The 48,183-nt window shown below is 61.0% G+C and carries 37 protein-coding genes; 20 read left to right on the top strand and 17 right to left on the bottom strand.

All coding sequences use genetic code 11. From position 1 onward, the window contains the following. The first annotated feature begins 116 nt into the window (after positions 1-116). The gene (locus KGA98_RS24480; protein WP_223504180.1) at positions 117-1,955 is read left to right on the top strand and encodes a sigma-54-dependent Fis family transcriptional regulator; all 1,839 of its coding nucleotides are present in this window, start codon (positions 117-119) and stop codon (positions 1,953-1,955) included. Between the two features lie 232 nt (positions 1,956-2,187). Here the strand turns inward: KGA98_RS24480 and cysS are convergent, their stop codons facing one another. Beyond that, positions 2,188-3,570 carry a cysteine--tRNA ligase gene (cysS, locus tag KGA98_RS24475; protein ID WP_007970481.1) on the bottom strand — a complete coding sequence of 461 codons (1,383 nt, stop codon included), beginning with the start codon at positions 3,568-3,570 and terminating at the stop codon, positions 2,188-2,190. Positions 3,571-3,590: 20 nt separating this feature from the next. Continuing rightward, positions 3,591-5,288: a glutamine--tRNA ligase/YqeY domain fusion protein gene (locus KGA98_RS24470; RefSeq protein ID WP_150812606.1), complete on the bottom strand. Its 1,698-nt coding sequence runs from the start codon at positions 5,286-5,288 to the stop codon at positions 3,591-3,593. Between the two features lie 250 nt (positions 5,289-5,538). Between KGA98_RS24470 and KGA98_RS24465 the strand changes: the two genes are divergently transcribed. Together KGA98_RS24465 and lpxH are read left to right on the top strand one after the other, a co-directional pair. Next, positions 5,539-6,042, top strand: coding sequence for a peptidylprolyl isomerase (locus tag KGA98_RS24465; protein ID WP_008053603.1), 504 nt, complete (start codon positions 5,539-5,541; stop codon positions 6,040-6,042). Then, on the top strand, positions 6,039-6,791 hold the full coding sequence (gene lpxH / locus KGA98_RS24460; RefSeq protein ID WP_090456633.1) for a UDP-2,3-diacylglucosamine diphosphatase: 753 nt from the start codon (positions 6,039-6,041) through the stop codon (positions 6,789-6,791). The genes KGA98_RS24465 and lpxH overlap by 4 nt, the downstream gene beginning before the upstream one ends. Before the next feature lie 122 nt (positions 6,792-6,913). On the opposite strand, the gene KGA98_RS24455 is transcribed toward lpxH, so the two are convergent. The 7 genes from KGA98_RS24455 to KGA98_RS24425 form a co-directional block, all read right to left on the bottom strand. After that, positions 6,914-8,446, bottom strand: coding sequence for a DHA2 family efflux MFS transporter permease subunit (locus tag KGA98_RS24455; RefSeq protein ID WP_223504178.1), 1,533 nt, complete (start codon positions 8,444-8,446; stop codon positions 6,914-6,916). Positions 8,447-8,592: 146 nt separating this feature from the next. Next, the gene (locus KGA98_RS24450; protein ID WP_057714140.1) at positions 8,593-9,795 is read right to left on the bottom strand and encodes an efflux RND transporter periplasmic adaptor subunit; all 1,203 of its coding nucleotides are present in this window, start codon (positions 9,793-9,795) and stop codon (positions 8,593-8,595) included. Between the two features lie 15 nt (positions 9,796-9,810). After that, positions 9,811-11,280 (bottom strand): efflux transporter outer membrane subunit, encoded by a 1,470-nt coding sequence (locus KGA98_RS24445; RefSeq protein ID WP_223504176.1) that lies wholly within the window; start codon positions 11,278-11,280, stop codon positions 9,811-9,813. Then, positions 11,277-11,750, bottom strand: coding sequence for a MarR family winged helix-turn-helix transcriptional regulator (locus KGA98_RS24440; protein WP_223504174.1), 474 nt, complete (start codon positions 11,748-11,750; stop codon positions 11,277-11,279). The genes KGA98_RS24445 and KGA98_RS24440 overlap by 4 nt, the downstream gene beginning before the upstream one ends. A 237-nt stretch (positions 11,751-11,987) precedes the next feature. Then, positions 11,988-15,659, bottom strand: a complete 3,672-nt coding sequence (locus KGA98_RS24435) for a translocation/assembly module TamB domain-containing protein (RefSeq protein WP_223504172.1) — start codon at positions 15,657-15,659, stop codon at positions 11,988-11,990. Further along, positions 15,656-17,383: an autotransporter assembly complex protein TamA gene (locus KGA98_RS24430; protein ID WP_223504170.1), complete on the bottom strand. Its 1,728-nt coding sequence runs from the start codon at positions 17,381-17,383 to the stop codon at positions 15,656-15,658. The genes KGA98_RS24435 and KGA98_RS24430 overlap by 4 nt, the downstream gene beginning before the upstream one ends. 78 nt (positions 17,384-17,461) lie before the next feature. Next, positions 17,462-18,112, bottom strand: a complete 651-nt coding sequence (locus tag KGA98_RS24425; RefSeq protein ID WP_223504168.1) for a GNAT family N-acetyltransferase — start codon at positions 18,110-18,112, stop codon at positions 17,462-17,464. A 285-nt stretch (positions 18,113-18,397) separates the two neighbouring features. On the opposite strand from KGA98_RS24425, the gene xthA reads away from it, so the two are divergent. Together xthA and KGA98_RS24415 are read left to right on the top strand one after the other, a co-directional pair. Beyond that, positions 18,398-19,210, top strand: a complete 813-nt coding sequence (gene xthA, locus KGA98_RS24420) for an exodeoxyribonuclease III (RefSeq protein ID WP_057714133.1) — start codon at positions 18,398-18,400, stop codon at positions 19,208-19,210. Between the two features lie 190 nt (positions 19,211-19,400). Continuing rightward, entirely contained in the window at positions 19,401-20,741 is a 1,341-nt protein-coding gene (locus KGA98_RS24415; RefSeq protein ID WP_150812597.1) for a phosphate ABC transporter substrate-binding/OmpA family protein, read from the top strand. A 125-nt stretch (positions 20,742-20,866) separates the two neighbouring features. Here the strand turns inward: KGA98_RS24415 and KGA98_RS24410 are convergent, their stop codons facing one another. Then, the gene (locus tag KGA98_RS24410; protein WP_095059574.1) at positions 20,867-22,096 is read right to left on the bottom strand and encodes an acyl-CoA dehydrogenase; all 1,230 of its coding nucleotides are present in this window, start codon (positions 22,094-22,096) and stop codon (positions 20,867-20,869) included. A gap of 165 nt (positions 22,097-22,261) precedes the next feature. Here KGA98_RS24410 and KGA98_RS24405 point away from each other — a divergent pair, with 165 nt between their 5' ends. The 3 genes from KGA98_RS24405 to KGA98_RS24395 all read left to right on the top strand — a co-directional run bounded on the left by KGA98_RS24405 (position 22,262) and on the right by KGA98_RS24395 (position 24,845). After that, a complete protein-coding gene (locus KGA98_RS24405; RefSeq protein WP_090456650.1) occupies positions 22,262-23,191 on the top strand; it encodes a LysR family transcriptional regulator in 930 nt (309 codons plus the stop codon). A 206-nt stretch (positions 23,192-23,397) separates the two neighbouring features. Next, positions 23,398-23,799, top strand: a complete 402-nt coding sequence (locus KGA98_RS24400; RefSeq protein ID WP_057714129.1) for a MerR family transcriptional regulator — start codon at positions 23,398-23,400, stop codon at positions 23,797-23,799. A 146-nt stretch (positions 23,800-23,945) separates the two neighbouring features. Further along, positions 23,946-24,845, top strand: coding sequence for a hydroxymethylglutaryl-CoA lyase (locus KGA98_RS24395; RefSeq protein WP_150812596.1), 900 nt, complete (start codon positions 23,946-23,948; stop codon positions 24,843-24,845). 691 nt (positions 24,846-25,536) lie between these two features. Here KGA98_RS24395 and KGA98_RS24390 read toward each other — a convergent pair. After that, complete coding sequence (locus tag KGA98_RS24390; protein ID WP_223504166.1) at positions 25,537-27,234, bottom strand: AMP-binding protein; 1,698 nt, start codon at positions 27,232-27,234, stop codon at positions 25,537-25,539. A 248-nt stretch (positions 27,235-27,482) separates the two neighbouring features. Between KGA98_RS24390 and KGA98_RS24385 the strand changes: the two genes are divergently transcribed. The 4 genes from KGA98_RS24385 (at position 27,483) to KGA98_RS24370 (ending at position 33,171) form a co-directional block, all read left to right on the top strand. Next, on the top strand, positions 27,483-28,646 hold the full coding sequence (locus tag KGA98_RS24385) for an isovaleryl-CoA dehydrogenase (RefSeq protein WP_007946948.1): 1,164 nt from the start codon (positions 27,483-27,485) through the stop codon (positions 28,644-28,646). Positions 28,647-28,658: 12 nt separating this feature from the next. Continuing rightward, positions 28,659-30,266 carry a carboxyl transferase domain-containing protein gene (locus KGA98_RS24380; RefSeq protein WP_057714126.1) on the top strand — a complete coding sequence of 536 codons (1,608 nt, stop codon included), beginning with the start codon at positions 28,659-28,661 and terminating at the stop codon, positions 30,264-30,266. Between the two features lie 137 nt (positions 30,267-30,403). After that, complete coding sequence (locus KGA98_RS24375) at positions 30,404-31,216, top strand: gamma-carboxygeranoyl-CoA hydratase (protein WP_057714125.1); 813 nt, start codon at positions 30,404-30,406, stop codon at positions 31,214-31,216. Next, a complete protein-coding gene (locus KGA98_RS24370; RefSeq protein ID WP_223504163.1) occupies positions 31,216-33,171 on the top strand; it encodes an acetyl/propionyl/methylcrotonyl-CoA carboxylase subunit alpha in 1,956 nt (651 codons plus the stop codon). Before KGA98_RS24375 ends, KGA98_RS24370 begins: the two co-directional genes overlap by 1 nt. A 39-nt stretch (positions 33,172-33,210) precedes the next feature. On the opposite strand, the gene KGA98_RS24365 is transcribed toward KGA98_RS24370, so the two are convergent. Then, positions 33,211-33,858: a LexA family protein gene (locus KGA98_RS24365; protein WP_150812591.1), complete on the bottom strand. Its 648-nt coding sequence runs from the start codon at positions 33,856-33,858 to the stop codon at positions 33,211-33,213. A 129-nt stretch (positions 33,859-33,987) separates the two neighbouring features. On the opposite strand from KGA98_RS24365, the gene KGA98_RS24360 reads away from it, so the two are divergent. Then, complete coding sequence (locus KGA98_RS24360; protein ID WP_223504161.1) at positions 33,988-34,329, top strand: DUF6124 family protein; 342 nt, start codon at positions 33,988-33,990, stop codon at positions 34,327-34,329. 485 nt (positions 34,330-34,814) lie between these two features. After that, entirely contained in the window at positions 34,815-35,966 is a 1,152-nt protein-coding gene (locus KGA98_RS24355; RefSeq protein ID WP_057714121.1) for a M14-type cytosolic carboxypeptidase, read from the top strand. Between the two features lie 62 nt (positions 35,967-36,028). Here KGA98_RS24355 and KGA98_RS24350 read toward each other — a convergent pair whose 3' ends face one another. Both KGA98_RS24350 and KGA98_RS24345 read right to left on the bottom strand, forming a co-directional pair. Then, positions 36,029-36,574 carry a cytochrome b gene (locus KGA98_RS24350; protein WP_057714120.1) on the bottom strand — a complete coding sequence of 182 codons (546 nt, stop codon included), beginning with the start codon at positions 36,572-36,574 and terminating at the stop codon, positions 36,029-36,031. Next, entirely contained in the window at positions 36,571-37,656 is a 1,086-nt protein-coding gene (locus tag KGA98_RS24345) for a catalase family peroxidase (protein WP_223504159.1), read from the bottom strand. The genes KGA98_RS24350 and KGA98_RS24345 overlap by 4 nt, the downstream gene beginning before the upstream one ends. Before the next feature lie 158 nt (positions 37,657-37,814). On the opposite strand from KGA98_RS24345, the gene KGA98_RS24340 reads away from it, so the two are divergent. From KGA98_RS24340 to KGA98_RS24325, 4 genes are all read left to right on the top strand, one after another. Next, a complete protein-coding gene (locus tag KGA98_RS24340; RefSeq protein ID WP_090456673.1) occupies positions 37,815-38,321 on the top strand; it encodes a sigma-70 family RNA polymerase sigma factor in 507 nt (168 codons plus the stop codon). Further along, a complete protein-coding gene (locus KGA98_RS24335) occupies positions 38,318-39,070 on the top strand; it encodes an anti-sigma factor family protein (protein WP_223504157.1) in 753 nt (250 codons plus the stop codon). Before KGA98_RS24340 ends, KGA98_RS24335 begins: the two co-directional genes overlap by 4 nt. A 165-nt stretch (positions 39,071-39,235) precedes the next feature. Then, a complete protein-coding gene (gene zapE, locus KGA98_RS24330) occupies positions 39,236-40,360 on the top strand; it encodes a cell division protein ZapE (protein WP_223504155.1) in 1,125 nt (374 codons plus the stop codon). Positions 40,361-40,575: 215 nt separating this feature from the next. After that, the gene (locus tag KGA98_RS24325; protein ID WP_223504153.1) at positions 40,576-41,889 is read left to right on the top strand and encodes a leucine-rich repeat-containing protein kinase family protein; all 1,314 of its coding nucleotides are present in this window, start codon (positions 40,576-40,578) and stop codon (positions 41,887-41,889) included. A 132-nt stretch (positions 41,890-42,021) separates the two neighbouring features. Here KGA98_RS24325 and KGA98_RS24320 read toward each other — a convergent pair whose 3' ends face one another. Then, entirely contained in the window at positions 42,022-42,726 is a 705-nt protein-coding gene (locus KGA98_RS24320; RefSeq protein WP_056854673.1) for a YebC/PmpR family DNA-binding transcriptional regulator, read from the bottom strand. Positions 42,727-42,951: 225 nt separating this feature from the next. Between KGA98_RS24320 and KGA98_RS24315 the strand changes: the two genes are divergently transcribed. Beyond that, positions 42,952-44,373, top strand: a complete 1,422-nt coding sequence (locus tag KGA98_RS24315; RefSeq protein ID WP_223504150.1) for a type VI secretion system Vgr family protein — start codon at positions 42,952-42,954, stop codon at positions 44,371-44,373. Positions 44,374-44,376: 3 nt separating this feature from the next. Here KGA98_RS24315 and KGA98_RS24310 read toward each other — a convergent pair whose 3' ends face one another. Both KGA98_RS24310 and KGA98_RS24305 read right to left on the bottom strand, forming a co-directional pair. Beyond that, on the bottom strand, positions 44,377-45,768 hold the full coding sequence (locus KGA98_RS24310) for an FAD-dependent oxidoreductase (RefSeq protein ID WP_223504148.1): 1,392 nt from the start codon (positions 45,766-45,768) through the stop codon (positions 44,377-44,379). Positions 45,769-45,838: 70 nt separating this feature from the next. Then, positions 45,839-47,164, bottom strand: coding sequence for an MFS transporter (locus KGA98_RS24305; protein WP_057714112.1), 1,326 nt, complete (start codon positions 47,162-47,164; stop codon positions 45,839-45,841). Between the two features lie 268 nt (positions 47,165-47,432). On the opposite strand from KGA98_RS24305, the gene KGA98_RS24300 reads away from it, so the two are divergent. Next, a partial coding sequence (locus KGA98_RS24300) for a LysR substrate-binding domain-containing protein (RefSeq protein WP_223504146.1) occupies positions 47,433-48,183 on the top strand: 751 nt, incomplete at its 3' end.

The raw sequence follows: 48,183 nt of genomic DNA, 5'->3' as shown, positions 1-48,183 counted from the left end.
GCGAGGATGTGCCTGACACACCGCCTTCGCGAGCAAGCCCGCTCCCACATGTAGTTCGGTGTGTTGCCGAGCTGCCCATAACAACAATAAAAATGCTGATTCAGAGACTGACTGCCATGGCCGCACCCGCATCGCCGTTGTCCCACGACGCCATCATCCAGGACTCCTGGTCCCGTTGCCGCGCGTTCGGCCTCAGTCATCAGAGCACGCCGGCATTCGACCAATTGCCGGCCGCAGGCATCGCGCAACTGCTGGAGAGCCAGCATTCGCTGGTGCAAACCACCCATCAGGAAGTGCTGCCCTACTACGAGAACATCCTGAGCAACTCCAATTGCCTGATCATGCTCGCCGACCATCAGGGCCAGGTACTCACATCGTGGGGCACCCAGCGCTTTATCGAACCGAAACTGGCCCGGGGTTTCAGCGCCGGCGCCAGCTGGATGGAACGCTGCACCGGCACCAACGCCATTGGCACCGCCCTGGCCTGCGAGCAAGCGGTGCACATCGAGCACGACGAACATTTCCTCAAGGCCAACCGCTTCATGACCGGTTCCGCCGCGCCGATATTCGATACCGAGCGCAAGGTGATCGCGGTGCTGGACGTGTCCAGCGACAGCTACCTGCCGCCGTCCCACACCCTGGGCATGGTCAAGATGATGAGCCAGACCGTGGAAAACCGGTTGATCCTCAACCTGTTCCATGGCCAGCATTTCCAACTGACGTTCAACACCGGGCTGAATAACCTCGACAGTCAGTGGGCCGGATTGCTGATATTCGATGAAACCGGCCAGGTGCTGTCGGCCAACCGCCGGGCCGACAACCTGCTGGGCATCAGCCTGTCGCGGGTCAGTGTCGAAAGCCTGTTCAAGGTCTCGCTGCTGGAGTTGCTGAACCAACCCGAAGGCTTGCCCTTCTCGCTGCAGGCTTCCGGGCGCAACCGCTTCCAGTGTCTGCTGAAAAGACCCAAGCAGGTTCCGATTCAACCGCGAGTGTTCGCCGAACCTGCCGTGACTGCGCCAACACCGGCCGCGATCAGCCTCAACACCCTGCACTTCGGCGACAGCCGCGTGGAAAAAGCTGTGCGTCAGGCCGAGCGTTTGCTGGAAAAAGACATTCCGCTGTTAATCCACGGCGAGACTGGCGTCGGCAAGGAAGTTTTCGTCAAAGCCTTGCATCAGGCCAGCTCCCGCAGCAAACAGGCGTTTATTGCGGTGAACTGTGCAGCGATCCCCGCCGAACTGGTCGAGTCAGAGCTGTTCGGCTACGAGAAAGGCGCGTTCACCGGCGCCAACCAGAAAGGCAGCATCGGGCTGATCCGCAAGGCTGACAAAGGCACGCTGTTCCTCGATGAAATCGGCGATATGCCACTGCCAACCCAGGCACGACTGTTGCGGGTGTTGCAGGAGCGTTGCGTGCAGCCCGTGGGCAGCAGCGAGTTGTTTCCTGTGGACTTGCGCATCATTTCAGCGACCAATCGCTCGTTGCGCGAACAGGTACAACTGGGGCGGTTTCGTGAAGACCTGTATTACCGCATCGGCGGCCTGACCCTGGAACTGCCACCGTTAAGAGAGCGCAGTGATAAAGAGGCGTTGTTCAAACGCCTGTGGGAACAGCATCGCGAACCAAGCCAATGGGCCGGACTGAGCCGCGAGGTATTGGCGCTGTTCGAACGCCATCCGTGGCCGGGAAACCTGCGTCAGGTCAGCAGCGTGATGCAGGTGGCGTTGGCCATGGCCGAGGAACAACCGATAAGGCCGGAGCATTTGCCGGATGATTTTTTTGTCGATCTGGAGATGGAGCCGGTGGAGACGCAGGAGCCGTTGGCGGTTGATCTTGATGATGCCGAGGAGTTGAATCGGCAGCTGCAGGCGGTTGGGGGGAATATTTCCCATCTGGCGCGCAGGCTCGGAGTAAGCCGTAATACCCTTTACAAGCGGTTGCGCCAAGTGGAATGACGAGTGATCGGCACTGGCGATGTTCGGCTTGAGACCGTTCGCGAGCAAGCCCGCTCCCACATTGGATTTGCGTCGTACACCAAACTCAAACACACCGCAGATCAAATGTGGGAGCGGGCTTGCTCGCGAAGGCGTCAGCACTGCTGGAATAGCATTTTCCGCCATACCCACAAACAAAAACCCGCACAAGGCGGGTTTCTGCTTTTTGTAAAAGGCGTAGCCAACAAGGCAATCAGTCAGCCAGACGCCAGGTCGTGCCGCCCTTGCCGTCTTCCAGCACCACGCCCATGGCGGTGAGCTGGTCGCGGATGCGGTCGGATTCGGCCCAGTCCTTGCCGGCGCGTGCCGCCAGACGCGCGGCAATCAGCGCCTCGACTTCGGCTGCGTCCACGCGCCCTTCGGCACCGGCCTGCAGGAAGTCATCGGCTTCGAGTTGCAACACACCCAACACGCTGGCCAGTTCTTTCAAACGGGCGGCCAGACCGGCCGCAGCGTTCAGATCGCTCTCACGCAGACGGTTGATCTCGCGGACCATCTCGAACAGCACCGCGCAGGCTTCCGGCGTGCCGAAGTCGTCGTTCATCACCTGGGTGAAGCGCTCGACGAAGGCTTCGCCGCCCGCTGGCGCCACATTCGGAAGGCCTTTCAACGCGTGGTAGAAACGCTCCAGGGCGCCTTTGGCGTCCTTGAGGTTGTCTTCCGAGTAGTTGATGGCGCTACGGTAGTGGCTCGACACCAGCAGGTAACGCACGACTTCCGGGTGGTACTTGTCGAGCACGTCGCGAATGGTGAAGAAGTTGTTCAAGGACTTGGACATCTTCTCGCCATTGATACGGATCATGCCGCAATGCATCCAGGCGTTGGCGTAGGTCTTGCCGGTGGCCGCTTCGCTTTGGGCAATTTCGTTTTCGTGGTGCGGGAACTCAAGGTCGCTGCCGCCGCCATGAATGTCGAAGGTCTCGCCCAGGCAGCAGGTGGACATCACCGAGCACTCGATGTGCCAGCCCGGACGCCCGGCGCCCCACGGCGATTCCCAGCTCGGCTCGCCCGGTTTGGCGGCTTTCCACAAAACGAAGTCCAGCGGGTCCTGCTTGGACTCGTCGACTTCGATGCGTGCGCCGATGCGCAAGTCTTCGATCTTCTTGCGCGACAGCTTGCCGTAGCCCATGAACTTGCCGACGCGGTAGTACACGTCGCCATTGCCCGGGGCGTAGGCGTAGCCCTTGTCGATCAGGGTCTGGATCATCGCGTGCATGCCAGGGATGTGATCCGTGGCACGCGGCTCCATGTCCGGCTTCTTGATGTTCAGGCGCGCTTCATCTTCGTGCATCGCCGCGATCATGCGCTCGGTCAAGGCTTCGAACGACTCGCCGTTCTCGTTGGCCCGATTGATGATCTTGTCGTCGATGTCGGTGATGTTGCGCACGTAGGTCAGGTCATAGCCGCTGAAGCGCAACCAGCGCGTCACCAGGTCGAACGCGACCATGCTGCGGCCGTGGCCCAGGTGGCAATAGTCGTACACGGTCATGCCGCACACGTACATGCGCACCTTGTTGCCATCGAGCGGCTTGAAGACTTCTTTGCTCTTGGTGAGCGTGTTGTAGATCGTAAGCACGTTTATTCCTTGACGCTAAATCACTGGCCCCACGAATCACGCAGGGTCACGGTACGGTTGAATACCGGCTGACCTGGTTTCGAGTCCTTGAGATCGGCGACGAAGTAACCTTCGCGCTCGAACTGGAAACGGTCTTCCGGCTGTGCATTGCCCAGCGAAGGCTCGGCACGACAACCGGTGAGTACCTGCAGCGAATCAGGGTTGATGTTGTCCAGGAAACTGGCGCTGTCTTCGGCCTTCTCCGGGTTTGGAGAACGGAACAGACGATCGTACAGACGCACTTCGCACTCGACGCTGGCAGCGGCCGGCACCCAGTGGATCACGCCTTTGACCTTGCGACCTTCCGGGTTCTTGCCCAGGGTGTCCGGATCGTAGGAGCAGCGCAGTTCGACGATGTTGCCATCGGCGTCCTTGATCGCTTCGTCGGCGCGGATCACGTAGCTGCCACGCAGACGCACTTCACCGGCCGGTTCCAGGCGCTTGTAGCCCTTCGGCGGCTCTTCCATGAAGTCGTCACGGTCGATGTAGATTTCACGGGCGAACGGCAACGCGCGCACGCCCATGTCTTCTTTCGGGTGGCACGGCAGTTCGAGATTCTCGACCTGGCCTTCCGGGTAGTTGGTGATCACGACTTTCAGTGGACGCAACACGCACATGGCGCGCGGGGCGCTGTGGTCGAGGTCGTCGCGGATGCTGAATTCGAGCATGCCGAAGTCGACCACGCCGTCGGAACGGTTGGTGCCGATCATTTCGCAGAAGTTGCGGATCGATTTAGGCGTGTAGCCACGGCGGCGGAAACCCGACAGCGTGGACATGCGCGGGTCGTCCCAGCCATTGACGTGCTTTTCATCGACCAGCTGCTTGAGCTTGCGCTTGCTGGTGATGGTGTAGTTCAGGTTCAGGCGGCTGAACTCGTACTGGCGCGGGTTGGCCGGTACCGGCAAGTGCTCGAGGAACCACTCGTACAGCGGACGGTGGCTTTCGAACTCCAGGGTGCAGATCGAATGGGTGATGCCTTCGATGGCGTCCGACTGACCGTGGGTGAAGTCGTAGTTGGGGTAGATGCACCACTTGTCACCGGTCTGGTGGTGGTGAGCGTGACGGATGCGATACATGATCGGGTCACGCAGGTTCATGTTCGGCGAGGCCATGTCGATCTTGGCCCGCAGCACCCGTGCGCCGTCCTTGAACTCGCCGGCTTTCATGCGGGCGAACAGGTCCAGGTTCTCCTCGACGCTGCGGTCGCGGAACGGGCTGTTCTTGCCCGGCTCGGTCAGGCTGCCGCGGTATTCCTTGGCTTGTTCCGGGGTCAGGTCGTCGACGTAGGCATTGCCGGACTTGATCAACTCCACCGCCCAGTCATGCAACTGGTCGAAATACTGCGAGGCGTAGCGCACTTCGCCGGACCATTCGAAGCCCAGCCATTTGACGTCGCTTTCGATCGCGTCGATGTATTCCTGGTCTTCCTTGGCCGGGTTGGTGTCGTCGAAACGCAGGTGCGTGACGCCGCCGAACTCCTGGGCCAGGCCGAAGTTCACACAGATCGACTTGGCGTGGCCGATGTGCAGGTAGCCGTTGGGTTCAGGCGGAAAACGGGTAACGATCTGCGTGTGCTTGCCCGAGTCCAGGTCTGCCTGGATGATCGGCCGCAGGAAGTTGACCGGCACGGCAGGGCCGGTCTTGGCATTCGAGGTAGGGTCGACAGTGGGCTTGCTCATAGGATCCTTGAACGTACAAGTGCGTGGCCGTAATGAAGGCCGGACAAAACAAAGCCGCTATCATAGCCGATGCCGTCAAGTACCTGACAGAGCGCACTCTGTAAACCGTCGCATTTAATAGGCCGCAAATGAAAAAACAGCCTCGAAATTCGCGTCTGGCACGCTAAACTGCGCACCTTGGCCAAAAAGGCTGAACCGGTGGCGGGACGAGATGTTCCAACACCACGAATTCCTCTAGTGAGTAACGATCATGACCCAAGTCAAACTGACTACCAACTTCGGTGACATCGTCCTCGAACTGAACGCCGACAAAGCCCCGATCACCGTGGCCAACTTCGTTGAGTACGTTAAAGCCGGTCACTACGAAAACACCGTTTTCCACCGTGTCATCGGTAACTTCATGATCCAGGGCGGCGGTTTCGAGCCAGGCATGAAAGAAAAGAAAGACAAGCGCCCAAGCATCCAGAACGAAGCCGACAACGGTCTTTCCAACGACAAATACACCGTCGCCATGGCCCGCACCATGGAGCCGCATTCGGCTTCCGCACAGTTCTTCATCAACGTGGCGGACAACAGCTTCCTGAACCACAGCGGCAAAAACGTTCAGGGCTGGGGCTACGCGGTATTCGGTAAAGTGACCGCCGGCACCGACGTTGTCGACAAGATCAAAGGCGTGGCCACCACTTCCAAGTCCGGCCACCAGGACGTACCGGCAGACGACGTGATCATCGAGAAAGCCGAGATCATTGAGTGATATTGCTGATTTCAGATTTACATCTGGAAGAGGAGCGCCCGGACATTACCCGGGCGTTTCTGGATTTGCTCGCCGGACGCGCCCGCTCGGCGAGTGCGTTGTACATTCTGGGCGACTTCTTCGAGGTGTGGATTGGCGACGACGCCATGACACCCTTCCAGCGTTCCATCTGCCAGGCCCTGCGCGAATTGAGCGACAGCGGCACGGCCATTTTCCTGATGCACGGCAATCGCGACTTCATGTTGGGCAAGGCCTTCTGCAAAGCAGCCGGCTGCACCTTGTTGAAGGATCCGAGTGTCGTGCAGTTCAACGGCGAGCCGGTGCTGCTGATGCACGGCGACAGCCTCTGCACCCGCGACGAAGCCTATATGAAGCTGCGTCGCTACCTGCGCAACCCGATCACCCTGTTCATCCTGCGGCATCTGCCGCTGCGCACCCGGCACAAGCTGGCGCGCAAGCTGCGCAGTGAAAGCCGTGCGCAAACGCGGATGAAGGCCAATGACATCGTCGATGTCACGCCCGAAGAGATTCCGCGGATCATGCAGGAATTCGGCGTGAAGACCTTGATCCACGGGCACACCCACCGTCCCGCGATTCACAAGTTGCAGCTTGGCGAGCAAGCGGCCCGGCGCATTGTGCTGGGGGATTGGGATCGTCAAGGGTGGGCATTGCAGGTGGATGAGCAAGGGTTCGCGCTGGCGCCGTTTGATTTCACTCCGCCACCGCAACTGGCAGCACCCGCGAACTGAAGGCTGTAGGAGATCCCTGTGGGAGCGAGCTTGCTCGCGAAGAGGGCGTGTCAGTCGACATCTATATTGACTGATCCACCGCTTTCGCGAGCAAGCCCGCTCCCACATTGGTACTGCGGTGTTTAGTGTCCCGCCGAGGCCGCAGGACCGGCCTTCGCCGTAAACGGCGGCTTGGCCAGCCAGACAATCAGGATCAACCCCAGGAACATCCAGCCCAGCAAGGTGAAGTAGTCCACCGTGGACATGATGTACGCCTGGCTGATCACCATCTGGTCCAGCTGCGTATAGGCCTTGGCCCCTGCCCCGCCCAGGTGGGTCAGCGCTTCGCGGGTCGCCGGGTCGAAGGGGGTGATGCTTTCGGTCAGGTAGGCGTGGTGCTGGTCCGCCCGACGAATCCAGATCCAGGTGGTCAACGACGCCGCGAAACTGCCGCCCAAGGTCCGTAAGAACGTCGCCAGCCCCGAACCGTCGGCAATCTGGTTCGGGGGCAGGTCCGAGAGCAGGATCGTCAGGGTCGGCATGAAGAACAGCGCCACGCCGATCCCCATGAACATCTGCACCATGGCGATGTGCTGGAAGTCCACTTCATTGGTGAAGCCTGCGCGCATGAAACAGCTCAGGCCGATGGCCAGGAACGCCCCGCCCGCCAGCAGGCGCATGTCGAATTTCGGTGCGTACTTGCCGACAAACGGCGCCAGCAGCACCGGCAGGATCCCCAGCGGGGCCACGGCAAAACCGGCCCAGGTCGCGGTATAGCCCAGCCGCGTTTGCAGCCACTGCGGCAAAATCAGGTTGATCCCGAAGAACCCGGCATAGCCCAGGATCAGCACGATGGTGCCGTAGCGGAAGTTACGATGGGCGAACAGGCGCAGGTTGACCACCGGGTGTTCGTCGGTCATTTCCCAGATCACGAAGAACGCCAGGGCCACCACCGAAATCACCGAGCCGATCACGATGAAGCTGGATTCGAACCAATCGGCATCGTTGCCCTTGTCGAGCACAATCTGCAGCGCCCCGACGCCAATGATCAGCGCGATCAGACCGACGTAATCCATCGGTTGGCGGCTGGTGACCACCGGGCGCTTTTTCATCTGCCGGGTGACCACCCATGCCGCGAACAGGCCGATCGGCACGTTGATGAAGAAAATCCACGGCCAGCTGTAGCTGTCGGTGATCCAGCCGCCGAGGATCGGCCCGGCAATCGGCGCGACCACCGTGACCATCGCCAGCAGCGCTAGCGCCAGCCCCCGTTTCGCCGGAGGGTAAACCGCAATCAGCAGGGTCTGGGTCATCGGGTACAGTGGCCCGGCCACTACCCCTTGCAGCACCCGGAAGCCCACCAGCTCCGGCATCGAGGTGGAAATCCCGCACAGGAACGAAGCCAGCACGAACAGCAGCGTCGCCCAGACAAACAGCTTCACCTCGCCGAAACGCCGACTGAGCCAACCGGTCAGCGGCAAGGCGATGGCGTTGCTCACGGCGAACGAGGTGATGACCCAGGTGCCCTGCTCCGAACTCACGCCCAGGTTGCCGGAGATCGTCGGCAGCGCCACGTTGGCGATGGTGGTGTCGAGCACCTGCATGAAGGTCGCCAGCGACAGGCCGATGGTGCTGAGCAACAGGCTGGGCGGTGTGAAAGACGCGTTATTGCTCATCGCAAATCCTTTGAAACCAGACGGGCGCAGCTAACCCTGTGGGAGCGGGCTTGCCCGCGAAGAGGTCGGCACATTCAACATGGATGTCGCCTGACGCTCCGCCTTCGCGAGCAAGCCCGCTCCCACAGGGTCGATGTAATGGCATATCAGCGTTGCGCGGTCTTGCTGACCGCGGCGCTGTTGTCGTGGATCAATTGGGTGATCATCGCGTCGGCCTCCGTCAACTGACGGTCATAGACGCTGGTGCTGAACGACGCCTTCTGCGGCGGCTGTTGCGCCAGCACCGGCCCGCTCTGGTCGTGCAGGTCCACATCGACCATGGTCGACAGGCCGACCCGCAGCGGATGTTTGGCCAGCTCCTCGGCGTTGACGTGGACCCGCACCGGCACGCGCTGCACGATCTTGATCCAGTTGCCGGTGGCGTTTTGCGCTGGCAGCAAGGCAAACGCACTGCCGGTCCCGGCGCCGAGGCTGTCGATGGTGCCGCTGTATTTAACGCTGCTGCCGTACAGGTCCGTCTCGATCTCCACCGGTTGGCCGATGCGCATGTCACGCAACTGGGTTTCCTTGAAGTTGGCGTCGATCCACAGCTGATCCAGCGGAATCACCGCCATCAGCGCGGTACCCGGTTGCACGCGCTGGCCAAGTTGTACAGAACGCTTGGCCACGTAACCGGTCACCGGCGCAATCAAGGTGCTGCGGGCGTTGTTCAGGTAGGCCTGACGCAGTTGCGCGGCGGCGGCCATCACGTCCGGGTGCGATGAAACCACGGTGTCATCGACCAGCGCGCTGGTGGTCTTGAGCTTTTGTTCGGCATTGGCCAGGGCGTTTTGCGCCGAGGTCAGGTCGTCGCGGGCGTGAGACAGCTCTTCCTGGGAAATCGCCCCGCCGGCGGCGAGGTTCTTGCGGCGGCTGAAGTTGTCCTGGGCCTTTTGCACTTCGGCTTTCTGGGCGTTGACCTGGGCCTTCATGCCGTCCACATCGCTGTACAAGCCACGCACCTGACGCACGGTACGCGCCAGATTGGCCTGGGCGTTTTGCAGACCGATTTCGGCGTCGTTCGGGTCGAAGTTCACCAGCACCTGGCCTTCATGGACCAGATCGCCATCATCGGCACCGATGCTGACCACGGTGCCGGTGACCAGCGGCGTGATTTCCACCACGTTGCCGTTCACATAGGCGTCGTCGGTGCTTTCGCTCCAGCGCCCGTAGAATTCGTGGTAGGCCCAGACACCCGCGCAACCGAGCACGACGACGGCAGCCAGGACCAGCAGCATGAACTTGCGCTTGCCCGAATTGGGGTTGCCCTGAGTGTTTTCAGGAGGTTGAGTTGTATCGGCAGTGGCCATGACAAGTACCTTGAATTAGTGGGTCAGCGTGGCTGGCGTGGCGTTGGCCGAGGCAATGGCCTCAGGCTGGTAACCGCCACCCAGCGCCTGCATCAGTTGGATCGACAGGTCGATTTGCTCGGCATTCAGGTTGGCCAACTGACGCTGGGCCTGGAGCAATTGCTGCTCGATGCTGAGCACGTCCAGGTAGTTGCCGATGCCGGAACCGTAACGCTGGACCACGGTGTTGTAGGAATCCTGGGCGATGTCGGTGGCGTGCTGCTGGGCAGCGATCTGCCGGCCGATGTCACGCAGCTGGTTGACGCTGTCGCTGACATCCCCCAGCGCCTTGACCAGGTTTTTGTTGTACTGCGCCACGGCGAGGTCGTAATCGGCGTCGCGGGAATCGAGGTCGGCGCGCAAGCGGCCACCGTCGAAGATCGGCACAGAGATCGTCGGTGCAATGTTGAAGAAGCGGCTGGCCGAACCAAACATCGCATCGCCCAGCAAGGATTCGGCACCGGCGGCGGCGCTGAGGTTCAGGTTGGGATAGAACCGGGTCTTGCCGGCGTCGATGCTTTTGCTCGCCGCTTCGACCCGCCAGCGCGCGGCCACCAGGTCCGGGCGACGCCCGAGCAACTCGGCCGGCAGCACCGAAGGTAGCGCTACCGCACTCGACTGAAGAATGTTCGGGCGGGCAATTTCATTACCGCGGTCCGGGCCTTTGCCGAGCAGAACGGCCAGGGCAATTTTCGCGCTGTTCAAGCGTTTTTCGGCGTCGATCAGGTTGGCCCGGGAAGTGGCTTCCAGGCTTTCGGTCTGCTGGAACTGGTACTGGCTGTCGATCCCGGCAGTCAGGCGCCGCTGGCTGAGGTCGAGCATTTGCCGGGTGCGCTTGAGGTCTTCGTTGGACAGGTCGTAGACGATGTGCGCCTGACCGAGATCGCTATAAGCCCGGGCGACATCGGCGGCCAGCGTCAGTTGCGCAGCCTGCTGGTCGACTTCGGCGGCGCGAGCCTGGCCGAGGGCCGCTTCCCAGGCATCGCGTTGACCGCCCCACAGGTCGAAGTCGTAGTTGAAACCGGTGCTGATGTTGCGAACGGTGGCGTAAGCGTCACCCTGCCCGAGCGGGTCCTGATCCCGGGCCAGGCGCGAGCGGCTGATACCAGCGCTGGCATCCAGGGTCGGCATCCGCGCAGCGTCAGCGGCGTAGGCTGCGGCGCTGGCCTGATGGGCACGGGCATCGGCGATCTGCATGTCCGGGCTGTCGCGCAGGGCCTCGCGGATCAGGCCATCGAGTTGTGGGTCGCCGAGGCTTTTCCACCAGTCGCTTTTTGGCCAGGCCGCGGGGGACAACGTCACACCACTGAGGGATCGCCCGGCCTTGAGGGTCTTCGCGTCGAGGCTGACGCCTTCGGTTTTCAGGCCGCTGTAACTGGCGCAACCGGCGACGCTCATGGCCAACAGCACCAGGCTCAAGCCGGTACGCAAGGGGTTACTGCTCATTTGTCACCTACCCGCAGCAGGGTGATCGCGTCACCGGCTGCCACCAAAATTTTCTTCAGGATCAACTCCAGGGTTTTCAGTTCTTCCGGAGTGATGGCACCGGCCAGTTCATTCATGGCTTCGGCACCGATGTGCGGCAACCGCCCGGCGAGCTTCTGCCCTTCATCCGTGAGCACAAGCTGCACCTGGCGGCGATCTGCCTCGGAGCGTTGGCGGGCAAGGAAACCTTTCTGTTCCAGACGATCGAGCATGCGCGTCATCGAGCCGCTGTCCAGGGACAGGTGACGGCACAACTCGCCCGGCGAATCGACGCCGTACTGGGCGATGATGATCAACACCTTGAACTGCGCGGCGGTGATGCCGTGGGGTTCCATGTGGGTGTCGATGATCCGGTCCTTGAGCAGCGCGGCACGCCCGAGCAACAGGCCGAGATGGCAATTCTGGAAATCTTCCGGGGAGAAATGTTTCATCTGGCCACCAATTAGCTGCCTAGGCAGTGAATGTATGTCAAGATGTTACTGCCTAGGCAGCGAATGTCAACGTAATAGTTAGCATGCTTGGTAAATAGTTGATCAATGGCGTCGGGATTTGTTGCGGCCACACTGACGCCATCGCGAGCAAGCTCGCTCCCACAGGGATCGCACTGGACCTTGTGGGAGCGAGCTTGCTCGCGATGGGGGCGACTCGGTTTTAACGAAAACGCAGGCCTAGAAATCCCGCTTGTAGAAGATGTCCAGCGAACTGGCCACGCCGCCGGCGGCTTCGAGGTAGACCCTTTTGCTCAGCTTGTAGCGCAGGGCAATGGTATTGGCCGGTTCGAACACGCCGACGCCATAGCGCAGGCTGAGCTTCTCGGAAATATTGCCGCTGGCCACCACACTGGTGGCATCGCCACTGCCCTGGGTGTCCAGCTGGAAGTCCTGGATGCCCAGGTTCTTGGCGATGCCGCTGGTCACCCCGGAGCTGCCCATCAAGCCCAACCCGAGGGCCGCCTGGGCGAGCATGTTGTTGTCTTCGCCATTGCTGCTCAGCGGACGCCCGAGCACCAGATAGGACAGGGCCTGCTCCTGGCTCATGGCCGGTTCGGAGAAGATCTGCGTGGTCGGCTGCTCGGCGCTGCCACTCAAACGAATGCCGGCGATGATGTCGTCGGTCTTGCGAATGGCCTCGATGTCCAGGTACGGCTGATCGATGGGACCTGCAAACAGCAAGCGTGCCCGGCGCACCGATAGCCGCTGGCCGTAGGCGCGATATCGCCCATCGTTGAGCCACAGCTCGCCACGGGTGTCCATGTTGTCGCCGATGTGCACATGCCCCTGCACATTCGCGGTCAGGCCAAATCCTGCAAAGCTCAGCTTGTCCTCACCGACCAGCACTTCGATGTCCATTTTCATTGCCAGCGGCGGCTTGCCCTCCTCGGTCTGCTGACCGACGATCACCGTGTCATCGGAGACCTTGACCGTCGATGGCGGCAACTCGCGAATGGTGATGTCGCCCCTGGGCACCAGCACTTTGCCGGCGATGGCCAACTCATCGCCCTTCATCGAGATTTTCAGGTCAGGTGCGACTTCCAGCTTGGCGTAAGGCTCGACGGTGACTGGCAACTGCGAACCCTTGAGCGCCAGATCCACCACCAGCGCCTGGCCCCAGGCGACGTTGCCGTTCAGGCTGCCATGCCCGGCCTTGCCGCTGTCCCAGCCACCGTTCAGTTGCACGCTTTCACCGGCGATGAGCGCCTGGAGGTGCAGATTTTTCAGCTCCATTGGTAATTCAGGACCGGAGATCTGACCGTCGCTGAGTTGCAGGCTGCCATTGACCTGCGGTGCCAGCAGCCCACCGGAAATCGTGCCGCTGCCATTCAAGCGCCCGGTCAGCTTCTCGACCATCGGCACGAACGGTCGCGCCACTGAAAGGTCCAGCCCGCTCAAGCGGAACGAGCCGCTCAACGGTTTGTTCTTCGGCAACGGATTGAGCTGCGCCTGCACCATCAGTTCGCCGAGTTTGCCACCGACGAAGTTGAGCTCGGTGTCGATGCGCTTGGGCGTGAGTTTGCTGGTGAGTTTCAGGGTCTGGTACGGGAAGTCCAGCCACTGGTCCTTGTCCTTGATGCGCAACGTGCCGCCACCGGCATCGACGCTGACCTGGCCGTTCGGGCCACTGGCCGGCAGGTCCAGTTGCAGCTCGGCGTTGAGCCGGCCCTGCCAGGCGAAATCCTTCGGCAACCACTGCGCGAGGCTGTCGATCGGGAATTGCTTGAGGTGATAACGCAGCTTCGGCTCGGGCATCAGGCGCGAGTCTTCACCGCAGAGGCTGGCCTGGCCGGAGGCCCAGCAATGGGCGCCAAAGGTGATTTTGCCGTCCGCCAGACGTTCGAGTTTCGCCGGCCCTTGCAGCTTCCAGTCCTGGCCACCGGCCTGGATATCACCGCTGGCCAGGCGTCCGCGCCAATTGCCTTTGTCCAGCGCACCGTCCAGACCCAGCGCCAGTTTCAGCTTCGGCCCTTGCAGATCGAGGTTCAGCTTCTGGTTCTTGATATCGCCCTGGCCGCTGGCGGTCAGGGTTCCCAGTGAAGTGTCACCGGCCCGGATGCCGCTGCCCTTGAGGTCGACTTTCGCCCGTTGTGCACTGTCCAGCGTGGCGTCCAGGTTCAGGCTTTGCAGGCGATGGTCCTGGAAAGCCAGCTGCGAGCCTTGCAGGTCAAGCTTGCCTTGGGGCGCCTTGAGTGTGCCGGCGACATCCACGCGGCCATTGAGCTGGCCGCGCAGTTGCGGCCAGAGCTGGGCCAGGCGCGGCAACTTGAGATCGATCTGGCCGGCGAGTTTCTGTTGCAGGCTGCCTTTGCCGCTGATGCTGTTATCGCCGAGGCGAACTTGCAGGGTATTGAGGTTCCATTGCTCGCCACGGCCATCGGCCTTGGCCTGGATCACCGCCGGCTGACCGCGCAGTTTGCCCTTGAGGTCCAGGTCGGCGTTGAGGCTGAGCACCTCGTTCTTCATCTCACCCGTGCTGCGCAACGGCCCGGCCAGTGTGCCCGGCAGCTCCGCGACCCAGTACGCCGGGTTGATCGCCGACAGGTCCAGCGCGGTGTCCCAGGCAATGCCGTCGGCAAATTGCAGGTTCAGGTGCCCTTCAGCCTTGCCCTGCCCGGCCTGGAGTTGAATCTGTTGCAGGTAGATTTTCGTCAGGTCGCCCGCGAAAGGGCTAGCCAGGGTGAAGGCGCCGGCCGGACCATCCGCCGCCGCGGCGAAATGCCCGAGGTACTTGCCGTCGGTGTAAGAGACTTCGCCGGTGAACGTGCGAAGCGCTACCTGCGGTTCGTCGATGAGCGGATAGAGCCTGTGCCACGGGAAATCCAGCCAGTCGATCTTCGCCTCGGCGCTCAAGCCCTTGCTCCAATCCAGCTGTCCGGTGAGCTTGAGGCTTTGCTTGTCGTTGGCGGTCAGGTCCAGCGCGGCGATCTGCGCGCCCTTGGCGTCGACCTTGCCTTGCAGCGCCAGGGTGACGGGCCCTTGCTCGGCGGGCAACGTGGCTTTGCCGAGCAGCGCGTAGCCGTTCTTCAAGTCGCCTGCCCCCGTGAGTTCAAGCTGATTGAGTTGCAGGGTGTCCGGCAGATCGGCACTGGGCTTGAAGCCATCGGCGGTGATCCGCACCTTGGCCGGCAGGTTTTCCACCAGCGGTTGCAGTTCGCCGGTCAGTTGCCCGTTGAGGTAACCGCTGCTGTCGGCGTTCAGGTTCAGGGTCTTGAGCAGGTCGCCGTCGACTTTCAGCGCCAGCGCCAGGGGGGCAGGTGTCGACAACAGGGTCAGCTTGCCGGAGGCGCTGAGGGGCCAGTTGCCGGAAGGTTGCAACAGGCCGGAGAGGTTCAGGCTCAGATCATCGCGCTGTATCGATAGCGCGTCGATCTTCAAACCGGCCGTCGTCCAGTGCGCCGCCAGTTGCAGGCCCTTGAGCTCTTCGCTGCCGTTGAACAACAGGCTGCCGACCTTGATCTCTCCCAGTTCGAGGGCCAACGGTAACTTCAGCTCCGGGAGCGTGATCGGGCCGCTGTCTGGCTCTTCGGCACCCGGCGGGAACGTCAGGCTGACCTGATCGGCCTGCAATTGCTCGATGCACAGGGTCATGCGGGTCAGGCACAACGGCGACCAGGCGAAAATCACCTTGCTTAGTTCAACCCGGTTGCTGTCCTGCTGCCACAGCACCCGGTCGGCACTCCACCGCCCGCCCAGCCGGCCCTGGAAGTTTTCCAGGGTCAAGCCCGGCACGAAACCCAATGCCCAGCGGCTGCCCGTCGCCGTGCCCAGCACCGTGGCCAGCGTCAGGGCAACCACTGCCAGCAGCGCCGCCATCGTCAGCAGTGTTGCTTTCAAACCACGCTTCAAAGCTCAGGCCCCATGGAAAAGTGCAGTCGAATACCGCCATCGTCGTCCAGCGCGTGGGCCAGGTCGAGGCGGATCGGCCCCACCGGCGATACCCAGCGCACGCCGATACCGACCCCGGTCTTGAGGTTCGGCAGTTCGAGCGTGTTGAAGGAGTTGCCCTGATCGACAAAGGTCGCGATCCGCCATTTTTCGGCGATGGAATACTGATACTCCGCGCTGGCGGCGACCATGTAGCGGCCACCAATGCGGTCGCCGTCGGAGTTTTCCGGGGACAGGCTCTGATAGTCGTAGCCACGCACGCTCTGGTCGCCACCGGCGAAGAAGCGCAGCGATGGCGGCACCGATTTGAAACCGTTGGTGGCACTGCCGCCGACCTGCACCCGCCCGAGGAGGCGGTGTTTATCGAACACCGTGGTCAGGCCTTTGACCAATGCCGTGCCGTAGAGCAGGTTGCTGTCGGAACCCAGACCTTCCTTGGCCACTTTGGATTCGAATTGCAGGCGATAGCCGTTGTGCGGGTCGATGCGGTTGTCGCTTTTGAGGTACGAATAGCTCACACCGGGCATCAGCAAGGTACTGAGTCCCGAGTCGTCGCCCAGTTGGTAATCCTCGCGCTGCCACTTCAGCGATACCACCCGCTGCCAGCCGCTGGGCAGTTTGCTGTGCCACTCGGGGCCGAGGGTCAGCAGCTTGCTGTGGCTGTCCTTATCGGCGATTTCTTCATTCTGGTAGCCACCGGCAAAACGCAGTTTGTCGGTCAGTGGCGGGTCCAGCGGAATGTCGTAGAACAGCCCGACGTTTTGCCGAGGTGCCGAGACTTCGGTTTCCCAGCCATAACTGTGCCCTTGCGCGTTGACCCAGTGCCGGGTCCAGTTGGCCTTGGCCCGCGGGCCGACGTCGGTGGAGAAACCCAGGCCCAGGCCCATGGTCCGCGGCTTGCGGGTTTCGAGCTTGACGTCCACCGGGATCGCCTCGTCCCTGGACGCCGTGGGTGCCGCGTCCACGCGCACGCCTTCGAAGTAGCCGCTCGATTGCAGATTCTGGTTGAGTTCGGCGATCAGCTCCGAGTCATACGGCGTGCCGGTCTTGAACGGCACCATGCGTTGCAGCAACTCGTCATCGAACGGCGTATCGCCCTCGAAACTGACCTTGCCCAAGGTATAGCGCGGACCGCTTTCATAGATCAGTTCGATATCGGCAACGCCGGCCCGCGGATCGACCGACAATTTTGAACGGGTGAAACGGCCTCTGAAAAAGCCATAACGCGAAGCCTGATTCTGGATCAGGCGCTTGGCGTCCTCGTAATGCCCATGGTTGAGCACGGCGCCGGGCTTGAGCGCGTCGCTTTTGGGAATTCGAAAGGCCTTGAGGGAGGCTGCCGGACCGTCGACGCGCACCGTGACGTTGCGCAAGTGCACCGGCTCGCCGGGGTCGACCGTCAACACCAGGCGCGGCTTTTCGCCGCCCTTCACTTCACTGTCGATGTGCGGCTGATAATAGCCCAAGGCCTGGGCGGCCTTGCGCGCCTGTTCTTCGGCGCCACGGCTGAAGCGCAGCAACGCTTCTTCATCGCGATCGCCGAGGCTGCCGATATAGCCTTCGATATTGGCTTTCAGCTCGTCATTGGACGGTTTGATCCGTACATCCAATTCGCTTTGTGCCAGCGCTGCGCAGCTGGTCATCAGCATCAGCACACCGCTGGTAATTCTTCCTGGAAACTTCATAGGCGCGGATGCTATCACGAGCATGGATCATGAACATGGAAGCGTGATGAAGCCTGACATGCAAAGAAAGTTCGCCGTTCAAGCGGTTGCAGTATGTAACACCTGGGGATTGGGGTGAAAAAACACGTGCTCGCGAATCGGTCCTACGGCAACTTCACCGATTTCCTGATAGCCCTGGCGCTTATAGAACTCCAGGTAGCGAGGGTTCCCGGTATCGAGGATCACGCCCTGTGAGTTTTCATCCACGGCGCACCAGTTGTGCACGGCTTGCAACAGTTGTTCGCCGAAATGTTTGCCCTGGAACTGCGGATGAACCCCCAGCAACGGCAGGACGTGCACCGATTCATTCGGCACACAGGCCTCCACGGCCGCGTGATATTCGAGGTAGCGACGGGTGCAGCGAAATCCCGTACTGAGCACCATGCGCAGGCGCCAGGCCCAACTTTCGGTGACGCCGAGGCGACGTTGTGGCGGTGCGATCAGGGCGATGCCGATCAGGCGGTCGTTGACCAGCAGGCCGATGGCCGGCAGGTCCTGAAAAAAGTGCTGGGTCACCAACTCGCGCACGGTGGCGCGAACCCGCTGTTCGTAGCCGGGGCGCTCGGCTTCGAACAGATAACCGAAGGTCGGCTCGTGTCGATAAGCCTGGTACAGCAACGAACGCGCTTCGCGGCCGTAGCCGCTGTCGAGCATGTGAATATCGGCGATGGCGGTCGAGGTTTCGGGCATGACGGTTGATCTCCCCGGCACAGCTCGGGTGGCTGCGCTCTTGTTGTTACGAGCCTGTTGGCGCTGACACAGTTCCGAAATGAGTGTAGGCAATGAAATCGCCTTCGCGAGCAAGCCCGCTCCCACAGGTGATGCGCCAGCCTTGCTTTTGTGGGAGCGGGCTTGCTCGCGAAAGGGCCATCACTGCCCATACACATCTGACAGGCACAGCCGAATCCCCTCACCCCACACTGGCCCGATTCCCACATGTCAGCTAGCATCGCCCTTTTGCCAGGACTGCCGACCATGAAGATCGTCTCCTTCAACATCAACGGGCTGCGCGCCCGCCCCCATCAGCTGGCGGCGCTGATCGAAAAGCACCAGCCCGATGTGATCGGCTTGCAGGAAACCAAGGTTCACGACGAACAGTTCCCGCTCGCCGAGGTGCAGGCCCTGGGTTATCACGTGTACTTCCACGGGCAAAAAGGCCATTACGGCGTCGCCCTGCTCTCGCGCCAGGAGCCGCTGGCCCTGCATAAAGGTTTCGCCACCGACGAAGAAGACGCCCAGCGGCGCTTCATCTGGGGCACCTTCGCCGACGCCAACGGCGTGCCGGTGACTATCATGAACGGTTATTTCCCACAGGGCGAAAGCCGCGACCACCCGACCAAGTTCCCGGCCAAGCAGCGTTTCTACGGCGATTTGCAGCAATTGCTGGAAAGCCAGTTCAAGAACGACCAGCCGCTGGTGGTGATGGGCGATGTGAACATTTCCCCGGAAGACTGCGACATCGGCATCGGCCCGGACAACATGAAGCGCTGGCTGAAAACCGGCAAGTGCAGCTTCCTGCCGGAAGAGCGCGAGTGGATGGCCCGCCTGAAAAACTGGGGCCTGGTCGACAGTTTCCGTCACTTGAACCCGGACGTGACCGACACCTTCAGCTGGTTCGACTATCGCAGCCGTGGCTTCGAAGACGAGCCCAAGCGTGGCCTGCGCATCGACCTGATCCTCGCCTCCCACGGCCTGTTGCCACGGGTGAAGGCCGCCGGTGTGGACTATGAACTGCGAGGCATGGAAAAACCTTCGGACCATGCGCCGATCTGGCTTGAGTTGAGCTGACATCTAACAGACACATCAATACCTTGTGGGAGCGGGCTTGCTCGCGAAGGCGGTCTTACATTCAACATCGACATTGAATGTTATGGCCCCTTCGCGAGCAAGCCCGCTCCCACATTTGCAAAGCGTCATTTTTCGGAAACCTTACTGACTTAATCTCCCGACACCTCCTTTGGCTATATATGGTGCCGGCATGATGCTGCGCGTGTTGTTCCTGTTGATGCTGTGCACGGGCTTGCCGCAGGCGGCCTCGGCCGGCGACTTGCCGACACCCGAACACGGCCCGGCGCTGCGGATTCAGGGTTCCAACACCATCGGTGCGGCATTGGGGCCGGCGCTGGTAGAGGGTCTGTTGAGTGAACAGGGCCTGCGCAAGATCCGCCGTGAAACCCCGGACACCGCCAACGAACTGCGCATCGTCGGCGAAACCGTTCAGGGCCGTCGGGTCGTGGTGGAGGTAGCGGCCCATGGCTCCAGCACCGGTTTCACTGCACTCAAAGCAGCCAGCGCCGATCTGGCCGCCTCGTCGCGCCCGATCAAGGACAGCGAACTGGCCAGCCTGCAATCGCTCGGTGACTTGAAAAGTCCGAGCGCCGAACAGGTCATTGCCATCGATGGCCTGGCGATCATCCTTCATCCGGACAATCCGCTGAACCAACTCGACACCGTGCAACTGGCGCGCATTTTCAGTGGCGAGGTGAAGAGCTGGGAAGACGTTGGCGGTCGCGGCGGGCCGATTCATCTGTATGCACGGGATAATCAGTCCGGGACCTACGACACCTTCAAGGAACTGGTCCTCAGCGGCCACGGGAAAATCCTCGGCGGTACGGCGAAGCGCTTCGAGTCCAGCGAGCAACTGTCCGATGCGGTCAGCGCAGACCCGCAAGGCATCGGTTTCATCGGTTTGCCCTACGTGCGCCAGGCTAAAGCCGTGGCCATTGTCGACGGTCAATCGCAAGCCATGCCGCCGCTCAACAGCCTGATTGCCACGGAAGATTATCCGCTGTCCCGTCGGCTGTTCTTCTATCTGCCACCCAACGGGAAAAATCCCTGGGCCAACGCCCTGGTGGCGTTTGCCCAAAGCACTAAGGGTCAGGCCATTGTGGCCGCCAACGGTTTTATTGCCCAAACCGTCCAGGCCATGGCCGTTACCCCCAATGCGTTGATGCCAGAGGGTTATCAGGCGCTAAGCAGACATGCTCAACGGTTGTCGGTGAACTTCCGTTTCGAGGAAGGCAGCGCCACCCTGGACAACAAGGCCCGACAAGACCTGTGGCGGGTGCTCGACTATATAAAGCAGCACGACAAAACGGCTGGGCAAGTGACGCTGGTGGGGTTTGGCGATGCCAAGAGCGACCCGGCGCGCGCCGATCTGTTGTCGAAGCTGCGGGCCATGGCGGTACGGCGGGAGTTGGTGAAGAGCGGCGTGGTGTTTCGCGAGATTCGCGGATTCGGTGCCGAAATGCCGGTGGCGGCCAATAGCGCCGATGAGGGAAGGATCAAGAATCGGCGGGTTGAGGTTTGGGTGTATTGAGCCAGATGTTGGTGCATTGAATGGAATGACGCCTTCGCGAGCAAGCCCGCTCCCACACTGAATCTTCGCCGTGGAGAGATCCAATGTGGGAGCGGGCTTGCTCGCGAATGGCAGGCGCCGCGGTCTTAGTGTCCGCTACGCATCATCTCTTTCGGCACATATTTGCCGATTTCGAACTTGCCGATTGCCGCACGGTGCACTTCGTCCGGGCCGTCGGCCAAGCGCAGGGTGCGTTGCATTGCATACATGTAGGCCAGCGGGAAATCGTTGGAAACCCCTGCCCCGCCATGGATCTGGATCGCCCGGTCGATCACCCGCAATGCCACGTTTGGCGCGACGACCTTGATCTGCGCGATCTCGCTTTTCGCCACTTTGTTGCCGACGGTGTCCATCATGTACGCCGCTTTCAACGTCAGCAGGCGTGCCATGTCGATTTCCATCCGCGAGTCGGCGATCTTGTCGATGTTGCCGCCCAGGCGTGCCAGAGGCTTGCCGAACGCTGTGCGGTTCACCGAGCGCTTGCACATCAGTTCCAGGGCGCGCTCGGCCATGCCGATCGAACGCATGCAATGGTGAATCCGGCCAGGGCCAAGGCGACCTTGAGCAATTTCGAAGCCGCGTCCTTCGCCCAGCAGGACGTTTTCGTAGGGCACCCGCACGTTTTCGAAATGCACTTCGGCGTGCCCATGAGGTGCATCGTCGTAACCGAACACCGGCAGTGGGCGCACGATCTTCACACCGGGCGCATCCACCGGCACCAGAATCATGGAGTGCTGGGCGTGACGTGGCGCATCCGGATTGCTCAGCCCCATGAAAATCAGGATTTTGCAGCGCGGGTCGCAAGCACCCGAGGTCCACCATTTCTTGCCGTTGATCACCCACTCGTCGCCATCGCGCACGGCACGGGCGGCCATGTTGGTGGCGTCGGAGGACGCGACATCCGGTTCGGTCATGGCGAACGCCGAGCGGATCTCGCCGCGCAGCAGCGGTTCGAGCCAGCGTTGTTTCTGCTCTTCGTTGGCGTAACGCACCAGCACTTCCATGTTGCCGGTGTCCGGTGCCGAGCAGTTGAACGGCTCTGGCCCCAGCAGCGAGCGGCCCATGATTTCCGCCAGTGGCGCGTATTCGAGGTTGGTCAGGCCGGCACCCAGTTCGGACTCAGGCAGAAACAAATTCCACAGGCCTTCGGCCTTGGCCTTGAGTTTCAGTTCTTCCATGATCGCCGTCGGCTGCCAGCGATCGCCCTCGGCGACCTGGCGCTCGAACACGGCTTCGGCGGGATAGACGTAGGTGTCCATGAACGCTGTTACGCGCTCACGCAGTTCCTGAACCTTGGGCGAATAAGCGAAATCCATGAGCGAGATACCTTCTTGGGGGAGGTTGTTTTAGGTCATGTATCGATGCTAGAACAGCGTTGATAATTTACCTAGCCTATTCTCGGCGTGTATAAACATTCATCACCGATATATGATCGGCTGATCGTCACGGTCAGCCCGCCCACACAATAAGAGAGCCGCGTAATGAATCTGAGCAAGGTCGATCTCAACCTTTTCATCGTCTTCGACGCGATCTACACCGAAGCCAACCTGACCCGCGCCGGGCAGATTGTGGGCATTACCCAGCCAGCGGTGTCGAACGCTCTGGCCCGGTTGCGCGAGACCTTCAACGACCCGTTGTTCGTGCGCACAGCCCAGGGCATGGTGCCCACGCCCATGGCGCAGAACATCATCGGCCCGGTACGCAACGCGCTCTCGCTGCTGCGCGTGTCGGTGCAGGAAAGCCGCATTTTCAACCCGCAGCAAGCGGTCAAGACCTATCGCATCAGCATGACCGACCTGACCGAAGCGGTGATCCTGCCGCCGCTGTTCCAGCGCCTGCGCCGCCTGGCTCCGGCGGTGATCATCGAAAGCTTCCTGTCCAAACGTCGCGAAACCACCAAGGAACTGGCCGCCGGTCGCCTCGACTTCGCGGTGGATGCGCCGCTCAACACCGACCCGCAGGTGCGTCACGTCAAGTTGATGGAGGACCGCTACGTGTGCGCCATGCGCAAGGGGCATCCGCTGGCGGGCAAGGAAAAACTCACACTGGACGATTACCTGAGCCTGACCCACATCCATATTTCCAGTCGTCGCAGCGGCCTCGGCTATGTCGACCTGGCGCTGGGCAAGATGGGCATCCAGCGCAAGATCGCCCTGCGCTCCCAGCATTACCTGATGGCCTCGCAAGTGTTGCAGCAGACCGACATGGTCATGACCGTACCGGAACGCTTCGCCCGTCGTAACGATTTGCACGCCTTTTATCTGCCTGTCAACGATGTACCGCCGGTGGAAACCCACCTCTACTGGCACGAAAGCACTGACCAGGACCCGGCGAACCGCTGGATGCGCGAGCAGATGATCGAGTTGTGCCAGCAGGTGACGGCGCAGGAGAAAAAGCTCGAGAAGGTGTAGGGCGCTACACCGCGTTACCGTTCTTCGCGAGCAAGCCCGCTCCCACATTGGATCTTCAGTGGACACAATACTTGTGTCCTACACAGATCCCTGTGGGAGCGGGCTTGCTCGCGAAGAGGCCAGTAAGAACAGCGAAAAACACTGCCCCTTGACGTAAACGTCAACCTGCCATTAGCTTAGCGCCATGACCTTTTGCGAGCGCGTCCATGAGCAGCCAGACCTACAGCATTTCCGATCTCGCCCGCGAGCTCGACATCACCACCCGTGCCATTCGCTTTTATGAAGAGCAAGGCCTGCTCAGCCCCGAGCGTCGTGGCCAGGAACGCATTTACTCACCCCGCGACAAGGTCAGCCTGAAGCTGATCCTGCGGGGCAAGCGCATCGGTTTCTCCCTGGCTGAATGCCGCGAGCTGATCGAGCTCTACGACCCGTCCAGCGGTAACACCAAACAGTTGCACAGCATGCTGGCGAAAATCAGCGAGCGCCGGGAACAGCTTGAACAGCAAATGCTGGACATCGAACAGATGAAACTGGAACTCGATACTGCCGAAGAGCGCTGCGTGCAGGCGCTGGAGCAGACGCTCAAAAGCCAGGAAGTCATTCAGTAAAACCCGACCCCTTGTAGGAGCGAGCCTGCTCGCGATGGTCGTTAACGATAACGCGTGTTTGCTGGATAAACACGGTGCCTGGGAGCCCATCGCGAGCAGGCTCGCTCCTACAGGGTTCTCCGAACAATCAGCACAGGTCGAACCCCATGCCCCTCCCCACCCACGTACGCATTGTCGAAGTCGGCCCACGCGACGGCCTGCAAAATGAAGCCCAACCCATCAGTGTTACCGATAAGGTGCAACTGGTTGACGCACTGACCGCAGCCGGGCTCGGCTATATCGAAGTCGGCAGTTTCGTTTCGCCCAAGTGGGTGCCGCAGATGGCCGGCTCCGCTGAGGTCTTCGCGCAGATCCAGCGCAAACCTGGCGTGGTCTACGGCGCGCTCGCCCCCAACCTGCGCGGTTTCGAAGATGCCCTCGCCGCCGGGGTCAAGGAAGTGGCCGTGTTCGCGGCGGCGTCCGAAGCGTTTTCCCGGCGCAACATCAATTGCTCGATCAGCGAAAGCCTGGAGCGTTTCGGGCCGATCATGGACGCCGCCAGACAACATGGGGTGACTGTGCGCGGGTATGTGTCCTGCGTGCTGGGCTGCCCCTATGAAGGTCATGTCGCCCCGGAGCAGGTCGCCGTGGTCGCCCGCGAGCTGTATGCCATGGGCTGCTATGAGGTCTCGCTGGGGGACACCATCGGCACCGGCACCGCTGGCGCAACCCGCAAGATGTTTGAAGTGGTATCGAAGGAGGTGCCCCGGGAGAAACTCGCCGGGCACTTCCACGACACCTACGGTCAGGCTGTGGCCAACATCTACGCCAGCCTGCTGGAAGGCATCTCGGTGTTCGACAGCTCCATCGCAGGTCTCGGCGGCTGCCCCTACGCCAAGGGCGCCAGCGGTAACGTCGCCACCGAAGACGTGGTTTACCTGCTCAACGGCCTGGGCATCGACACCGGAATCGACCTCGACGCCTTGATGCTCGCCGGCCAGCAGATTTGCACGGTATTGGGTCGCCCTACCGGCTCCCGCGTGGCCAAGGCCCGCAGCGCACAGTGAGTGCGCTGAGTGTGTCCGGGTGTTACCGCACGGACTCAAACGTGGGCACAAGCGAGTAACACGGAAACAAATTGTAGGGTTTTGCCTGAGGCGCAAAACCCTACAAATTTTCAAACCATTGATTTTAAAGGCTTTTATAAAGTTGGCACGCCTCCTGCTATATCTATCGCATAACAAGAATAAAAAAATTGCGGCAAACCTAATAAAAACAAGACGTAACGACTCTGACATAACAAAAACAACACGGCAGAGACGCAGCTAACAGATTTTTTTGGAGAAGATGTGCTTTTCAGGGTGCTTTTCGGAGTTACCCGCAACCGGGCAGAGAATAATAAAACTACCTTCAGGTAGCTCCCGAACTGGTTGGATCGCTTAGCGAGAAAGTAGATCAGCGCTCAAAAAAATACGTTTGCTCTTGATTCCGAATGGGGATCGCCAAAAACAGCGGTAAAGGGCAACGGTTGCCAAAAACAAAAACAGACCGACCCTCAATAATAAAAAAAGAGCACGCGCAACGAAAATTAAAGGGGAGCTTCGGCTCCCCTTTGTGCTGTCTGGCATTTGAGATTTCCACGACCCCTTGCAGGAGCGAGCTTGCTCGCGAAGGTCGTCAACGATAACGCGCTCATCCTGGATCAACGCGACACGCTTGAGTTCTTCGCGAGCAGGCTCGCTCCTACAGGGGAAAGAGTCAGTCCTTGTTGATGCGCAACTCCTCGATACTGATCTCGCGCATCCGGAATTTCTGGATCTTGCCAGTCACCGTCATCGGAAACTCCTCGACGAACTTGAAGTAGCGCGGCGTCTTGAAGTGCGCGATGCGCTCCTTGCACCAGGCTTGCAGCTCTTGCTCGGTAGCGCTGTGGCCGGGGTGGAACTTGATCCAGGCGACAATCTCTTCGCCGTAGCGCGAGCAAGGAATGCCGATCACCTGCACATCCGCAACGGCCGGATGAGTGAAGAAAAATTCTTCCAGCTCCCGCGGGTAAATATTCTCACCACCACGGATGATCATGTCCTTGTTGCGCCCGGCAATGCACACGTAACCCTCGTCGTTCATGCTCGCCAGGTCGCCGGTGTGCATCCACCCAGCCTGATCGATGGCGTCCGCCGTGCCTTCAGGGTTGTTCCAATAGCCGAGCATCACGCTGTAACCGCGGGTGCATAGCTCACCGATGGTGCCACGCGGCACCAGGTTGCCCGCTTCATCGATGATCTTGCTTTCCAGTTGCGGCTGGGTGCGGCCGACGGTGGTCACGCGCAGTTCCAGGTCGTCTGAAGGACCGGTCTGCAACGACACCGGACTGGTTTCCGTCATGCCGTAGGCAATCTGCACTTCGCTCATGTGCATTTCGCTGATGACCCGGCGCATCACCTCGATAGGGCAGGTTGCGCCCGCCATGATCCCGGTGCGCAGGCTCGACAGGTCGAACCCGGCACGCTGAGGTTGATCGAGCATGGCGATGAACATGGTCGGTACGCCGTACAGCGCGGTGGCCTTTTCTTCGGCCACAGTGCCCAGGGTCAGCAACGGATCGAACGCGTCGTTCGGGTAAATCATCGTACTGCCATGGGTGATGCAGCCAAGATTGCCCATGACCATGCCGAAGCAGTGATACAGCGGCACCGGGATCACCAGGCGATCGGCCGCCGTCAAGCCCAGGCTCTCGCCAACCATGTAACCGTTGTTGAGAATGTTGTAGTGACTGAGGGTCGCGCCCTTGGGAAAACCGGTGGTGCCAGAGGTGTACTGGATGTTCACCGCCTGGTCGAAATGCAGGCTTTCCTGACGCTCGCGCAATTGTTCAGGAGACACGCTGCCAGCCAGATCCGTCAGTTGCGACCAGGGCAGGAAACCGCTGGGCGGCTGCACATCCAGGCTGATCACGCCGCGCAACTCCGGCAACCGCTCGCTGAGCAATTTACCGATGGACTGCTCCGCCAGTTCCGGCACCAGGCCCTGCACCATGGCGTGATAGTTCGAGGTCTTGAAGGCCCCGGCACACACCAGCCATTGGCAGCCGGATTGCTTCAACACGTATTCGAGTTCGGAACTGCGATACGCCGGATTGATGTTGACCAGGATCACGCCGATTTTCGCGGTGGAAATTTGGCTGATGCACCACTGCGCACAGTTCGGCGCCCAGATACCGAGGCGGTCCCCGGCTTGCAGCCCCAGCGCCAGCAGTGCCCTGGCGTGCAGGTCCGCGGCCTCGGCCAATTGCCGCCAGGTATAACGCAGCTGTTGATGGCGCACCACCAGCGCCTCCCCGTCCGGGTACTGCGCAACCGTGTTGTCGAACGCCTGGCCGATGGTCATCGCCAGCAAGGCTTTGTCCTGGGAACCACGGGTGTAACTGCGTTGCGGGCTTGCACTGGGTTGATCCATGACGACCCCTATTGTCTTTATTTTGTAGGAGCGAGCTTGCTCGCGAAGAACGTCAAGGCAACGCGTTTATCCAGACAACACGGGTTATCGTTGACGTCCTTCGCGAGAAAGCTCGCTCCTACAGAATCACCCAAGTTGACGTTAACGTAAAGGGTGATTGACAGCCATTCGTCACAGGCTTACGTTAACGTAAAGGTGAGAACCCAATCACGGCCTCCCCACCCTACAAAAAAGCCAAAAGGTGACCCATGAGCTATCCATCCCTGAACTTTGCCCTCGGTGAAACCATCGACATGCTGCGCGATCAGGTTCAGTCCTTCGTCGCCAAGGAGATCGCCCCGCGCGCCGCTCAGATCGACATCGACAACCTGTTCCCCGCCGACCTGTGGCGCAAGTTCGGCGACATGGGCCTGCTGGGCATTACCGTGCCGGAAGAGTACGGCGGCGCCGGCCTGGGTTACCTGGCCCACGTGGTGGCCATGGAAGAAATCAGCCGTGGCTCGGCTTCGGTGGCGTTGTCCTACGGCGCGCACTCCAACCTGTGCGTCAACCAGATCAACCGTAACGGCAACCACGAGCAGAAATCCAAATACCTGCCGAAGCTGATCAGCGGCGAGCACATCGGCGCTTTGGCCATGAGCGAACCGAATGCCGGTTCCGACGTGGTGTCGATGAAACTGCGTGCCGATAAACGCGGCGACAAGTACGTGCTCAACGGCAGCAAGACCTGGATCACCAACGGTCCGGACGCCAACACCTACGTGATCTACGCCAAGACCGACCTGGAAAAAGGCCCTCACGGCATCACCGCCTTCATCGTCGAGCGCGACTGGAAAGGCTTCAGCCGCAGCAACAAGTTCGACAAGCTCGGCATGCGCGGTTCGAACACCTGCGAGCTGTTTTTCGATGACGTCGAGGTACCGGAAGAAAATATCCTCGGCGTGCTCAATGGCGGCGTGAAAGTGCTGATGAGCGGCCTCGACTACGAGCGCGTCGTGCTCTCCGGCGGCCCGACCGGGATCATGCAGGCGTGCATGGACCTGATCGTGCCGTACATCCACGACCGCAAGCAGTTCGGCCAAAGCATCGGCGAATTCCAGCTGATCCAGGGCAAGGTCGCCGACATGTACACCCAACTCAACGCCAGCCGCGCCTACCTGTATGCCGTGGCCCAGGCTTGCGAGCGCGGCGAGACCACGCGCAAGGACGCCGCCGGCGTGATCCTCTACAGCGCCGAACGCGCTACGCAAATGGCCCTCGACGCGATCCAGATTCTCGGTGGCAACGGCTACATCAATGAATTCCCGGCCGGCCGTCTGTTGCGTGACGCCAAGCTGTACGAAATCGGCGCGGGCACCAGTGAGATCCGTCGCATGCTGATCGGTCGCGAACTGTTCAACGAAACCCGCTAAACGGAGCTGCACATGGCTACCCTGCATACCCAGCTCAACCCCCGTTCAGCGGAGTTCGCCGCCAACAGCGCAGCGATGCTCAAGCAGGTCGACGCGTTGCACACCCTGCTCGCCCAAGTGGCGCAAGGTGGCGGCCCGAAGGCTCAGGAACGCCATACCTCGCGGGGCAAACTGCTGCCTCGCGAGCGCATCAACCGCTTGCTGGATCCGGGTTCGCCGTTTCTGGAGATCAGCCAACTGGCGGCGTACGAGGTGTATGGCGAAGACGTCCCCGCTGCTGGCGTAATTGCCGGGATCGGCCGTGTGGAAGGCGTCGAGTGCATGATCGTCGCCAACGACGCCACGGTCAAAGGTGGCTCGTATTACCCGCTGACGGTGAAAAAGCACCTGCGCGCCCAGACCATCGCCCAGCAGAACCGTCTGCCGTGCATCTATCTGGTGGACTCTGGCGGCGCCAACCTGCCACGTCAGGATGAAGTGTTCCCGGACCGCGAGCACTTCGGACGAATCTTCTTCAACCAGGCCAACATGAGCGCCATGGGCATCCCGCAGATTGCCGTGGTCATGGGTTCCTGCACCGCTGGTGGCGCGTATGTGCCGGCGATGGCCGACGAAGCGATCATGGTCCGCGAACAAGCGACCATCTTCCTCGCCGGCCCGCCGCTGGTGAAAGCCGCGACGGGTGAAGTGGTCAGTGCCGAAGACCTCGGCGGGGCCGATGTGCACTGCAAGATTTCCGGTGTGGCCGACCATTATGCCGAGAGCGATGAACACGCCCTGGCACTGGCACGCCGCAGTATCGCCAACCTCAACTGGCGCAAGCAAGGCGAGGTTCAGCAACGCACGCCGATCGCCCCGCTCTACAGCAGTGACGAGTTGTACGGCGTGGTCCCGGCCGACGCCAAGCAACCGTTTGACGTGCGCGAAGTGATTGCGCGGCTGGTGGATGGTTCGGTGTTCGACGAGTTCAAGGCGCTGTTCGGGACGACGCTGGTCTGCGGTTTTGCTTACCTGCACGGTTACCCGATCGCGATCCTCGCCAACAACGGCATCCTCTTCGCTGAAGCGGCGCAGAAAGGCGCGCACTTCATCGAACTGGCATGCCAGCGCGGCATCCCGCTGCTGTTCCTGCAAAACATCACCGGTTTCATGGTCGGGCAGAAGTACGAAGCTGGCGGCATCGCCAAGCACGGCGCGAAACTGGTGACCGCCGTGGCCTGCGCCAAGGTGCCGAAGTTCACCGTGATCATCGGCGGCAGTTTCGGTGCTGGTAACTACGGCATGTGCGGTCGCGCCTACGATCCGCGCTTCTTGTGGATGTGGCCGAATGCGCGCATCGGCGTGATGGGCGCCGAACAGGCGGCCGGCGTGCTGGTGCAGGTCAAGCGCGAACAGGCCGAGCGCGGTGGCCATGGTTTCAGCGCCGAACAGGAAGCCGAGATCAAGCAACCGATCCTCGACCAGTACGAAGAACAGGGTCACCCCTACTATTCCAGCGCGCGTCTGTGGGACGACGGTGTCATCGACCCGGCCCAGACCCGCGACGTACTGGCCCTGGCCTTGTCCGCGTCGTTGAACGCGCCAATCGAACCGAGCCGCTTCGGCGTGTTCCGGATGTGATCCGACCTCTGTAGGAGCGAGCTTGCTCGCGATAGGCGTTAACGATAACGCGGAGCATCAGGTAGCCAGCGTCGGTTGAGCGCTCATCGCGAGCCTGCTCGCTCCTACAGAAGAATAGAGTTGTGGAGACGGACAATATGAGCGACTTCAACACCCTCGAACTGCTGACCGACCCCCGTGGATTTGCCACGCTGTGGCTCAGCCGTGAAGAAAAGAACAACGCCTTCAATGCCGAAATGATCCGCGAACTGATACTCGCCCTCGACAAAGTCGCCAGCGATGCCAGCCTGCGGTTTCTGATCGTGCGCGGTCGCGGCAAGCATTTCAGCGCCGGCGCCGACCTGGCCTGGATGCAGCAATCGGCCGAGCTCGATTACGCCACCAACCTCGATGACGCCCGGGAACTGGCGGAATTGATGTACAACCTGGCCAAACTGAAGATTCCGAGCCTGGCCGTCGTGCAAGGCGCAGCCTTTGGCGGCGCGTTGGGCTTGATCAGTTGCTGCGACATGGCCATCGGTGCCGATGATGCGCAATTCTGCCTGTCGGAAGTGCGCATCGGCCTGGCACCCGCGGTAATCAGCCCGTTCGTGGTGCAAGCCATTGGCGAGCGCGCTACACGTCGCTACGCCTTGACCGCTGAGCGCTTCGGCGGGCAACGGGCACGGGAAATCGGATTGTTGTCGGAGAGCTATGCAGGTGCCGAGCTGGAACAGAAAGTCGATCAATGGATCGACAACCTGCTGCTCAACAGTCCGGCCGCGATGCGCGCCAGCAAGGACCTGTTGCGCGAAGTCGGCGACGGCTCACTGACCCCGGCATTGCGCCGCTACACCGAAAACGCCATCGCCCGCATTCGCGTCAGCCCCGAAGGCCAGGAAGGCCTGCGCGCCTTCCTGCAAAAACGTCCGCCGAGCTGGCAAGCCGAAACCACCAAGGAGCCCCGTTGATGAGCGCACCTGTCCTCACCACCCTGCTGGTGGCCAACCGTGGCGAAATCGCTTGCCGGGTAATGCGTACCGCCAAGGCCCTGGGCCTGACCACCGTGGCCGTGCACAGCGCCACCGACCGTGACGCCCGGCACAGCCGCGAAGCCGACATTCGGGTTGACCTCGGCGGCAGCAAGGCCGTCGACAGCTATCTGCAGATCGACAAACTGATCGCTGCCGCCAAGGCCAGCGGCGCCCAGGCGATTCACCCCGGCTATGGCTTTCTGTCGGAGAACGCCGGGTTCGCCCGCGCCATCGAAGCGGCCGGCCTGATTTTCCTTGGCCCGCCCGCCTCGGCCATCGATGCCATGGGCAGCAAGTCCGCCGCCAAAGCCCTGATGGAAACCGCTGGCGTGCCACTGGTGCCCGGTTATCACGGCGAAGCCCAGGACCTGGAAACCTTCCGCGCCGCCTGCGAACGCATCGGCTACCCGGTGTTGCTCAAGGCCACGGCCGGGGGCGGCGGCAAAGGCATGAAAGTGGTCGAGGACGTCAGCCAATTGGCCGAAGCCCTGGCCTCGGCCCAGCGTGAGGCGCAATCGTCGTTCGGCGACTCGCGGATGCTGGTGGAGAAATACCTGCTCAAGCCACGTCACGTGGAAATCCAGGTCTTCGCCGACCAGCACGGCAACTGCCTGTACCTCAACGAACGCGACTGCTCGATTCAACGTCGTCATCAGAAAGTCGTCGAAGAAGCACCGGCGCCAGGCCTGAGTCCGGAGCTGCGGCGCGCCATGGGTGAAGCCGCCGTACGTTCGGCACAGGCCATCGGCTACGTCGGTGCCGGCACCGTGGAGTTTTTGCTGGATGCGCGCGGCGAGTTCTTCTTCATGGAGATGAACACCCGCCTGCAGGTCGAACACCCGGTCACCGAAGCCATCACGGGCCTCGACCTGGTGGCTTGGCAGATTCGCGTGGCACGCGGCGAAGCGTTGCCGATGACTCAAGACCAGGTGCCGCTGGTGGGGCACGCGATCGAAGTGCGGCTGTATGCCGAAGACCCGGGCAATGATTTCCTGCCGGCGACCGGTCGCCTGGAGCTGTATCGCGAATCCGCCCAAGGGCCGGGGCGTCGAGTGGACAGCGGCGTTGAAGAAGGCGATGAAATTTCGCCTTTCTACGACCCGATGCTCGGCAAGTTGATTGCCTGGGGTGAAGACCGTGAACAGGCGCGCTTGCGCCTGCTGAGCATGCTCGACGAATTCGCCATCGGCGGGCTGAAGACCAACATCAATTTCCTGCGGCGCATCATAGGCCACCCGGCATTTGCCGCTGCCGAACTGGATACCGGCTTCATTCCCCGTTATCAGGAACAGTTGCTGCCGACCCCAGCGGAACTCAGCGATGATTTCTGGCAAGCCGCCGCCCAGGCGTTCGCCCAGAGCCAGCCTCATGCAACCCGCGCCGATGACCCGAGTTCGCCGTGGGCTGCACCTAACGGGCTGCGTGCCGGCTTGCCGAGAGAAATCACCCTTCACTTGAGTTGTGAAGGTCAGGACCGTGCGCTGACGCTGGGCGACATCAATGCCCACAGCGCTCGGCTCAAGGGCGAGCAACTGCTGACCGAACTCGAAGGCGTGCGCCGTCAGCACCGCGCAATACGCCGTGGCGACTATGTGTATTTGCAGTGGGATGGCGAGTTGCGCCGCATCGAGTCGTACGACCCGATCAGCGCCGTCGAGGCCAGCCACAGCCATCAGGGCGGGCTGACCGCTCCCATGAACGGCAGCATCGTCCGGGTACTGGTAGAGGCCGGGCAATCGGTCGAGGCCGGAGCGCAATTGGTGGTACTGGAAGCGATGAAGATGGAGCACAGCATCCGCGCGCCCCACGCCGGGGTGATCAAGGCGCTGTATTGCCAGGAAGGCGAAATGGTCAGCGAAGGCAGTGCGCTGGTCGAACTGGAAGAAGCGTGAAATGAAGATCGGTCCTACGCATCGCGAGGACCGATCTGATCAGAACCTGGCTGTTGCCTGAACCACCACACCGATGATTCGACACTCTTCGGTGTACAAGGCTTTCGGATACGTCGGATTGAGCGGGACCAGATAACGCTGCCCGCCCTCTTCGATGAGCTTGCGGAACGTGGCTTCGTTGCTGCCCGGCCACTGGGCAATGACCAGTTTGCCAGGCTCGACGTCCACCGCAGGGTCCACCAGGATCAGCATGCCTTCCGGGATGCTGATGCCATTGGGTGCGGTCATCGCATCGCCTGCCACTCTCAACCAGAATGCCGGCCCCCGGGCGTGGTAATCGGACAGTTCAAAGTGCCCTTTTCCGTACACCGGGACCTCGCCGTCACGCACTTCGGCAGGTTCGCGCCAGTCACTGACCGGGTAGCGAAAGTACGGGTTGTACTTCTGTGTCAGGGGGATTTCGTCGTCCGTTGACGCCTGCGGCTCCCGGATCACCAGCGCCACTTCGAGAAACTCAAGGCCCAGCGCCCGCAGCACACGGTTCATGTCTTCGATGCCGGGTTCACGACGTTTGTTGAGCCAGTGGCCAATGCCGCCCTGGGACATCCCGAGGCGCTCGGCGAGTATCTCTTGAGTGATTTTGAGTTCACTCATCTTGGCCTTGACCAATTCAATCCATTTATCCATGTGCGGCACGATACGTGGGCGACTCCAGCCATCAAAACACAAAATGTAGTATTTAAATTGTCGTCACAAATACAGTTCGTATTAGGATCGGTTCACGGATCTGAATCTAACACGGAGCTTGCCATCGCCATGAACCAACCCACCAATGACCTGCCGGACATGCACATCGACACCACCTTTACCTCGCCCCTGGACTCAGCGGCGGCACAACGCGCGCTGGACTATTACTTGAAACCAGCTGTTTCGGAGGGAGTGGCCGAGCCGCGTTTTTTTGATGTAAACCGCAATATCAGCGGCGAAGAGGCGCTGGTCCATGCCCTGGACCTGTTGCGCTGTGCTGCCGCCACCGCGTACGAGTCCGCCAATCACCTGCAAGGCGCAAGCCGCGACCTCGCGTTTTCGACCGTACACATGATCGACATGGCCAAGGCGATGGTCGATCGATCGCTGGAGAAGTATGAAAACGGTTGAGCTGAGAAGACAAATCGAGAGGGCAGGAAAGAATTTTCCTGTCGCGCAGGCAAAAACATTTGACTTACAAACGAGAATGATTATTATTGCATCAGCTGGTCGCGAGATCAGTCGATGGACCAGGTGACCTTAGGTCGGTCTCCTGGACTATCTCCTCATCAGGCTAATCACGGTTTTTGACCCGGCTTTTTGCTGGGTCTTTTTTTTGCCAGTTTTTCTGGCTTTGGCTTCAGGCTAATGAAGTCTTTGGGTGCCGCAAATTCGATGGCGCGGATGATATCAAAAGAATTCCAGTTGGCAAGAGAAGCCCGGCATCATTGGTTCAAACCAGCGACAGATAGCACTTGAGAATCAATCGCATAGCCTCTAAGCTGCGGCGGCGTCAAGGAGGACGCCCCCACCCTCGCACCCCGCAATTCCCCTCGGTTTCACCCCACTCTTGCGTGTAAAGTAGCCACCATAAAAATCATTTTCAGGACCCGATTATGGCCGTGGCTAAATCTTCTTTCGACATCAGTGCCAACTTCGACAGCGGCAATATCCAGGTAATCGATGTCAGCGACCCGCTCAAGCCCCTGCTGGCGATCCGCCCCGATACCAAGAGCAACCATTTCCAATGGTTTCACTTCAAGGCCAGCGGCCTGCATGTCGGCCAGGAGCACTGGTTTCGCCTGAACAATGCCAGCCAATCCTCCTACAACAAGGCCTGGGCCGGCTATCAGGCGGTGGCGTCCTACGATCACGTCAACTGGTTCCGCGTACCGACCATTTTCGAAGGCGACTGCCTGCGCTTCAGCCTCGAAGCCGAGCAGACCCATGCCTGGTTCGCCTACTTCGAACCCTACAGCCGAGGCCGCCACGACTGGCTGATCGAGCAGGCGCTGACCAAGGCCGGCACCGAACTGCTGGCCACCGGCAAGAGTGTCGAAGGTCGCGACATCCAGCTATTGCGCAAAGGCACCGGCGCCGAAGGCCAGCGCAAAGTGTGGATCATCGCCCAGCAACATCCGGGCGAGCACATGGCCGAGTGGTTCATGGAAGGTGTGATCGAACGCCTGGAAAGAAACGACGACCCAGTGCTGAACAAGCTGCTGGCCGGCGCCGATCTGTACCTGGTGCCGAACATGAACCCGGACGGCGCCTTCCACGGACACCTGCGCACCAACGCCATGGGCCAGGACCTGAACCGCGCCTGGCAGAACGCCAGCCAGGAAATCAGCCCGGAAGTCCTGTTCGTTCAGCAGCAAATGGAAAAATACGGCGTCGATATGTTCCTCGACGTCCATGGTGACGAGGAAATCCCTCATGTGTTCACAGCTGCTTGCGAAGGCAATCCGGGTTACACACCGCGGATCGAAAAACTCGAAGAGCACTTCCGCAACCACCTGAAACACACCACAAAGGATTTCCAGACCAAACACGGCTACACCCGCGACGAGCCGGGTCAAGCCAACATGACGCTGGCCTGCAACAGCGTGGGCCAGAAGTACGACTGCCTGTCGCTGACCCTGGAAATGCCGTTCAAGGATCATGACGATCATCCGAACCCGTTGACGGGCTGGTCAGGCAAGCGTTCGAAGCAGCTGGGCAAGGATGTGCTCACCACCATTGCGGATATGGTCGATACCCTGCGCTGATCTCCCTTCAAGATCAAAAGATCGCCGCCTGCCGCAGGCTGCGATCTTTTTCTCCATTGCAACTAGCCGCGATCCTTGCCCCGCAACATGCTGTCCAGCACATCATCCCGCCGCACCCAGCCGTGAAACAACGCGGCCGCCAAATGCAGCAACACGGTCAGAAACAGCAGGTACGCCAGATACCCATGGGCCTTGCGCAAAAACGCAAACAGCTGGGCGTTCGCCGGCACGATCGATGGCAACTGCAGCGAACTGCTGAGCATCACCGGTTCGCCCGACGCCGAAATCATCGTCCAGCCCAGCAGCGGCAAGACCAGCATCAAGGCATACAGCAATACATGCGAGGCCTTGGCCGCCATCGCTTGCCAGCCCGGCAAATCCGCCGGCAGCGGTGGTTGCGTGGTGGAGAACCGCACCACCAGCCGCACGATCACCAGCAGCAAGATCGCGACACCCAAAGGTTTGTGCAGATTGATCAGCCATTCATGCCGTTCGGACACCGAGGCGACCATGCCGGCACCGATAAACAGCATGGCGATGATCATCAGTGCCATCAGCCAGTGCAGCAGTCGCGCCAATGGAGCGAAGTGGTTGGGTTGGGTGCTCATTGCTGGGCCTCCTGTTTGGCGGCGGGCAACTGGCTGACTTCGCTGGTGCGACGCAGGTAGGAATTGGCGTAACCGGCTGAACGAGCGGCGAGCAACGGGTCGTCGGATGCTTCGATACCGGCGGGTAAAACCAGCGGATCGTAATTGATGTCACGGCATTCGCCATTGAGTTGCGGCTGGGTTTTTTCCAGCACCAGCGTGCCTGCGTTCAACACTTTGCGCCCTTCAGGCCAGGCTTTGCTGGCGTCGTTTACTGGATCGCCGGGATTGGCCAGGATGATATTCAACTGCCAACGCAACGGTCCTGCGGCTATACGCTGAACCAGGTCTTTCTCCAGAAAGTCGCTGCCCTCGGGCGCCATGGCACCCGACGCATCCTGCGCTACCGGCACCATGCTCCAGCGCACAGCCTGGCGTTGTCCGGCAGCGTTCACCAGATAAAACGCGTTGACGCTGTTATAGGTCTCGGTGACGTAACTGGCTGACGGTTTGGCGGTCTTGATCCAGGCCAGAAAGGGTGCAGCTTCCGGATGCGCTCCGAAAAACGCCGGAACCGCGGTCGGGTTCGGCTTGCCCGTAGCCGGGTCCGGCGACTGCGCCTGCTGCAATTGATAGAACGCCTCGGGCGTGCCTACCGGGAACACCGGCATGCTGTTCATCCCCGTGCGCCACTGCTGGCCGTTGGTCTGGGTGAAGCGCAAGGCCATGCTGCGGATCGGCACGGCACTGTCCGGAGCATAAGGGTTGCCGGCCGGCAAGGCGAAACGCCCGACCACCGGCGTCCGAGCTTCGTTGAACACCTGGGCGGTGGAATAGCTGCGCGCCTCACCGCTGCTCTCGAAATGCCCGATCACGCACACGCCTTTGGAATGGTTGCGACGGAAACCCGGATGCACGCCGTTGTTGGTTTCCAGCACGTTGATCAGTTTCTTCGGGGTCAGGCGCTGTGGGTCAAAGGTGCCGTTGACGTAGGCAAACGCCCCAGCCACGGCAGCAACGACCACGGCAATGCCAGCCAGACGCAACGTCAGGCTTGCAGCACTCAAGGGTGGCCGGGTTGGCGGTGATGATCGATCTACCATGAAAGACTCCAGGGCCATCGGCCACAAGTGAGAAGAATCAAGCAGACGAACCGCATGCAGGTTTATTCCCACGCGCGGTGTTTATTTTTTCTGACGTGGAATAACCTCCGGTACCGGACGTCTTCCTAGTCCCAAGCGTAGTGACTAGTCAGAACTTCATGAACGATATCGACGAACAACTGAGGGAAATCATTCCAGGATTGCGACGGTTCGCCGTGTCGTTGACGCGCAACACCAGCAGCGCTGACGACCTGGTGCAAGCGAGCCTGGAGCGGGCACTCTCGAGTTGGGCTGGCAAACGCGCCGAGGGCGACTTGCGCGCCTGGCTGTTCTCGATTCTCTATCGGCAGTTTCTCGATGCTCACCGTCGCTCCCGGCGCTACGCGCGCATGCTCGAATTCTTCACCGGGCGTGACGATGCCCAGCCCTCGGTGGAGCGCACCGTGATTGCCCAATCGACCCTCAACGCCTTCGACCGGCTGCCCACCGAGCAGCGCGCGCTGCTGCTCTGGGTGTCGGTGGAAGGTTTGAGTTACAAAGAGGTCGCCGAGATTCTCGACGTACCCACCGGCACCGTGATGTCCCGCCTGTCCCGGGCTCGCCAGGCCCTGCGCCAACTCAGCGATGGCGAAATCAACCGCCCTTCCCTGCGGAGACTCAAATGATCAGCATGCCCCCCAGCGAGCGTGACCTGCACGCCTACGTCGACCACCAACTGAGCGACGCCGACCGACGCCAGGTGGAGACTTTTCTGGCCGGCAACCCGCAGATGGCCGCGCAAGTGCGCGCCTGGCAGCAGGACGCCCAGACACTGCGCGCAGCTCTGGGTGGTGCCTTGCAACAACCCTCGAACCCGGACCTGGATCCGGCGGTTATACGCCAGCGCCTTAAACGCCAATCCCGTAGACACCTGGCCAGTGCCGCGGTGTTGTTCATCGCCGTCAGCGTCGGCGGTTTCAGCGGCTGGCAAGCGCGGGAGATGACACTGGCGAGCCCCCAGCTTCCAATGACCGATGCACTGCAGGCGTATCGCCTGATTGCCCAGCAAGGCCTCCTGCCGGCGGATTTCAAAGTCGGCGACGACGGTGACATGCAAGGCTGGCTCGACCGCTACTTCACACAGGCCAATCGCCTGCCCGACCTTTCGGATAGCGGTTTCAAACCGGTTAGCGGGCGCCTGCTGAGCACCGAGCAAGGCCCGGCGGCGATGGTGGTCTACGAGAACCAAAGCGGGCAGAAAATCAGTTTCTACGTGCGCCCGCCAGGGCCGAAAAATTTCCTGCTGCCCAGGGGCAGTCGCAGTGATGGCGAGTTGCAGGCCGAGTACTGGTCGGGAAGTGGCTACAACTATGCGATGGTCAGCCCGGCGGATACACCGGCGGCGCGGATGCTCAAACAGACCACTCAATTCTGATCGCCATCCAGCTGCTTTTTTTTGTGGGAGTTTGCGGTGTTCCTTTAGAGCCCAGTGACGGTGGCCCGGAATATTCCGACACTGCTGGAAGCAGATTCCCTGCTCTGGTTACACTATGGCGGCGCAGCACAAAGAGCCTGCCCGTACACCAGAGGTGATATCCCAGTGGCCGTTCGACCGCCCAGCCGTTCGCGAATCAAATCGCGCTGGCAAACGTTGCGTCGCCTTCTCGGCAAGGCACCGGCTGCCGGCAGCGCCACGGCCGGCCAGGTCATCCACGACTACTTTCGCCATCAGGCCCATGCCCAGGGTTACACCCTCAGTCACAGCCAACAGCGGGTGATCGACTGCATGGCCCGGCATGCCTGCATGCTGATGGGCACTGCGGCGAAACCCCTTCCCGGCCTTTACCTGCATGGTGCCGTGGGGCGCGGCAAAAGCTGGCTGCTCGACGGGTTTTTCCGGGCCATTCCCCTCGCGCAAAAACAACGCCTGCACTTCCATCAGTTTTTCGCCCAACTGCACCAGGGCATGTTCGAGCACCGCGATCAGGCCGACGCCCTGGCGATCACCCTCGATGAACTGCTCAGCGATTGCCGGGTGCTGTGTTTCGATGAGTTCCATGTGCACGACATCGGCGATGCGATGCTCATCACCCGGTTGTTCAAGGCACTGTTCCAGCGCGGCATCCTGTTGCTGGTCACCTCCAATTATCCGCCCGAAGGCCTGTTGCCCAATCCGCTGTACCACGCCCGCTTCAAACCGGTGATCGACTTGATCAATACGCGCATGCAGGTGATGGAGGTCGGCGGGCCCCACGACTACCGCAGCCAGGCCCGAACCCATGCGCATCAGTTGTTCACTCAAGGTCACTACGTCTGGCCGGCGAGCGTGGCGCAACGACAATCGCTGAACCTGCCCAGGCACAATGCCCCGCCTGTTTCGTTGCCGGTAGGTACCCGGCATTTGCGAGCACGTTTCTGCGAAGGGCGCGGCGTCGGTTTTACCTTCACCGATTTGTGCGATCAGCCCACGGCGGTGATGGATTATCTGGAGCTGTGCCGCCGGTTCGACCGCTGGATCATTGATGAACTGCCACTGCTGGACGATTGCACGATTGCCGCCCAGCAGCGTTTTATCAATCTCATCGACGTGCTGTACGACCAGGACAAGCACCTGACGTTGCTCGGGCAGCACTCATTGCGCGAAAGCCTGGGTGGCGATGCCATTGATCTGGCGCGCACGCGCAGCCGATTGGGACAACTGGTCGAAGTCAGCGAACCGGTCTGATCGATAGCTTTTTGTTGCATTGACTGACTTCTTCGCGAGCAAGCCCGCTCCCACAATGGATTTGTGTCGGATACAGAATTTTTGATCTACACCGATCAAATGTGGGAGCGGGCTTGCTCGCGAAGGCGGCCTGACAGTCGCCACATCTTTCCCGCTATCATGTCGCCCATTTCCGGGGCCCCGCGCCCTCCTCTAGGTTAATGGCGAATCTGTTCATGCATACCCTTGCTCAATTGCGCGCCGGCGAGTTGTCGGGCATCACGCGGCTGGATCTGGCCGAAGGCCTGACCGAGTTTCCCCGGGAGATCTTCGATCTGGCGGATTCGCTGGAAGTGCTCAACCTCAGCGGCAATGCTCTGAGCGCGCTGCCAGAGGACTTGCATCGCCTGACCCGTTTGCGCGTGCTGTTCTGCTCCGATAACCGTTTCACCGAATTGCCGGCCTGTGTTGGCCAATGCGCTGCACTGACGATGATCGGCTTCAAGGCCAACCGTATCGCCCACGTGCCCGCAGCGGCACTGCCACCGCTGCTGCGCTGGCTGATCCTGACCGACAATTGCATCGAGACGCTGCCGAGCGCGTTGGGAGAGCGGCCATACCTGCAAAAGCTGATGCTTGCCGGTAACCGCCTGCAGGCGTTGCCGGAGTCGATGCACAATTGTCATCGGCTGGAGCTGATCCGCATCGCCGCCAACCAGTTCACCGACTTGCCGCAATGGCTGCTGACGCTGCCAAGCCTGACCTGGCTGGCCTACGCCGGTAATCCGCTGGAAACCGAAGCCGATGCCGCCGCCCTCGATGCCACACCGCGCATTGACTGGTCGGCATTGCACCTGGAGAAAAAACTCGGCGAAGGGGCGTCCGGAGTGATTCATCAAGCTGTCTGGCAACCGACCGACCAACCGGCCATGCCCGTTGCGGTGAAGCTCTACAAGGGCGAAATGACCAGCGATGGCTCGCCGCTGCACGAGATGAACGCCTGCATCACCGCGGGCCTGCACCCGAATCTGATTCGCGTCGAAGGGCGGATTGTCGATCACCCGCAACAAACCGCCGGGCTGGTCATGCAGTTGATCCCGCCGAGTTTTCGCAACCTCGCCAGCCTGCCGAGCCTGGCGTCGTGCAGCCGCGACATTTATGCCGAAGGCTTGCGTTTCAGTGCGGCGGTGGCGCTGCGCATTGCCTCGGGCATTGCCTCGGTGGCCGAACACTTGCACAACCACGGCATCACCCATGGCGATCTCTACGGGCACAATATTCTGTGGAATGAACAGGGCGATTGCTTGCTGGGGGATTTTGGCGCGGCGTCGTTCCACGGGATTTCCGACAGCCTGGAAAGCCGCGCCTTGCAGCGGATCGAGGTGCGGGCGTTCGGGGTGTTGCTGGGCGAACTGCTGGAGCGGGTTAATTCGGGGTTAAGCGACGAACAGCGTGGGGTACTGGAAGATCTGCAACAGCGTTGCTGTCAGCCGCAAGTGCTGGCACGGCCGGGGTTCAGCGAAATCGTGCGGCAATTGGAAAGTCTGTGACCGCTGCGCGGTCAATCGCGAGCAAGCTCGCTCCCACAGGGTAGCGCTAAACCTGTGGGAGCGAGCTTGCTCCGGGCGGCGATCCGACGATGACGGTCTGTCAAACAACATGACCGTCATTGACACAAAGACTTAACCCGCCAACCCGACAAACATGTCCTGCACGTCGTCGTGGTTATCGAGGCCTTCGAGGAACGCTTCGACTTCCGCCATCTGCTCATCGCTCAGGCCGCTGACCGGGTTTTTCGGCTGGTAGCCCAGTTTGGCCGACAGCACGGTGAAGCCTTGTTCCGGCAGGGCTTTCTGCACCGCGTCGAGGTCGGTCGGTTCGGTCAGGAACAGGGTTGCACCCTCTTCACCCGGCTCGAAATCCTGTGCACCGGCTTCGATGGCGGCCATTTCCGGATCGGCGTCCGGGGTGTCCGGCGACGCTTCGATCATGCCGACGTGGTTGAAGTCCCAGGCCACCGAACCGGAAGCCCCCAGCTGACCCTTGCGGAACGCCACGCGGATCTCGGCGACGGTGCGATTGATGTTGTCGGTCACGCACTCAACGATCAACGGCACCTGATGCGGGGCGAACCCTTCATAGGTCACGCGATGGTATTGCACGGTTTCGCCCAGCAGGCCCGCGCCCTTCTTGATAGCACGATCCAGTGTTTCCTTGGGCATCGAAGCTTTCTTGGCCTGTTCAACCACCAGGCGCAAGTGCGCGTTGGTAGCAGTATCAGCGCCGTTGCGCGCAGCAATGGTAATTTCTTTCACCAGTTTGCCGAAGATCTTGCCCTTGGCATTGGCTGCCGCTTCTTTGTGTTTAACCTTCCACTGTGCGCCCATTTCTCACTCTCTTATCTGTGGCATCTGTGGCGCCGAGACATCTATTGGCCGACGCTTTGCACAAGTTTATACGGCCTAAAGTTGGCAATCGACCAAAAAATCCCGACTTGCATCGACATCTTCACCAGCGGTTGTAGGGCAATTCGGAAATGTCGCTTTACCGTACCCGCAATGCGCCGGGGTTTCGTACGCTTTGCACCCTACTCCACAGCGGTAGCGCGTTCGATGCACAACGACAAGGATAGTCCCACCACCCTGACGCTTCTCGAAGACGACCTGAGCTTCCAGGTGGTCCGGTTCAGTGGTCATGAAGCTCTCAACCAGCCCTATCGATTCGACATCGAGGTGATCGGGCTGGCACCAGCCCTGAACCTTGAGCGATTGCTGCACCAACCGGCGTTCCTCGAATTCGGCCACGATCAAGGCATTCATGGCGTGCTGGACAGCGCCAGTTGTGAACATCGAAGCGGGCACCGGGTCGCTTACAAGCTGGTGCTGGTGCCTCGTGTCCAGGTGCTGGAACAGCAACGATGCCGACGTATTTTCCAGCACGCCAGCGTGCCCATGATCCTGCGCCAATTGCTGGAGGAACATGGGTTGCCCGTCAGCAGTTATCGCTTTGAACTGGCAACCAGGCACTATCCCCTGCGACCTTTTTGCATTCAGTACGAAGAATCCGACCTGGCGTTGCTGCAACGGCTGTGCGAGGAAGAAGGCATTCACTATCACTTCGAGCATCAACGCGACGGCCATGTGCTGGTGCTGGCCGACGACAGCCTGAGTTTTCCCCAGGAGCCACTGCTCATGTCGATGAGCGGCGGCGCCCCCGGCGAACACCAGGAACCGGTGATCCGCGAACTGTTCCAGCGCCATGACGCCACGCTCTCCCCTGTGCGTCCAGGCGCCAGGAATCCGGGTGCAGCGGACATCAGCGAAGGTGCAGCCAATCACTCGTTCGCCACGGCGAGGCACTGTCCCGCTGGCGAGCAACAACATCGCGACCAGCTCAGCCGTCGACAACTGGAACGCCTGCGCTGCCGTCACCAGCAGATCCACGGTCAAAGTAGCCAGGGGGCATTACGCAGTGGCCGGATCCTGCAAGTGGCCGAGCACCCGCTGGCGAATTTCAATGATCAGTGGCTGGTTACCGAAATCCGCCATCAGGGGTGTCAGTCATCCATTCTGCTCGACGACACACCGGGCATGGCCTCGGGTTACCGCAATCAATTCAGCGCCATCCCCTGGTCGACGGTATTCAGACCAGCGCTCAAACAACCCAGGCCGAGTATCCCCGGGTATCAGCCCGGTCGAGTGTGCGGCCCGGTCGGGCAACCGGCGGCAGTGGACGAGGACGGCCGGGTTCAGGTGAACCTCTGGCCCGCCACCCAACCAGCCGCAGCAGAGTCCAACGGCCTGTGGCTACCGCTGGCACTGACCACCGCCGAGGACTGGATCGATCCGGCCCGCTTGCCCGTGGCTGGCAGCGAGGTACTGGTGATTTTCCTCGACAGTGACCCGGATCGCCCGGTGCTTTGTACGGCCATGGGCCCTCGGCCACAACCTCACCGCCCTCGCCCGCATGAGCCCCGTGGCGATACCCGCCTGCTGTTCGACTGGCTGCTCACCCGCTCGGACCCTGCACCCTGACGCTCAACCCTTGTCAGCCTTGCCGGCTGCAGCAGCGAACTTCGCCAGACGCACGTCCAGATGCCGTGGCCGATGCCCGTGATCCTCCGCGCGCTCCTTGCGGCGGATGGCGTTGCGCACCATCAGCGAGCCGATATAGCGAATCGGCTCCGGCGGGAAAAAGCCCAGAGGGCCATTGACCAGCGGCGAACGGGTCCAGGGGTTGTCCAGGCCTTGAACCATCGACGCCAGAATCTGCCCGCCCATGTGGCAGGGGCCGACGCCGCTGCCGGAATAGCCGAAACCGTAAAACACATTGCCACTGGCGCTCATCTGCCCGAAGAACGGCAGCCCGGTCACCGATCGATCCGATGGACCGTTCCAGGTTGCCTCGACCTTGACGTCGGCAAACGCCGGGAAGAAATCCGCGAGACTGCTCTGCAACAGGCCGGCATAAGGCGATGGCTGATCGAACACCGGCAGCATGCGCCCGCCATAGGCAAAGGTGTTGCCGCCCTTGCCGAGCATGATCCGGCCGTCCGGCGTGTTGTGGTAGTAGTGCACGAAAATCCGCGAATCGAGCACCGTGACGCCGCTGGTCAGGCCGATTTCGTCGAGTAAATCCGGCCGAGGCTCGGTGATCAGCATGTCGCTGGAAACGATCGCCACGCTGCGTTCGAACTGCGGGAACGCCCGGGCCATCCAGGCGTTCATCGCCAGCACCACGCGGTCGGCGCGAATGGTGCCCTTGGGGGTTTGAATGCCCGCCGGCCGGCCCTCCTCCAGCCCGGTCATCGCGGTGTTTTCATGAATCCTCACCCCCAGTTGCAGGGCTACCCGGCGCAAGCCACGCACCAGTTTGCCCGGCTGCACACTGGCCGCGGCCGGGGAAAACCAGCCCTCCAGGTGTTTGCTGGAACCGGCCATGCGCTGCACATCGGCCACTGGTCGCTGGGTGAACGAGTTGATGCCGTTGCGCTCCAGCGCCGCGATCACAGCGTCGGTCGAGCCGACCTGCGCGCGATTGGTCGCAGTGTAGAGGGTGCCATCGAGGCGGTAATCGGCGTCCACCCCATACTGTTCGCAGAAGGCGCCGATGGCATGGATGCTGCGCTCGGACTCTTGGACCAGACGCACGGCTTCTTCGACGCCGAACAAACGTTCGAGGGTGAAATACTTGGCCGACCACGACAACGCACAACCGCCATTGCGTCCACTGGCCCCGGCACCGCAGATGTCCGCTTCGATCAGCAGCACATCCAGTTCGGGGTTCTGCTCCTTGAGCATGATCGCGGTCCACAACCCGGTGTAACCACCGCCGACGATACAGACATCGGCGCGGGCGTCGCCTTCCAGTGGCGGACAGGTTTCGGATGCATCAGCCTTCAAGGCCTGGTCCAGCCAAAAGGGTCTCATGGGGTCAATCTCCGGTCAGTGGCCCACACGCCGGCCTGCCGCAGGTGCAGCAGGCGACGAGGGACAGGATTCAGGTACGCAGGGGTTTGATGGTCATCGCTTGATTGGGCACGTAGGCGAAGTGAGTGCCCAGGCCACCGGGGCGGCTGTTCCAGTGCGGGATCAAGACCAGCGCCGAGAACATGGCGCAGCCGGCGAAGACGATGAACACGGTAACGGTGTCGAAGTAGCCTGGCAGCAGCCCGCCGAGAATCGCCCCGACCGAACCGCAGCCGTTGACGAAACCGGCTGCCGTGGCGCCGGCCTTGGCGGTGCCGAAGTCGATGGCGGCCGCGCCGCTGATCATCGAGTCCGGTCCGTAGAGGGTCAGGCCCATGACGAACAGCAGCGCCACCACCAGCAGCACGCTGCCGGTATGCAGGGCGCCCATGAAAAACGCCAGGGACACCGTCAGCGCCAACAGGCTGATCACGCAAGCCGGCATGCGCCGGGCGCCGAACAGTTTGTCCGAGGCCAGGCCAATCAGGATCGGCCCGAGCAACCCGGCCAGCTCGAACGCAGTCGGAATGATCGCCGCGCCGACCTTGCCCACCGAAGGCATCTGTTCGAAGACGATCACCGGCCCCCACAGCAGAATCGCGTAGCGCGCCGGCTTGAGCATGAAGTACGCCAATCCCAATACCAGCACCGTGCGGTTGCGCAGGATTTCCTTCAAAGGCTCCCACATGCTGATTTTGCTTTGCGCCTCGGCTTGTTCGGCGGTCAGCTCAGGCTCCGGCTCCACCGCCGGCAAGCCGACGTCTTCCGGTTTGTTGCGTTGGAAAATAAAAAACAGCACGGCGACCAGCCCAACCACCGCCGCACTGGAAATGAACGCCGCATGCCAGCTGCCGATGAGCGTGTACGCCCACCAACCGGCAAACGGCGAGGCTACCAGGCCACCAAAGGCGTAGCAGGAACTCCACAGGCCCAATACCCGTCCGCGTTGCTCGGAGGGAAAGAAGCTGCCGAGGTTCTTGCACAGCCCCGACCAACCGGTGGACTGCGCCAGGCCTTGTATCAGCATGCAGGTAGCGAAAATCGGTAACGTTGCGAAGTTGCCCATCACCAGCGCCGCGGCGGCGGAAATCAGCAACCCGCCGAGCACCACAACTCGCGGGCCAAAACGGTCTGCGAGGATGCCCCAGGTGAACTGACCGACGGCGTAAGCCGTCAGGTAGATGGCGTCGAGGTTGGCCATGGCCATTTTGTCGAGCATGAAGGTCGGGTCTTCGCCAATACCGAGCTTGGCGACCGAGAATGCTTTGCGGGTGAAATAGAACGCGGCGTAGGCGAGCCAGGTGATCGCGAAGATCTGCACGCGCCAACGCTTGATGGTGCCGATGTGCTTGTTCATTGTGGTTCTGACCTCAGGGTGTGAGTGTGCCGGCAGAATTGGAAGAAAACGCCTGTGTTTTTATTGTTGAGCACTGCGATATCGCCCTGTCCCTACGGCGGATACCGGTCAGATGAGTCCTGTAGTTGCACGCACAGGCTCATGGCACCCGCTGCTGTTCGACTGACCAGTCAGCGGGGCTGAGGTGGATAAAAACAATTACTGACTAATAAGTGAAATCGATTTATCGTATTTCAAATATAAGCCCAGCTTGTTACTGGAGATTCCCATGTCGGTGTCCCACGCCCAGCTCAAAGCTTTCCACGCCGTGGCGGTCCATGGAAGCTTTACCAAGGCCGCCGAACGCCTGTTTCTGACGCAACCGGCGATTTCCGACCAGGTGCGCAAGCTCGAAGAGCGCTACGGTGTTTTGCTGTTTCACCGCAACAAACGTTCGGTGCGCCTGACCGATCTGGGCGAGCGTCTGTTGAGCGTTACCCAGCGGCTTTTCGTGATCGAGGCGGAAGCCCAGGAACTGCTTCAGGAATCCCAGGCCTTGCAGACCGGTAGCCTGATTCTGGCGGTGGATGCACCGGTGCACGTGCTGCCGCAGATTGCCCGGTTCTGCGAACGCTACCCCGGGATCAGCGTGAAGATCGAAACCGGCAACACCGATGAGTCGCTGTTTCGACTGTTCAACTATCAGGCCGACCTTGCATTGCTGGGCCGTGATGTCAGCGATGAACGCCTGATTTCACTGCCCCTGCGCAACGACCCGATGGTTGCGTTCGTGTCGCGCAATCATCCGTGGGCCGACCGCGAATCCATCACCCTCGCCGACCTCGACGACACGCCACTGGTGTTGCGGGAAATCGGTTCGGTGACCCGGCAGACGCTGGAGGAGGAAATGGCGGGGGCCGGGTTTCGCATTCGGCCGGCGATTCAGGTTGAAGGTCGCGAGGCAGCTCGGGAGGCAGTGGTGGTGGGGATTGGGGTGGGCGTGGTGTCGGCTGCCGAGTTTGGCGCGGATTCGCGGGTGT

Source organism: Pseudomonas sp. BF-R-24, assembly GCF_019947335.1.
Classification (GTDB): Bacteria; Pseudomonadota; Gammaproteobacteria; order Pseudomonadales; family Pseudomonadaceae; genus Aquipseudomonas; species Aquipseudomonas jessenii.
This window is presented reverse-complemented; position numbering and strand designations above follow the sequence as displayed.

Bases quoted from the DNA above. Each gene is read 5' to 3' on its own strand.
- KGA98_RS24480 (WP_223504180.1), top strand. From the start codon at position 117: ATGGCCGCACCCGCATCGCCGTTGTCCCACGACGCCATCATCCAGGAC.
- KGA98_RS24470 (WP_150812606.1), bottom strand. From the start codon at position 5,288: ATGAGCAAGCCCACTGTCGACCCTACCTCGAATGCCAAGACCGGCCCT.
- KGA98_RS24465 (WP_008053603.1), top strand. From the start codon at position 5,539: ATGACCCAAGTCAAACTGACTACCAACTTCGGTGACATCGTCCTCGAA.
- KGA98_RS24455 (WP_223504178.1), bottom strand. From the start codon at position 8,446: ATGAGCAATAACGCGTCTTTCACACCGCCCAGCCTGTTGCTCAGCACC.
- KGA98_RS24450 (WP_057714140.1), bottom strand. From the start codon at position 9,795: ATGGCCACTGCCGATACAACTCAACCTCCTGAAAACACTCAGGGCAAC.
- KGA98_RS24445 (WP_223504176.1), bottom strand. From the start codon at position 11,280: ATGAGCAGTAACCCCTTGCGTACCGGCTTGAGCCTGGTGCTGTTGGCC.
- KGA98_RS24440 (WP_223504174.1), bottom strand. From the start codon at position 11,750: ATGAAACATTTCTCCCCGGAAGATTTCCAGAATTGCCATCTCGGCCTG.
- KGA98_RS24430 (WP_223504170.1), bottom strand. From the start codon at position 17,383: ATGAAGTTTCCAGGAAGAATTACCAGCGGTGTGCTGATGCTGATGACC.
- KGA98_RS24425 (WP_223504168.1), bottom strand. From the start codon at position 18,112: ATGCCCGAAACCTCGACCGCCATCGCCGATATTCACATGCTCGACAGC.
- xthA (WP_057714133.1), top strand. From the start codon at position 18,398: ATGAAGATCGTCTCCTTCAACATCAACGGGCTGCGCGCCCGCCCCCAT.
- KGA98_RS24415 (WP_150812597.1), top strand. From the start codon at position 19,401: ATGATGCTGCGCGTGTTGTTCCTGTTGATGCTGTGCACGGGCTTGCCG.
- KGA98_RS24410 (WP_095059574.1), bottom strand. From the start codon at position 22,096: ATGGATTTCGCTTATTCGCCCAAGGTTCAGGAACTGCGTGAGCGCGTA.
- KGA98_RS24405 (WP_090456650.1), top strand. From the start codon at position 22,262: ATGAATCTGAGCAAGGTCGATCTCAACCTTTTCATCGTCTTCGACGCG.
- KGA98_RS24400 (WP_057714129.1), top strand. From the start codon at position 23,398: ATGAGCAGCCAGACCTACAGCATTTCCGATCTCGCCCGCGAGCTCGAC.
- KGA98_RS24395 (WP_150812596.1), top strand. From the start codon at position 23,946: ATGCCCCTCCCCACCCACGTACGCATTGTCGAAGTCGGCCCACGCGAC.
- KGA98_RS24390 (WP_223504166.1), bottom strand. From the start codon at position 27,234: ATGGATCAACCCAGTGCAAGCCCGCAACGCAGTTACACCCGTGGTTCC.
- KGA98_RS24385 (WP_007946948.1), top strand. From the start codon at position 27,483: ATGAGCTATCCATCCCTGAACTTTGCCCTCGGTGAAACCATCGACATG.
- KGA98_RS24380 (WP_057714126.1), top strand. From the start codon at position 28,659: ATGGCTACCCTGCATACCCAGCTCAACCCCCGTTCAGCGGAGTTCGCC.
- KGA98_RS24375 (WP_057714125.1), top strand. From the start codon at position 30,404: ATGAGCGACTTCAACACCCTCGAACTGCTGACCGACCCCCGTGGATTT.
- KGA98_RS24370 (WP_223504163.1), top strand. From the start codon at position 31,216: ATGAGCGCACCTGTCCTCACCACCCTGCTGGTGGCCAACCGTGGCGAA.
- KGA98_RS24365 (WP_150812591.1), bottom strand. From the start codon at position 33,858: ATGGATAAATGGATTGAATTGGTCAAGGCCAAGATGAGTGAACTCAAA.
- KGA98_RS24360 (WP_223504161.1), top strand. From the start codon at position 33,988: ATGAACCAACCCACCAATGACCTGCCGGACATGCACATCGACACCACC.
- KGA98_RS24355 (WP_057714121.1), top strand. From the start codon at position 34,815: ATGGCCGTGGCTAAATCTTCTTTCGACATCAGTGCCAACTTCGACAGC.
- KGA98_RS24350 (WP_057714120.1), bottom strand. From the start codon at position 36,574: ATGAGCACCCAACCCAACCACTTCGCTCCATTGGCGCGACTGCTGCAC.
- KGA98_RS24345 (WP_223504159.1), bottom strand. From the start codon at position 37,656: ATGGTAGATCGATCATCACCGCCAACCCGGCCACCCTTGAGTGCTGCA.
- KGA98_RS24340 (WP_090456673.1), top strand. From the start codon at position 37,815: ATGAACGATATCGACGAACAACTGAGGGAAATCATTCCAGGATTGCGA.
- KGA98_RS24335 (WP_223504157.1), top strand. From the start codon at position 38,318: ATGATCAGCATGCCCCCCAGCGAGCGTGACCTGCACGCCTACGTCGAC.
- KGA98_RS24325 (WP_223504153.1), top strand. From the start codon at position 40,576: ATGCATACCCTTGCTCAATTGCGCGCCGGCGAGTTGTCGGGCATCACG.
- KGA98_RS24320 (WP_056854673.1), bottom strand. From the start codon at position 42,726: ATGGGCGCACAGTGGAAGGTTAAACACAAAGAAGCGGCAGCCAATGCC.
- KGA98_RS24315 (WP_223504150.1), top strand. From the start codon at position 42,952: ATGCACAACGACAAGGATAGTCCCACCACCCTGACGCTTCTCGAAGAC.
- KGA98_RS24310 (WP_223504148.1), bottom strand. From the start codon at position 45,768: ATGAGACCCTTTTGGCTGGACCAGGCCTTGAAGGCTGATGCATCCGAA.
- KGA98_RS24305 (WP_057714112.1), bottom strand. From the start codon at position 47,164: ATGAACAAGCACATCGGCACCATCAAGCGTTGGCGCGTGCAGATCTTC.